Source organism: uncultured Thiohalocapsa sp. (assembly GCF_913062725.1).
Lineage (GTDB): Bacteria > Pseudomonadota > Gammaproteobacteria > Chromatiales > Chromatiaceae > Thiohalocapsa.
Genome location: NZ_CAJXWY010000022.1, coordinates 1 through 55,990 on the forward strand (window position 1 = coordinate 1; position 55,990 = coordinate 55,990).

At 67.9% G+C, this 55,990-nt stretch carries 48 protein-coding genes and 1 pseudogene (1 of these 49 cut by a window edge); 25 read left to right on the forward strand and 24 right to left on the reverse strand.

Features of this window, described 5'->3' with window-relative positions:
* Positions 1-500 precede the first annotated feature (500 nt).
* From QZ588_RS07925 to QZ588_RS07940, 4 genes are all read right to left on the reverse strand, one after another.
* On the reverse strand, positions 501-2,156 hold the full coding sequence (locus QZ588_RS07925) for a DUF2357 domain-containing protein (RefSeq protein WP_295541534.1): 1,656 nt from the start codon (positions 2,154-2,156) through the stop codon (positions 501-503).
* A gap of 135 nt (positions 2,157-2,291) precedes the next feature.
* On the reverse strand, positions 2,292-3,503 hold the full coding sequence (locus QZ588_RS07930; RefSeq protein WP_295541535.1) for a hypothetical protein: 1,212 nt from the start codon (positions 3,501-3,503) through the stop codon (positions 2,292-2,294).
* Positions 3,504-3,572: 69 nt separating this feature from the next.
* The gene (locus tag QZ588_RS07935; protein WP_295541536.1) at positions 3,573-4,253 is read right to left on the reverse strand and encodes a hypothetical protein; all 681 of its coding nucleotides are present in this window, start codon (positions 4,251-4,253) and stop codon (positions 3,573-3,575) included.
* 317 nt (positions 4,254-4,570) lie between these two features.
* Positions 4,571-5,029: a hypothetical protein gene (locus tag QZ588_RS07940; RefSeq protein ID WP_295541537.1), complete on the reverse strand. Its 459-nt coding sequence runs from the start codon at positions 5,027-5,029 to the stop codon at positions 4,571-4,573.
* Between the two features lie 305 nt (positions 5,030-5,334).
* On the opposite strand from QZ588_RS07940, the gene QZ588_RS07945 reads away from it, so the two are divergent.
* Together QZ588_RS07945 and QZ588_RS07950 are read left to right on the forward strand one after the other, a co-directional pair.
* Positions 5,335-8,760, forward strand: coding sequence for a TM0106 family RecB-like putative nuclease (locus QZ588_RS07945; protein ID WP_295541538.1), 3,426 nt, complete (start codon positions 5,335-5,337; stop codon positions 8,758-8,760).
* 53 nt (positions 8,761-8,813) lie between these two features.
* A complete protein-coding gene (locus QZ588_RS07950; protein WP_295541539.1) occupies positions 8,814-9,104 on the forward strand; it encodes a hypothetical protein in 291 nt (96 codons plus the stop codon).
* A 17-nt stretch (positions 9,105-9,121) separates the two neighbouring features.
* On the opposite strand, the gene sthA is transcribed toward QZ588_RS07950, so the two are convergent.
* The 3 genes from sthA to QZ588_RS07965 all read right to left on the reverse strand — a co-directional run bounded on the left by sthA (position 9,122) and on the right by QZ588_RS07965 (position 11,769).
* Positions 9,122-10,519, reverse strand: coding sequence for a Si-specific NAD(P)(+) transhydrogenase (gene sthA / locus QZ588_RS07955; protein WP_295541540.1), 1,398 nt, complete (start codon positions 10,517-10,519; stop codon positions 9,122-9,124).
* 88 nt (positions 10,520-10,607) lie between these two features.
* Positions 10,608-10,859: a cysteine-rich CWC family protein gene (locus tag QZ588_RS07960; protein WP_295541541.1), complete on the reverse strand. Its 252-nt coding sequence runs from the start codon at positions 10,857-10,859 to the stop codon at positions 10,608-10,610.
* 118 nt (positions 10,860-10,977) lie between these two features.
* A complete protein-coding gene (locus QZ588_RS07965; protein ID WP_295541542.1) occupies positions 10,978-11,769 on the reverse strand; it encodes a DUF2189 domain-containing protein in 792 nt (263 codons plus the stop codon).
* 306 nt (positions 11,770-12,075) lie between these two features.
* On the opposite strand from QZ588_RS07965, the gene QZ588_RS07970 reads away from it, so the two are divergent.
* Together QZ588_RS07970 and QZ588_RS07975 are read left to right on the forward strand one after the other, a co-directional pair.
* A complete protein-coding gene (locus QZ588_RS07970; RefSeq protein WP_295541543.1) occupies positions 12,076-14,298 on the forward strand; it encodes a thioredoxin family protein in 2,223 nt (740 codons plus the stop codon).
* Between the two features lie 66 nt (positions 14,299-14,364).
* Positions 14,365-14,979, forward strand: coding sequence for a thioredoxin family protein (locus QZ588_RS07975; protein ID WP_295541544.1), 615 nt, complete (start codon positions 14,365-14,367; stop codon positions 14,977-14,979).
* Between the two features lie 97 nt (positions 14,980-15,076).
* Here QZ588_RS07975 and QZ588_RS07980 read toward each other — a convergent pair whose 3' ends face one another.
* The 6 genes from QZ588_RS07980 to QZ588_RS08005 form a co-directional block, all read right to left on the reverse strand.
* Positions 15,077-15,268 carry a hypothetical protein gene (locus tag QZ588_RS07980; protein ID WP_295541545.1) on the reverse strand — a complete coding sequence of 64 codons (192 nt, stop codon included), beginning with the start codon at positions 15,266-15,268 and terminating at the stop codon, positions 15,077-15,079.
* A 71-nt stretch (positions 15,269-15,339) separates the two neighbouring features.
* Positions 15,340-17,106, reverse strand: a complete 1,767-nt coding sequence (locus QZ588_RS07985; RefSeq protein WP_295541546.1) for an Hsp70 family protein — start codon at positions 17,104-17,106, stop codon at positions 15,340-15,342.
* Positions 17,103-17,783, reverse strand: coding sequence for a nucleotide exchange factor GrpE (gene grpE, locus QZ588_RS07990; protein WP_295541547.1), 681 nt, complete (start codon positions 17,781-17,783; stop codon positions 17,103-17,105). Before grpE ends, QZ588_RS07985 begins: the two co-directional genes overlap by 4 nt.
* Positions 17,783-18,076 (reverse strand): DnaJ domain-containing protein, encoded by a 294-nt coding sequence (locus QZ588_RS07995; RefSeq protein WP_295541548.1) that lies wholly within the window; start codon positions 18,074-18,076, stop codon positions 17,783-17,785. The genes grpE and QZ588_RS07995 overlap by 1 nt, the downstream gene beginning before the upstream one ends.
* Before the next feature lie 78 nt (positions 18,077-18,154).
* Positions 18,155-20,650: a hypothetical protein gene (locus tag QZ588_RS08000; protein WP_295541549.1), complete on the reverse strand. Its 2,496-nt coding sequence runs from the start codon at positions 20,648-20,650 to the stop codon at positions 18,155-18,157.
* A 230-nt stretch (positions 20,651-20,880) separates the two neighbouring features.
* On the reverse strand, positions 20,881-21,411 hold the full coding sequence (locus tag QZ588_RS08005; protein WP_295541550.1) for a GNAT family N-acetyltransferase: 531 nt from the start codon (positions 21,409-21,411) through the stop codon (positions 20,881-20,883).
* On the opposite strand from QZ588_RS08005, the pseudogene QZ588_RS08010 reads away from it, so the two are divergent.
* Positions 21,387-21,572: pseudogene (locus QZ588_RS08010) on the forward strand (helix-turn-helix domain-containing protein); the annotation flags it as partial. The gene QZ588_RS08005 and the pseudogene QZ588_RS08010 sit on opposite strands and share 25 nt — an antisense overlap.
* A gap of 85 nt (positions 21,573-21,657) precedes the next feature.
* Here the strand turns inward: QZ588_RS08010 and QZ588_RS08015 are convergent.
* From QZ588_RS08015 to QZ588_RS08025, 3 genes are all read right to left on the reverse strand, one after another.
* Positions 21,658-24,537 (reverse strand): DUF349 domain-containing protein, encoded by a 2,880-nt coding sequence (locus QZ588_RS08015; RefSeq protein ID WP_295541551.1) that lies wholly within the window; start codon positions 24,535-24,537, stop codon positions 21,658-21,660.
* Positions 24,538-24,704: 167 nt separating this feature from the next.
* On the reverse strand, positions 24,705-25,343 hold the full coding sequence (locus QZ588_RS08020; RefSeq protein ID WP_295541552.1) for an MBL fold metallo-hydrolase: 639 nt from the start codon (positions 25,341-25,343) through the stop codon (positions 24,705-24,707).
* A gap of 60 nt (positions 25,344-25,403) precedes the next feature.
* Positions 25,404-25,898, reverse strand: a complete 495-nt coding sequence (locus tag QZ588_RS08025; RefSeq protein ID WP_295541554.1) for an RDD family protein — start codon at positions 25,896-25,898, stop codon at positions 25,404-25,406.
* Positions 25,899-26,069: 171 nt separating this feature from the next.
* Here QZ588_RS08025 and QZ588_RS08030 point away from each other — a divergent pair, with 171 nt between their 5' ends.
* Genes QZ588_RS08030 through QZ588_RS08040 form a run of 3 tightly spaced genes read left to right on the forward strand, consistent with a single transcriptional unit; the run spans position 26,070 to position 30,067 of the window.
* On the forward strand, positions 26,070-28,676 hold the full coding sequence (locus QZ588_RS08030; protein ID WP_366929544.1) for an ATP-binding protein: 2,607 nt from the start codon (positions 26,070-26,072) through the stop codon (positions 28,674-28,676).
* On the forward strand, positions 28,673-29,290 hold the full coding sequence (gene fixJ, locus QZ588_RS08035; RefSeq protein WP_295541556.1) for a response regulator FixJ: 618 nt from the start codon (positions 28,673-28,675) through the stop codon (positions 29,288-29,290). Before QZ588_RS08030 ends, fixJ begins: the two co-directional genes overlap by 4 nt.
* A 24-nt stretch (positions 29,291-29,314) precedes the next feature.
* Positions 29,315-30,067 carry a Fic family protein gene (locus tag QZ588_RS08040; protein WP_295541558.1) on the forward strand — a complete coding sequence of 251 codons (753 nt, stop codon included), beginning with the start codon at positions 29,315-29,317 and terminating at the stop codon, positions 30,065-30,067.
* 63 nt (positions 30,068-30,130) lie between these two features.
* Here QZ588_RS08040 and QZ588_RS08045 read toward each other — a convergent pair whose 3' ends face one another.
* A complete protein-coding gene (locus tag QZ588_RS08045) occupies positions 30,131-30,916 on the reverse strand; it encodes a YdcF family protein (RefSeq protein WP_295541560.1) in 786 nt (261 codons plus the stop codon).
* A gap of 279 nt (positions 30,917-31,195) precedes the next feature.
* Between QZ588_RS08045 and QZ588_RS08050 the strand changes: the two genes are divergently transcribed.
* From QZ588_RS08050 to QZ588_RS08090, 9 genes are all read left to right on the forward strand, one after another.
* Positions 31,196-32,491, forward strand: a complete 1,296-nt coding sequence (locus QZ588_RS08050) for an MFS transporter (RefSeq protein WP_295541616.1) — start codon at positions 31,196-31,198, stop codon at positions 32,489-32,491.
* A gap of 100 nt (positions 32,492-32,591) precedes the next feature.
* Complete coding sequence (locus tag QZ588_RS08055; protein WP_295541562.1) at positions 32,592-33,563, forward strand: ABC transporter permease; 972 nt, start codon at positions 32,592-32,594, stop codon at positions 33,561-33,563.
* Positions 33,560-35,584: a dipeptide/oligopeptide/nickel ABC transporter permease/ATP-binding protein gene (locus QZ588_RS08060; protein WP_295541563.1), complete on the forward strand. Its 2,025-nt coding sequence runs from the start codon at positions 33,560-33,562 to the stop codon at positions 35,582-35,584. The genes QZ588_RS08055 and QZ588_RS08060 overlap by 4 nt, the downstream gene beginning before the upstream one ends.
* Positions 35,581-36,378 carry an ATP-binding cassette domain-containing protein gene (locus QZ588_RS08065; RefSeq protein WP_295541566.1) on the forward strand — a complete coding sequence of 266 codons (798 nt, stop codon included), beginning with the start codon at positions 35,581-35,583 and terminating at the stop codon, positions 36,376-36,378. Before QZ588_RS08060 ends, QZ588_RS08065 begins: the two co-directional genes overlap by 4 nt.
* A gap of 145 nt (positions 36,379-36,523) precedes the next feature.
* Positions 36,524-36,895 carry a DUF2237 domain-containing protein gene (locus QZ588_RS08070; RefSeq protein WP_295541568.1) on the forward strand — a complete coding sequence of 124 codons (372 nt, stop codon included), beginning with the start codon at positions 36,524-36,526 and terminating at the stop codon, positions 36,893-36,895.
* A 107-nt stretch (positions 36,896-37,002) separates the two neighbouring features.
* On the forward strand, positions 37,003-38,001 hold the full coding sequence (locus QZ588_RS08075) for an amidoligase family protein (RefSeq protein ID WP_295541570.1): 999 nt from the start codon (positions 37,003-37,005) through the stop codon (positions 37,999-38,001).
* Positions 37,974-38,672 (forward strand): gamma-glutamyl-gamma-aminobutyrate hydrolase family protein, encoded by a 699-nt coding sequence (locus QZ588_RS08080; RefSeq protein ID WP_295541572.1) that lies wholly within the window; start codon positions 37,974-37,976, stop codon positions 38,670-38,672. The genes QZ588_RS08075 and QZ588_RS08080 overlap by 28 nt, the downstream gene beginning before the upstream one ends.
* A gap of 29 nt (positions 38,673-38,701) precedes the next feature.
* Positions 38,702-39,148 carry a YqaA family protein gene (locus QZ588_RS08085; RefSeq protein WP_295541574.1) on the forward strand — a complete coding sequence of 149 codons (447 nt, stop codon included), beginning with the start codon at positions 38,702-38,704 and terminating at the stop codon, positions 39,146-39,148.
* Entirely contained in the window at positions 39,145-39,549 is a 405-nt protein-coding gene (locus tag QZ588_RS08090) for a VanZ family protein (protein WP_295541576.1), read from the forward strand. The genes QZ588_RS08085 and QZ588_RS08090 overlap by 4 nt, the downstream gene beginning before the upstream one ends.
* Positions 39,550-39,571: 22 nt before the next feature.
* Here QZ588_RS08090 and QZ588_RS08095 read toward each other — a convergent pair whose 3' ends face one another.
* Genes QZ588_RS08095 through murU form a run of 3 tightly spaced genes read right to left on the reverse strand, consistent with a single transcriptional unit; the run spans position 39,572 to position 42,865 of the window.
* The gene (locus tag QZ588_RS08095) at positions 39,572-40,639 is read right to left on the reverse strand and encodes a M14 family metallopeptidase (protein ID WP_295541577.1); all 1,068 of its coding nucleotides are present in this window, start codon (positions 40,637-40,639) and stop codon (positions 39,572-39,574) included.
* 33 nt (positions 40,640-40,672) lie between these two features.
* On the reverse strand, positions 40,673-42,109 hold the full coding sequence (locus QZ588_RS08100; protein ID WP_295541579.1) for a glutamate-cysteine ligase family protein: 1,437 nt from the start codon (positions 42,107-42,109) through the stop codon (positions 40,673-40,675).
* 15 nt (positions 42,110-42,124) lie between these two features.
* Positions 42,125-42,865 (reverse strand): N-acetylmuramate alpha-1-phosphate uridylyltransferase MurU, encoded by a 741-nt coding sequence (murU, locus tag QZ588_RS08105; RefSeq protein ID WP_295541581.1) that lies wholly within the window; start codon positions 42,863-42,865, stop codon positions 42,125-42,127.
* Between the two features lie 263 nt (positions 42,866-43,128).
* Between murU and QZ588_RS08110 the strand changes: the two genes are divergently transcribed.
* Positions 43,129-43,707 (forward strand): hypothetical protein, encoded by a 579-nt coding sequence (locus QZ588_RS08110; RefSeq protein WP_295541582.1) that lies wholly within the window; start codon positions 43,129-43,131, stop codon positions 43,705-43,707.
* Here QZ588_RS08110 and mtaB read toward each other — a convergent pair.
* The 4 genes from mtaB to QZ588_RS08130 all read right to left on the reverse strand — a co-directional run bounded on the left by mtaB (position 43,701) and on the right by QZ588_RS08130 (position 46,693).
* Positions 43,701-45,071, reverse strand: a complete 1,371-nt coding sequence (gene mtaB / locus QZ588_RS08115; RefSeq protein ID WP_295541584.1) for a tRNA (N(6)-L-threonylcarbamoyladenosine(37)-C(2))-methylthiotransferase MtaB — start codon at positions 45,069-45,071, stop codon at positions 43,701-43,703. The two genes, QZ588_RS08110 and mtaB, sit on opposite strands and share 7 nt — an antisense overlap.
* A 31-nt stretch (positions 45,072-45,102) precedes the next feature.
* The gene (locus tag QZ588_RS08120) at positions 45,103-45,510 is read right to left on the reverse strand and encodes a nuclear transport factor 2 family protein (RefSeq protein WP_295541587.1); all 408 of its coding nucleotides are present in this window, start codon (positions 45,508-45,510) and stop codon (positions 45,103-45,105) included.
* Positions 45,507-46,154 (reverse strand): Hsp20/alpha crystallin family protein, encoded by a 648-nt coding sequence (locus tag QZ588_RS08125; RefSeq protein WP_295541588.1) that lies wholly within the window; start codon positions 46,152-46,154, stop codon positions 45,507-45,509. The genes QZ588_RS08120 and QZ588_RS08125 overlap by 4 nt, the downstream gene beginning before the upstream one ends.
* 116 nt (positions 46,155-46,270) lie before the next feature.
* Entirely contained in the window at positions 46,271-46,693 is a 423-nt protein-coding gene (locus QZ588_RS08130; protein WP_295541618.1) for a hypothetical protein, read from the reverse strand.
* Positions 46,694-47,210: 517 nt separating this feature from the next.
* Between QZ588_RS08130 and QZ588_RS08135 the strand changes: the two genes are divergently transcribed.
* From QZ588_RS08135 to tsaB, 7 genes are all read left to right on the forward strand, one after another.
* The gene (locus tag QZ588_RS08135; protein WP_295541591.1) at positions 47,211-47,750 is read left to right on the forward strand and encodes a hypothetical protein; all 540 of its coding nucleotides are present in this window, start codon (positions 47,211-47,213) and stop codon (positions 47,748-47,750) included.
* A 300-nt stretch (positions 47,751-48,050) separates the two neighbouring features.
* Positions 48,051-48,986 carry an ABC transporter ATP-binding protein gene (locus QZ588_RS08140; RefSeq protein WP_295541593.1) on the forward strand — a complete coding sequence of 312 codons (936 nt, stop codon included), beginning with the start codon at positions 48,051-48,053 and terminating at the stop codon, positions 48,984-48,986.
* Positions 48,983-49,783 (forward strand): ABC transporter permease, encoded by an 801-nt coding sequence (locus QZ588_RS08145; protein ID WP_295541595.1) that lies wholly within the window; start codon positions 48,983-48,985, stop codon positions 49,781-49,783. The genes QZ588_RS08140 and QZ588_RS08145 overlap by 4 nt, the downstream gene beginning before the upstream one ends.
* 169 nt (positions 49,784-49,952) lie before the next feature.
* Positions 49,953-52,367, forward strand: coding sequence for a penicillin-binding protein 1B (gene mrcB / locus QZ588_RS08150; RefSeq protein ID WP_295541597.1), 2,415 nt, complete (start codon positions 49,953-49,955; stop codon positions 52,365-52,367).
* A gap of 69 nt (positions 52,368-52,436) precedes the next feature.
* Positions 52,437-53,309 (forward strand): tetratricopeptide repeat protein, encoded by an 873-nt coding sequence (locus QZ588_RS08155; protein ID WP_295541598.1) that lies wholly within the window; start codon positions 52,437-52,439, stop codon positions 53,307-53,309.
* 20 nt (positions 53,310-53,329) lie between these two features.
* Complete coding sequence (locus tag QZ588_RS08160) at positions 53,330-55,258, forward strand: ATP-dependent DNA helicase (protein WP_295541600.1); 1,929 nt, start codon at positions 53,330-53,332, stop codon at positions 55,256-55,258.
* Between the two features lie 60 nt (positions 55,259-55,318).
* Positions 55,319-55,990 carry the 5' portion of a tRNA (adenosine(37)-N6)-threonylcarbamoyltransferase complex dimerization subunit type 1 TsaB gene (gene tsaB, locus QZ588_RS08165; protein ID WP_295541602.1) on the forward strand. It continues 33 nt past the right edge of the window, so 672 of the gene's 705 nt are visible here — the first part of the coding sequence; it begins with the start codon at positions 55,319-55,321; its stop codon lies beyond the right edge, outside the window.

Here is a 55,990-nt window from a genome sequence, read left to right on the forward strand (position 1 = left end):
AGTGCTCGAGAAACAGGATCAAGTCGACGAAATGGGCTCTGTTGATTGCAGTCGCGTGTCGTGGTCGCATGCTGGCGGCTCCGGTTGCGGGGCTGAGGGGGCGCCTATGACACCCGATGACACCGACAAACGTTGTCGCGTCCAGCCTTTTTGCTGGACAGGTCAACATCGCTGACGCGCGTGCCCCCGGCGATCCCGCACTCCATGTGACTTACAAAAACATCACATGAGACTCAGAAATACGATAGGCGACTTGACAGACGTCGACCTTTTCCGCGAGATCAACGCCGTGTCCATTCAGTTCTGCTCGGCTGCGCTGACGCTGTGTACCATTACTCGCCGCCGACGGGGGAGGGCAGCGATGGCAAGGCGGGCCACTGGGATTCAAAAGCATGGCCACGGCCGACCGCGGGCGGCGCCGGGGCATGGGTGGTCGATGTCCAGTACGCCGCCGAGCAGGTTCTCGCTCGCTAGGCCATGATTCCGCCGATCGATCGCGATCAACCGGATGCACCCGGCTGTGCAGGGAGTTTTATAAACCGGTCAATCAACTGCCGTAAACAGGCTAATCCTTGTTCGTCGGGTCTGGCGCCATCCGCCGGCCTTAATGCAATGGCGCCGGTACCCGGGAACGTCGCGTCAGGCGGCACGAACTCTGCGCTCTCGCAGCCTGGATAAATTATGAATGCCCCGCTGGTGCCGGTGATCGCATCGCGATAGGTATGCATTTTGTCGATGTCCTGATCGTTCCACCGTTTGATGGTACCATCGTCCTCTTCTGTACCATAGAATCCGGCGTCTTTGCCCTTGAATTTCGCGTCCAGGATGAGGCGGAAACATGCGTGCCCCGGGCCTTTTTCGATCACAATATCTGGTCTGAGTTTGTGTGAATAACTGAGCGGTATCGGGTAGGAGCGGTTGAAGTAGAGCCGTACATCGTCGTTGTAATTGATGACCAGGCCTTCCGGTAGGTGCCGTTCCTTGACGTCCTGCTCACCATAAAACAGGCGAAATGACCCTGGCCCCAGCTTCTCGTCCAGCAACCCTTTCACAACAAAAAAGGCCCAGTATTCGTAGAGCGTTGCCGAATCCTTTGTCTCGATGATCCGGCTGAAGTCAGGAAGGTCGTATACACATGTGCTGCGCAGGGAGAGCAGGGAAAATAATCTGAAGAGCTGTCTGTAGCCATCCCTGCGCTGTAGGATCTGCGAAGACGCCGGAAAGAATCGCATTTGTCCGACGTCTCTCCACAAGGGCGCCTGCGCGAAGCGTCGGATACCTGCTTCGATCTGCGCGAGGTCTGCGTCGAGATCAGGGTTAAGAAACCCACCGACGCCGTCGTAACTGCGACGAAATCCCTCAATCCTCTGCCGGAGCGAGGTCAGCACATACTTGACGAAGCGATTCTCAGGCGTGTCCAGGGTCTGTTGCTTTTGCTGAATCGTCAACTGCCGCGGAAACAGGTCTCGCCCGGATGCCTGCTTGAGTGCCTGCCCTAACGGAGTGTTTTGCAGGGATGCGTTGTGCTCAATGCTGGCAAGGTATTGGGGTTGGCTGCCAAGGTTCTGCCATGCCGTAACATCGACATCGGTAACGTCTTCTATCTTTTGAGTCTGGCGTGTGAGCAGGAATTTACGGTGGGGGTTGGCAAGGATGGATGCGGCGATACCATCGATGTTGGGCTTCTCCGAGGACAGCGCTTGACGGATAAAGCACATCTCCAGGTAGGCGACATCTCTACCCGGCTCGCCGCGCTGGATGTTTTGCCCGGTCGGTTGCGGGTGCCCGAAGATGAGGCTGGCCAGCTCACTGACGACCGCGTCCAGGAGACTTTGATAAGCGGGCTTGGAGAGTTTTTTGTTACCGACTACGACGGGTATTGGTCCGATACGTGTGAGGCCAACACAGTTGCGAAAGCCGATTTCGAACAGCCCCTCCGGAAAAGATCGTCGTACATACGGGCAGTTGCCGTTCAGGAAATCGGGGATCTTACCCAGGCACTTCAGGTAGTAGACACCAAGCTCGCGTAGCTGCAACGGCGTGCTCTGATCGGTAACACCGCACGCTTCCAACTGCTCCCTGGCAATGGCAGTTGGCGCTGTTGTGATGACGATGTCACAGGCCTCGTGGTAGCCGATGATTTGATCGCGTGGCATCAAGGTACGGTATCGGTCGGAATTACATATCAGGCTGCTCTCGCGCCCCATCCACCGAAGTCGTCACAGCGCGGACTTCTGCGATGATTGGTGGCGCAGGCGATGCCTGCTGTCGGTCATGAGGCGTGAGCAATATCAGTCTATGAAATCTGCGTATCCCTGCGCCTTGAGTCGGTCGAGCATTCTCTCGAGCTTTTCGGCGCTCCGCGGCAAGGCGACCTGTCGTTCAGTGGTTTCGGCTACGGCCGGTTTCGCGTAGTCCAGGAGTGCGGTGAGCGGTGCCTCGAGCTTGGCCTGTGGTCCATGGAATTTGGGTAGTATTTTTTGGCTTAGCTGGATATCGAGTATTGTGGTCGCGAGATTGTCATCAGCGTTTACATGCTGCTCTGCAAGGGTGGCGAACCTGAGGATCTCATCGATGACGCGGTATCCGAAATGAAGGTTGTACTGCTTGAGTATCGAAAGGATGGCTGCGATTTCTTTGCGGATTGATCTGACTTCTTCTCCGTGTGAGGAGTCTTGCCGAATGTGTGAAGTAGGTTGCTGATTAATAGTAGCCCTTAGTATTTGCACTAGTTGAGCGTGCTGCGGCTTCTGAATCGAAAAATTACCACGAGATGATCTTTTGTCTGCGGTGCCAGTAGCTGTTGGATCGTTGGCAGCATCGAAGATTACATCATTAAATTCGATGACATTGGCCCGATCGAGGACCTTGGGACTGAACATGTAGGTAGACTCGTCAATATTGACAGTCCCCGTTATGAAGACGTTCTCCGGTATGTGGAGTTTTGACGGGATGGGTATGCCGTCAGCAGTAAAGATGTCGTTGCCTTGATTGTGGAGAGTAAGGGGTTCGCCAGCTGGGTTGTTGGAGGTTTTAGTCTCCATAATGCTTAAGAAATCGGAGAAATAATGCTCGACCTTGGCGAGATTCATTTCGTCGAGGATGATGAAATGAGGAATGCCTTTATTCTCGTTCCTGCTAGCTTCAAGAAGCAGGCGAAGCGCTTTGGGTGCATGGTATTTGTTGTCGAGGATGCTGTGGTAGCCCAGTAATCCCTTGTTGTCCATCCAATCTGGCCTTACCGGTATGAATGCGATCCGATTTTCCCGGTCCGTAGGTGCTAATCCGTTATGAATATAGTCAGCAAACAATTGCGCAATCTTCGTTTTACCGGTTCCGGATATACCGGTCAGGATAACGAATGGTTTCGTAAGCAGAGATGTAGCATAGCGAGTGATGATCTCGTTACTGAACTGAAAGCCATTTAAGGCGTAGTAATCGAAAATGTTCGCTGGTTCCATGATTTTGGAGTAGCTTCCGTCTGGATTCTTTATCAACGGCACGATCATTGCTCCGAAGCGGCACGTCGCGCATCTCTCTGCGTGACGTGCGCGCGAGTGCGGGCGAGAATGTCAAGGGTTTTGAGCTTTTTCAGTGTTTTGAGCGAGCTCATCAAGTTTATTAGCTGCATATTGTCGCCAACCATCGCGGTAGCCAGCGGCAGGTGCACGTTGCTCGAGATACGCGAGGATTGCATCTAACGGAACATTAGTGGGTCCGAGTGCGTCAACCGCGTCTTCGAGTTCTTGATCAGACGGGTAGCGAAGCAGTGGTCGCAGGGGTTGAGGGCTTGTTCCGGTACTGGACGTGGTCGCGAGTGTTATGTTGCGGCATTGAGTCGTAAGCGCTTGATCTGCGATTTGTTTGAGTGACTCGTCGGTGAGGGCTAATGCGTGACCCGCAGTCTTTTGAAAAGGACCTTGAGGGGCGTTGTGGTTTCTGTTATCAGCTGCGAACGCGAAGCCTTCATTTCTCGCGAATTGTGTAGGCAACCGTGCCCACAGTAAGCCGCTCTTAAAAAAAATGAGAAAGTTAGTGCCGTTGGCCTCGAACCGGAAGTCGCCATCATGAGCGTTGGTTGTTTTGCAGATTATTCTGCAGTTGTTTTCTTTGCTGTGCTTGTCGCAGAGATACCTAGCAACGTCTTGATAACGTTCGATGAAGGCTCCGTCCTTACCGGTGACTGTTTCGGCGATGGCTTGCTGGCATGTGGCGAGGGTGGCGCTCGTAAGGACGGTTTCAGATAGTGGCATATTGCGTTTCCAGTGTGTGGGGCAGTCGGTTTGGTGGCGCGTCGTCGGCAGGTTGGCTTGCCAACAGCTGAGTCTCCAGTGCCTAGGGGATGGCGGCGCATAGACACTGCGCTGGTCTCCGGTGCGCGGGGGCTGCCGTGACTATGCGCGGAGTCACGCCGTGCAATGGCGGCACATGGCTTTTCGGCGCGCCGACGCCGCATCGTGGTTTCGCGCTCGGTCGGTTTGCGGAACATATGGGCGGCATACCTTTGCTCTCGGGCTGCGTGCCCCATGCACCCGCGTTCAACGACAGACAGACCGTTTAAGCGAAGGGCTCAGACATCATTTGCAAGATCGGCTAGAGAGTTGATATTGAGGTCAGGGCATTGGGTTTTTAGGGCATGTTCAGCGATTTCGATAAGCGTCCTGTTATCGAGAATCGCAATGTTATCGGCACCGATGGTGAACGGCCCCACCACAGCGTTGGGGTTTCGGTTGTCAGGAGCAGGTTGGAAGCCATGACGTGACGCAAATTGAGAGTGTAGCCGGGCCCACAATCTCCCGGCAGGGCGAACAATAAAGCAATTGGTTCCGTTTGCTCTCAGCCGGAAGTCTGGTACGGCGGTTGTTAGAAACAGTATTGGGCAAGTGTTTGCGGCGGTATAGTTGTCGCAGATATGCGTTACAACGTGCTGAAATCGTTGAATCAGTGTGGCGGAGCTGAGGATGTCGGCGATTGCTTGATGACAATCCGATAGAGTCTCTGGCGTGAGAGGGGTTGGAGGTACTGGCATGCTGTGTCTCCGGGTTGAGGAATATCAGGTTGTTGGATAGTGGGTTGCCGAGGGGTGCTTTTGGTGACGGCGGACTACGGGGCATAGTTGAACAACCCCCCGCGACATTTCCTGTCGCGACCATCCGAAACAATGCGCGCCGTCGGTCGGCTGGATGCCGCGGGCCCACCCGACGCACCCGCGCAGGGACCGACGCCACAGCGGCGGGTCATCCGACGGTTTGGGCAACGACTGTTGTAGCCGTTTTCAGCCGCAATTGATACAGCGATAGACGTGTAACGCCGTCAAGGTTTCCAGGGGGCACGATGCGTAAACGAGAGGGCGGTCTCACGCTTGCCCCCACTGATCTGGGGAATTTCCTCTCCTGTCGGCACCTGTCGCGGCGGGATCTCGAGGTGGCCAGCGGCCTGTGCGATCGGCCCGTGCGATCGGGGCCGGTCATCGAGGCGCTGCGGGCCCAGGGCGTGGCGCATGAGCAGGCGTTTCTGGCGCATCTGCAGGCGCAGGGCCTTGCGGTGACCCGTTGTGTGAGCGATCGCGACCAGACCGATGCGGACGAGGCCGAGGCCGCCAGGCAGGGTCTGTCACGCACCTTCGAGGCCATGCGCAGCGGTGCGGAGGTGATCTACCAGCCGATGCTGGCGGATGGGTTTTGGTCGGGGCGGGCGGATGTGCTGCGACGGGTGGCGACGCCGAGCGCGCTGGGGGCCTGGTCCTACGAGGTGTACGACACCAAGCTGGCGCGGGAGACGCGGGCCGGCACCATCCTGCAGCTGTGCGTTTATTCCTATCTGGTGGAGCAACTCCAGGGTGTCCGGCCCGCCTGGATGCATGCGGTGGTGCCCGGTAGCGGCTTTGTTCCGCAGCGTTATCGCAGTGCGGACTTTGCGGCCTATTTTCGGCTGCTGACGGGATTGCTCGGTGACTTCATCGCACAGCCTCCCGAGACCTATCCCGAGCCGGTACCGCATTGTGATCTGTGTGTCTGGTGGCAGGCCTGCGATCGGCGCCGGCGCGGCGACGATCACCTGGGCTATGTGGCCGGCATCACCAAGGGTCAGATCGCGGTGCTGAAGGCGCTGGGGGTGGCGCGGTTGGAGACGCTCGCCGGGCAGGCCGACCTGGGCCGGCCGCACAAGGGCTCGCTGGAGGCGCTGCTGCGCACCCGCGATCAGGCCCGGATGCAGTGGCGGGGCCGAGAACTTGGGCAGCCTCTGCATGAGCTGCGTCAGCCCCTGGATGCGCAGCATGGACTGGCGCTGCTGCCGGCGCCCACGCCCGATGACATCTTTTTGGATTTCGAAGGCAACCACTTCGCCGATCAGGGAGTGCAGGAATATCTGACCGGTTATCTGCTGCACGAGCCGGGGCAGGGCGAGCGCTACATCGCCCACTGGGCGACGACCCGGGCGGAGGAGCGTGCGGCCTTCGAGGCGTTCATCGACCAGGCGATGGCGGTTCGGGCGCGTAACCCCAATGCGCACATCTACCACTTTGCACCCTACGAGCCGGCGGCGCTGAAGCGGCTGATAGGCCGCTATGCGACGCGCCAGCAGGCGTTGGACCAACTGCTGCGCTCAGAGGCGTTCGTCGATCTGCACCGGGTGGTGCGGCGTGCGCTCATCGCCAGCGTCGAGCGCTACTCACTGAAGGATCTGGAGGCCTTCTACGGCTATGAGCGGCGCCAGGATCTGCGCACGGCCGCGTTGTGTCGGCGTCTGCTGGAGCAGGCCATCGACGCCGGCGACGGCGCCGCGGCGGCCCGGGAACAGATGGCGGTGGTGGAGGCCTACAACCGCGAGGATTGTGAGTCCACCCGTCGGCTGCGCGATTGGCTGGAGCAGCTGCGTGATCAAGCGATCGCCGACGGTGCCACCTGCGAGCGGCCGTCCTCCGCCCAGGCGGAGGCCGCACCCGAGATCAGCGCGCTGGAACAGGAGCTGCAGGCCCTGCGCGAGGCCTTGCTGCAGGGCGTGCCGGACGAGCCCGATGCGCGCAGTGACGCGCAGCAGGCGCAATTCCTGCTGGCGCACATGATGGAATTCCATCGGCGCGAGGAAAAGGCGACCTGGTGGGAGTACTTCCGCCTGCTGGCGTTGGAGGAGACCGACTTCATCGACGAGCGCCGGGCGGTGGCCGGGCTGGCGTTTTGTGCCGAGGTCGAGCCGGGCCGGGCGCCGGTCCATCGCTATGGGTTTCCTGACCAGGAACTGGATGCGCGGGTGCGCGATGACGCCTACGCGCCGGGCGTTGGCAAGGTCGGCCGCATCGTGGCGGTGGACAACCTGGAGCGGACCATCGATGTGAAAAAGCGCCGGGATACGGCGACGGCGCATCCCACGGGGCTGGTGCTGCACAGCCGTGTGCCGGCCGACGTGTTGCAGCAATCGCTGATGCGGCTGGGTGCATTCGTCATCGCGCAGGGCCTCAGGCCGAGCGCGCCCTACCGGACGGCGGTGGCATTGCTGCTACGACGGCCCTCGGCGCTGGCGGATCCCCGGGGCACTCTGCAGCACGACGGCGAGCAACCGTTGGCGGCGGCCTGTCGGCTGGTGCACCAGCTCGACGGCCATGTCCTGGCCATTCAGGGGCCGCCCGGCACCGGCAAGACCTTCACCGCGGCGCACATGATCTGTGAGCTGGTGCAGGCTGGGCGCCGGGTGGGCGTGACGGCGGTGAGCCACAAGGTGATCCACAACCTGATGGAAGGAGCGATGCAGCAGGCGCAGGCCCGCGGACTCGACCTGCGTGCCGCCTACAAAAAGGATGGTGAGTACGAGGGCGCCTGGGCCCTGGAGTACATCGACGATTATGGCGCCCTGCGCGATGGGCTCGACCACGGCGACTACCCGCTGGTGGGCGGCACGGCCTGGTGCTGGAGCCGGGAGCAATTCGAGCAGTCGGTGGACGTGCTGTTTGTGGACGAGGCGGGGCAGATGTCCCTGAGCAATGTGCTGGCGGTGGCGCCGGCGGGGCGCAGTCTGGTGCTGCTCGGCGATCCCCAGCAACTGGAGCAGCCGCTGCAGAGCAGCCACCCGGAGGGCAGCGCGGTCTCGGCGCTGGCGCATCTGCTGGCGGGCGCCGAGACCATGCCCCCGGATCGGGGGCTGTTTCTGGACACCACGTATCGGCTGCATCCGGACATTGCGCGCTTCACCTCCGAGATCTACTACGAGGGCCGGCTCACGGCCCGGCCCGAGCTGGCGCGGCAGGCGATTCTGTCGGCCGCCGCCGAGTCGCGCTGTGCCGGTGCCGGTCTGCGGTTCGTCGCCCTCGAGCACCAGGGCAACGGTGCCCGGGCGCCGGAGGAGGCCGAGCTGATCGGGGACATCGTCGAGGAGTTGCTCAATGGCGGTCGGTGGCGCGACAAGGAAGGTGCCGAGCATGGGCTGACGCCCGAGGACATCCTGATCGTGGCGCCCTACAACCTGCAGGTGGGTGCCTTGCGCGCCCGCCTCCCGGCGCTGCGCGAGCGCGTCGGCACGGTGGATCGCTTTCAGGGGCAGGAGGCGCCGGTGGTGATCTATTCCCTCACCAGCTCGAGTCCGGACGATGCGCCCCGGGGCATGTCCTTTCTCTATGATCCGCACCGCTTCAATGTCGCCACGTCGCGCGCCATGGCGCTCTGCATCCTGGTGGGCCAGCCGGCATTGTTCGCGCCCGAGTGCAAGACACCAACGCAGATGCGCATGGCCAATGCGTTCTGCCGGTATCTGGAACTGTGCGCCTGAGCCCGCAGCGATGACAACCACCTGGCAACCACACAGCGATTGGAGGTATCCCCATGGCCCGCTTTGAAGCGCATTGTGAAGAAACCGTAGCCCTCTTTGGTGAGCCCTTCGAGGCGGTTCACCGCTGGCTCGATGCCTTTGCCGGTCAGCCGCCCTATGGCATGCGCCATCGGCGGGTGCGCCATCACGAGGCCGGCATTCGCGAGGCGATTGCGTTGTTCGGCGAAGAAGCCGGGCCGGTGGCCCGGCAGCACATCATCACCGATCTGAAGGAGGAGGGCTGGACCGAGCGTGATCCGTTTCCGCGCAATGAGGCGCACTATGTGAGTATGGGATTGTTCTGAGATCGGCGCAGACGTGCTCAGAACAGCCGGTTCAGCCCGTTCAGCGCCGCCACGCGATAGGCCTCGGCCATGGTGGGGTAGTTGAAGGTGGTTTCGGCGAAGTATTGGATGGTATTGGCCGGCGGCGGCTGGCGCATGATGGCCTGGCCGATGTGGATGATCTCCGAGGCCTGCTCGCCGAAGCAGTGGATGCCGAGGATCTCGAGGGTCTCGCGGTGGAAGAGGATTTTCAGCATGCCCACGGTGTGGCCGGTGATCTGGGCGCGGGCGATGGCCTTGAAGTGGGCCTGGGCCACCTCGTAGGGCACCTGCTCGGCGGTGAGCTGGCGCTCGGTGCGGCCCACCGAGCTGATCTCCGGAACCGAATAGATGCCGGTGGGGAATTCTTCCACCAGTGACCAGTCGCATTGGCCGTCGGCGATGTGAGCGCCCACGAAGCGGCCCTGATCGTAGCTGGCGCTGGCGAGCGCCGGCGGGCCGGCGACGTCGCCGACGGCATAGATGTGGGGCAGCTCGGTCTGGTAGCTGTCGTTGACTTCCAGCTGCCCGCGCTTGTTCGGCGCCAGACCGATGTCCTCGAGCCCCATCTGCTCGGTGTTGCCGCTGCGGCCGTTGGCCCACAGCAGCACGTCGGTCTTGAGCTTTTTGCCGGACTTGCAGTGCAGCACCACGCCGTCGGCGGCGGGCTCCACGGATTCGTAGGTCTCGTCGTGGCGGATGACGACGCCCTGCTCGCGCAGGTGGTAGCTGAGGGCGTCGGTGATTTCGTCATCCAGAAAGGACAGCAGCCGGTCGCGGGTGTCCACCAGGTTCACCTTGATGTCCAGGTAGCTCATGATGGAGGCGTACTCGCAGCCGATGACGCCGGCGCCGTAGATGGTCAGGCTGCGCGGGGTGTGCTGCAGGCCCAGGATGGAGTCGCTGTCCCGCACCCTTGGATGGGAGAAGTCCACGTCCGGCGGGTGATAGGGCCGGGAGCCGGTGGCGATGACGAAGTGCTTGGCGCGCAGGGACTCGTTGGCGCCATCCGGTCGCACCACGTCGATGCGGTGTGCATCCACGAAACGGGCGCGGCCGAAGATCACCTCGACGCGGTTGCGCTGGTAGTAGCGGTAGCGGGTGCGCACCTGGTGGTCGATGACCGAGTCCGCCGCCCGCAGCAGATCGGGGAACTGGATATCGACCTGGTCGAGGGTGTGGTGGAACAGCGGATTGTGGCGGTAGTCCGCCAGCATCTGGATGGAGTGGCGCAGGGCCTTGCTGGGGATGGTGCCCCAGTGGGTGCAGCCGCCACCCACCTGGTTGTGGGCCTCCACCACGGCGACCCGCTGCCCGGCCTTGGCCAGCTTCATGGCCGCCCCTTCGCCGGCGGGCCCGGCCCCGATGATGATGCTGTCGAACGCGCGTACTGCCATGGCTGTGATCGTCCCCGGCGTCTAAAGGGACAGGTTATCACAGGGCCCGGCGGTCTCAGGCCCGCCGCGGGTGCGAGTGCAAGTGCGCTTACGGGCGCCCTTCGCTGAGTACCACGTCGCCCGCGCGGGCTTTGCCGGCGATCTCTTTCAGGCACCGCGAGCACAGGCAGTCGCTGTAGGTGTCTTGCAGTTTGCCCAGCAGATCCGGCGACAGGTTGACCCCGACACACTGGCAGTGGGGGAGGTCGTTGACTTTGCAGACGAAGCTGGCGCCGCAGCGGGCGCAGGTCTTGGGGCCGGCTTGCAGCTCGGCGGGATCGGGGTGGGACATGTCGCTCATCGGGCACCTCTGGCGGGTTGTGCTGTGGGCTCTGAGATGGAGTGCCGAAAAGCTGTAGGTCAGGTGGGGTTACTTCAACCCGCGCGGCCATCCCTGGCCGCCGCGCGGTGGGCCGCGCTCAGTCCTGTGGCGGCACGATGTCGCGATAGGCATGCCAGGTGGCGTGGCCCACCAGCGGCATGGCGACGAACAGCCCGATGTAGAACGACATGAGCCCCAGGGCGATGAACATGACGATCAGGCCCGCCCACAGCATCATGGCCTGCCAGTTCTCGATGACGGCCTTGACGCTGGTGCGGATGGCCGTGAAGCCGTCCACGTCCCGGTCCATGAGCATGGGCACCGAGATGGCGCTGATGGCGTAGGCCACCCCGGCCAGCACGAAGCCGACGCTGATGCTTGCGAGGGCGAAGATGTTGTTCTCGCCGGATAGGAACACGGTGCTGAAGAAGTTATCCAGGGGCGGATGCATGCCGGTGTAGAGCAGGGCGAAGAGCACGAAGTTGGACATCATCCAGAGCTGCATGATGATCAGCAGCCCCGCGGTGATGACGCCCAGCTGCGACTGGTTGCCCTTCCAGGCCTCCAGGAAATGGCAGAAGTGCAGTTTCTCGCCGCGCTCGAGCCGCGCGCTCATCTGATACAGGCCCAAGCCGATGATGGGTGCGAGCAGATAGAAGCCGGCGATGAGGAAGGGCACCATGAAGGTGAGTCCCTCGTTGATGAAGCCGAGGGTGATCAGGCCGCTGATGAGGACGATGACGGCGCCGTAGGTGAGGCTGTATTTGCGCGCCCGGATCATGTCGTGCCAGCCCTTGTCGAGCCATTCCCAGGGCTGCTCGAGACTGACACGGTTGATGCGGATCGCATCCTGCCGGGCCTGTTGCTCGGCGACGGTGGTTTCGGTCATGGCAGGTCCTCCGGTGGACTGATGGTCAGCAAGCGGTGGTGTGGTTGGTTGCGGCGGCTGGTGGGGCCGCCTGGCCCGTCTCGCGTTGGTTGTTGGGTCTGTGCGGTTGCGCCCGCACCCCGTCGGGTCGCAGCCCGTGGCTGTGTGCCCCGGCTCGGGTGCCTCGTCGATCGGCCACTTGCATGGTTATTATCGATGTGGCCAATACACCGCCGCCTAACAGTGCAGAAAAAATTGACAAAGCGCAACCCGTCGTTACGCTTCCCTTGCCCGGCCCATCTTGCCCAAGCCCATGTTGCTCAAGCCATGATCCGCGCCGCAGCGCAAAGGCTCACCATCATCCTGTTGCTGGCCTGGATGCCGGCGGCCCTGGCGACCGCGGCCCCGGGCGCGCCGCAGACCCGCGGCGAGCCGCCCGTCGATGCACGCATGCTCGACGGAGCGGCGGCCTCCGCGCCGGTCATCACCGACAATGTCCGTGCCAGGCTCCTCGCCGAGCGCGCCGTGGTGGCGCCGGGAGACACGCTGGACCTGGCCCTGGTGCTGGACATCCGCGCGCATTGGCACACCTACTGGCGTAATCCGGGCGACTCCGGAGAGCCGCCGCGCATCCGCTGGACCTTGCCCGATGGCGTCGTCGCCGGCGCCATCCGCTGGCCGTTGCCGACGCCCATCGCCGTGGGTCCGCTGGTGAACTACGGCTATTCGGATCGCGCCGTCCATCTGGTGGACATCCGCGTGCCGGCGGATTGGCCCGTCGGTGAGCCCATTCCCATCACCGCGCAGGCCAGCTGGCTGGTGTGCGAGGAAGCGTGTATTCCGGAGCAGGGCAGCTTCAGCCTGACCCTGGCGACGGATGCCGCCGCCGCGGCGCCGCCTTCCGCCGCGGTTCGCCGCCTGTTCGCCACCGCCCGCGCCGCGCTGCCCGAGCCCGGCGTGGTCGCCGCCCGCCTGACCCGGGGCGACGATGCGCTGAGCCTGCGGGTGCCGGCGGCGGCGCTGCCGGCATCGGTACAGGCGGTGCACTTCTTCCCGGACGCCTGGGGGCTGGTGGACCATGCGGCGCCACAGCCGTGGCGGCTGCAGACGGGCGCGGACGGCGCGCACCTGCTGTTGGAGCTGTTACCCGGCGACGCCGCGGCATCCGTGCCCGCCACCGGGCTGCTCAAGGTGACCAGCGCCGACGGAGTGCGGGGCCTGCGCCTGGATGCCACGGCGACGGCTGCGGCGGCGCCGGGGCCGGCGGCCACCGCATCGGCGGCGGCGCCCGCCGCCGGCGCCCTCGGCCTGCCGCTGGCGCTGGCGTTCGCGCTGCTCGGTGGGCTGGTGCTGAATCTGATGCCCTGCGTGTTCCCGGTGCTCGCCATCAAGGCCCTGGGGCTCGCGGGGCAGGGCGGGGCGCCGTTCAGCACCCGCGCCCTGCATGGACTCGCCTACGGCGCCGGCGTGCTCGGGTTCTTTTTGGCCCTTGGCCTGTTGCTGCTGGCACTGCGCGCCGGCGGTGCCGCCGTCGGCTGGGGCTTCCAGCTGCAATCGCCCCTGTTCGTGACGCTGATGGCCTATTTGTTCGTGGTGCTCGGTCTGAGTCTGGCCGGCGCGCTCACGCTGGGGACCGGCCTCATGGGGCTCGGCCAGGGTGGTGGCGGGCCGGCCGCGGGTCATCTCGGCGCCTTCGGCACCGGTGCGCTGGCGGCGCTGGTGGCGGCGCCCTGCACGGCGCCCTTCATGGGCGCGGCCCTGGGTTATGCGATGACCGTGCCCTGGCCGGCGGCCCTGGCGGTGGTGCTGGCGCTGGGGCTTGGCATGGCGCTGCCCTTCTCGCTGCTGGCGCTCTCGCCCGGGCTCGCGGCGCGGCTGCCGCGGCCGGGGCCCTGGATGGAGACGCTGAAACAGGCCCTGGCCTTTCCGATGTTCGCCACCGCCGCCTGGCTGCTGTGGGTGCTGGCGGTGCAAACGGGGCCGGGCGGTCTCGCCGCGGCGCTCACCGGCATGCTCGTGCTGGCGTTTGCGCTCTGGGTGCAGGAGCGTGCGCGCTATGCCCGCGCGCCCTGGCCGCGGGTCGGTGTCGGCGCGGCGGTGCTGGGTCTTGGTGTGGCGCTCTGGCTGGGGCTCGGCCTCGCCGGGCGCGACGCCGCGGCGCCGGGCGTCACCGCCACGGGCACGGCGGCCGGCGCCGGCGATTCCGCCGCGTTACCCGCGCAGCCCTACTCGGCGGCGCGTCTGGCCGCCGCCCGGGCCGAGGGCCGACCCGTGTTCGTCAACATGACCGCCGCCTGGTGCATCACCTGCCTGGTGAACGAGCGCGTGGCCCTTGGCCGCCCGGCGGTGGCCCGCGCCTTCGCCGAGGGCGACATCTTGTACCTGAAGGGCGACTGGACCAATCGTGACGCGGCGATCACCGAGTATCTGGCGGCGTTCGGGCGCAATGGCGTGCCCATTTACGTCTACTATCCGCCCGCCGGGGCGCCCCGCGTGCTGCCGCAGGTGCTCACCGAGGGCATCGTGCTGACGCAGATCGGGGCCGGCTGAGCCGCCGGCGCTCCGGCGGCGTTGCGACCATCATCCACTGTCATCCACCACCGAGGAGAGCCGACCATGCGACTGCCTGCCATCGCCATCGCCACCGCCGCCGCCCTGGGCATTGCCCTCATGACCGGCACCGCCGCCGCCGCGCCCGCAGTGGGTGAGGCAGCGCCCGCGTTCACCGGCACCGACACCACCGGCAAGACCTGGGCTCTCGCCGATCTGGCGGGCACGCCCGTGATTCTGGAATGGACCAACCACGACTGCCCGTATGTGGTGAAGCACTACCAATCCGGCAACATGCAGGCGCTGCAACGCGAGGCCGCCGACGCCGGCTACACCTGGCTGTCGGTGATCTCATCCGCCCCCGGCAAGCAGGGCCATGTGAGCGCCGAGCAGGCGGATCAGCTCACGGCTTCGCGCAATGCCGCCCCCACGGCGGTGCTGCTGGACCCGCAGGGCGACATCGGCAAGGCCTACGGCGCCCGCACCACGCCGCACATGTTCATCATCGACGCCCAGGGCACCCTGGTCTACATGGGCGGCATCGACGACAAGCCCACCACGAGCCTCGCCGACGTGGAGGGCGCCGAGAACTACGTGCGCCTGGCCATGGCGGACCTCGCCGCCGGCGAGCCCGTGGACAAGCCCATCACCCGGCCCTACGGCTGCTCGGTGAAGTACTGACGCGGGGGCAGTCGCGTCGGGTCCGGACGGTCCGCGGATGGACCGTCCGCGTCTCAGCGGCGCGAGCGACCAAGCGATCGCCAGGCCCGGTGTTGCACTAGCCGAGCGGTGTTTGTCGGATGGCCACGAAGCGCGCGAGGCACGCTGCGAGCGGCGTGCGCTTCAGGTTCAACGAACGCTGCAGAGACAGCGCGGCCTTGTCTTGGTCGCCGGCGGCAAGGTCGACCAGCGCGGCCCGCAGCGCGCGCTCGGCGGACTGCTCGGCGGCCATGAGCAGCGCGAGGTCCATACCGCAGCGGCGGCAGCACTCGGGCGCGCCTTCGATGCGGGCGCGACAGTTGGGGCAGCGCTCCATAGGGATCAGGATTCCAGGTAGTAGACCAGGTCCGACAACTCCGTGACGGTGCGCTCCAAGGCTGGGATGTCGTTGTCCGAGAGCGCGTCCTTGACGGATTCGATCAGATTCACCAGGTCCTCTTTGTCTTCCGCCGTGGCGGTGCTCATCAGCCGCTCGGCTTTCTCGGCCAGGGCGCGGGCCTGCACGACCTCGCGGCGCTCGCTGATTTCGGGGTCGATCGGCGCCGCGGCAGCGCCATCGACGACAACCTCGGCCTCACCGTCGATGAGGGCGGACAGGCGCGTGCGGGCGGCGTCGAGCTCATCCGCCTCGAAGCGCGCGGTGGCGTTGTTGATGGTGATCGCCTTCTCGAGCCCGGTGCGCTTCTCGCGCGCGGTGACCTCGAGGATGCCGTTGACGTCCAGCGCATAGGTCATGACGATGACGTTCCCGGCGGGGACGTCGCCGAGCCCCTCGATGCGGAAGGCGCCGATCTCGGTGTTGTTCAGCGCGTCCGCGTCCTCGCCCTGATAGACGTGCACATCGATCTGACTCTGGCCGTCGACGATGGTCTGAAATGCCTCGCTCTTGGTGGTCGGCAGCGGCGTGTTCTTTCGGATCACCGGCACGAAGACGTGGGGATAGGGCATGCCGTCGAGCTCGCCCAGGGCACTGGTGCCGAAGGTGTAGGGCGTCACATCGACCAGCACGGAGGCGACCTGGTCGCCGCCGATGACGGCGGCCTGGATCGCCGCCCCGGCGGCGACGCACAGGTCCGGGTTCACCTCGGCGCGGGGCGGCATGCCCAGGACCTCCTCGAGTCGGCGCTGGATCAGCGGCGTGCGCGTTGCGCCGCCGACCAGCAGCACCTCGTCGAGGTCGGCGACGGAAAGCCCGGCGTCCTTGAGCGCGATGTGCACGGCCTCCAGCGTCTCGTCGATGAACTCGGCGATCATGTCCTCGTACTCGCCGCGCTCGATCTCCATGGAGAGATTCAGCGGCCGTCCTTGGTGCTCCAGCAGGTATTCCTCGTCGATGCGGGCATAGGGGGCGTCGCTGAGCGTGATCTTGGCTGCCTCCGCGGCGCGCTGGATACGTGCAAGTGCGCCGTGGTTCTCGCGGGCATCGACGTCCTGCGTCTCCCGGAGATGGGCGAGCACGTGCTCGATGAGACGGGCGTCGAAGTCGTCGCCGCCGAGCTGATTGTTGCCGTGGCTGGACAGGACCTCGGTGACGTCGCCGGTCATGCGAACGACCGAGACATCAAAGGTGCCGCCGCCGAGGTCGTAGACCAGGATGGTGCGGGCGCCTTGGTGATCGGCCTCGTACGCGAGCGCTGCGGCGGTGGGCTCGTTGATGATGCGCACGACCTCGAGTCCGGCCAGTTCGCCGGCGTCGCGAGTCGCCTGGCGCTGGGCATCGGAGAAGTAGGCGGGCACGGTGATCACGGCCTTCTCGACCGGCTGGCCGAGGTGCTGTTCGGCGGCGCTCTTGAGGCGCTTCAGGATCAGCGCGGAGATCTCCTGGGGGCGGTAGGACTGATCGCCCATGGGGAGATGCGCGTCCTCGCCCATGCGTCTTTTGACGGAGCGGATGGTGCGCTCCGGGAAGAGTGTGTACTGGTTGCGTGCGCTCTGGCCGACCAGCAGGGCACCCTCGTCGTCGAGTCCGACCACCGAGGGCAGGAGTTTGGCGCCGTCCACATCGAGGATCTGCGCACGCCCACCCTGGACCACGGCCACCTCCGAATTGGTGGTGCCGAGGTCGATGCCGATGATTGGGTGTTTCACTGCTCTGTTTCCGTAGTCTTGGGTGAATCGGTGCGGTTGACGATGACCTCGGCCGGGCGCAACAGCTCGTCGTGCAGCAGCCAGCCGGGGCGCAGCTCGGCGACGACCTGGCCGGTGGGCCGTTCCGGGTCGCGCGCCAGCTCTGCAGCATGCATGCGCTGCGGGTCGAAGGGGCACCCGACCGCCGGCAGGGGGCGTACGCCGCGGCGAGCCAGGGTTTCGTCGAGCCTGCGCAGTGTCAGCGCCATGCCTTCGGCAAGCGATGCAATGCGCTGCGGTTCGCGCCGCCTGCGCATGAGCCAGCCGGGGCGAAAGCGGGCGGCCTGGTCGTGGCCCGCCTGAATGCGGTCGCGCAGTTCCAGGAGCTCCAGCAGCATGGTCTTCCAGGTCTGCCGGTCAGCGGCCCGTGTCTGCTCGATGCGGCGCTCCTGCTCGTCGCCGAGCCGTGCCTGGCTCTCGCGCAACGTGTCGAACAGGCCGCGAAACTCATCCAGCGCCGACTTTACCTGGCGGGACTCCAGCTTGACCTCGTTCTTGAGCGCCGCCAGCTCGGCGAGCAGCGTGAATAGGTCCGGTGTCGGCCCTTTCGGACCGCCCATTGCCGGCAGCTCCTCGCCGGCGGCATCCAGGTAGGCACGGAATTGCGCCGACAGGGCTTCCTTCGTCGCCTCGTCCATCAAGGCTCGCCGCGCAGCAGGGTTTGGAGCAGGCTGCGCTCGGGTCTGGCCGGCGCGCCCACCGGAGCGATCTTGTCGAGGATATCGATCGCCGCCGGCGGTGTGGTATCGAACAGATCGAAGGCGGCCCGATCGCGGCGGGTCCGCAGCTGCTCGTAGGCGGTGCGAATCGCGCTGAACCGCGTCGCATCACGCTCGGGCGGGCAGCGTTTGATCGCCTCCAGGTAGGCACGCTCGACGGCGTCGTCATCGGCGTCCGTGCTCAAGCCGAGGACTAGGTAGGGGTCTCGCATCAGAACAGGTCTATCTGGTCGGGGTTGTCGTTCTCGTCGTCCTTATCGCTGGCGCTTGCGGCCTCGCCGCGGCTGCGGCTACGGCGGAAATGGCAGGTCTTCGAACGGATTGGGCGTGCTGCCGTCCCCGAGCAGGTCGAGCAGCATGTCTGTCGCGGCATCGGGGCCCATCATGCGCTCGATCTCCTTGACGGAACGGATCAGCTCCGGCGGCGCCCCGAAGATCTCCAAGGCCCTCTTGATGCCGATGGTGCGGATAATGTCGACGATATCCGGGGGAAGGCCCTCGTCATCATCCTCGGCGAAATCGTCCGCAAAGATGGGCGGCAGCGATGGGACGGGGATTGGGCCGCCACCCAGGCCGCCGCGGGGGCCAAATGCCGGCAGCGCCTCTTCGATGCGTATCGCCGTGCGCATCTCGCCGTTGGCGCGGGCGCGATCGAGTGCCGCCTCGAGGCCCCACAGGTCCTTCATCGAGCGGTAGTCGAAGCCGTCGGGGTATTTGGCCTCGAAACGGTGTAGCTCGAAGATCGGCTCGTTGCGCCACCGCTTGCGTCCCGCGTTCGCCGCCTGTTGCCGTGCCCGGTCGAGCTCGTGGCGCGCGAGCGTTTCGCAGGCCGCTTCTAGCTCCACACGGGACAACTGATCCCAAGGTGTCCTGGACGTCAGCGCTGCCTCGAGCATCCTGAGGGTTGCGTCGCTCAGATTCAGGTCGTCGTCTCGCGCACTGCGCAGACGGGTCATGGTGGCGGCAAGGTCGTCTCGGTCGCGGGCCTTGGGTTTCTTCAGCTTGAGCTGATTGTCGACCGTGCCGAGCCATAAGCCGATCGCATCGGCGGCCAGCGCCAACTCGAGCCGATCGGCGAGTGCGATGTCCTGGCCCTGGAACTGATCGCGCAGCGCGCGCACGCCATCCGGATCACCGTCGACGATCGACAGCAGCGCGGTCATCAGCGCGATGCGCTTGCTGATCGTCGTGTCGCGGGCCCAGCTCGCGGCCTCGGCCAACTCCTTGCGTGCCAGATCGCCCCGGCCCTTCGTCTGCTGCTTGCGCGCGTGGGCCAAATGGGCATTGACCAGACGCCGACGCACGCCGCTGTTAATCGGGTCGATATCGAGGATACGCCGCGCGAGACCCGCCGCCTTCTTGAACGAGCGGGCATCCAGCGCGATGTCCATCGCGGCCTCCAGCACGCCCATGTCTCGAGGCCACCGCTCCTGCGCCTGCTCCAGCAGCCGGCGCGCGTTCTTCAATTGGCGGCCCCGGCGGTAGAAGTGGATCAGGCGCAGGTAGGTGGCCTGATCGTCCGGGTCCCAGGAAAGGCTCGCCTCGAGGTACTCGGCGGCGATGGTGTCGAACTCTTCGGGATGGCCGCTGGGCTGCGCCGGCGGGCCGAGCATGTTGCCTTGCGCATCGGCGTGACGCAGCAGCAGCGCGATGCGCAGGGCCAGGTCCGGATCCTTGCGCTGGTGCCACTGGCGCTCGAGGAAGGCCGCGCAATCCCGCCAGCGCTCTAGCAGCAGCCAAGGGTCGCGGTTCGTGTCCGTGCGCCATGCCGTGAGCAATGCCTGTTCGAAGTGGTTGGGCGCTTTGCCGCCGCACTCGCGCAGCCAATGGATGCTCTCGGGTGACCGATCACTGGCGATCAGGCTCAGCGACTTGCGCCTCACCCAGTCGGCGCCCAGCACCGGTTGGTGCTGATGCAGCAGGCAGATCAGTGCCTTCGGCGGCGGGTCATCGCCCAAGGCGTGGAGTGCTTGCCAGACGGCAATGCGTTCCGACGGCCAGCCGCGCAGCACGGCGGCGACTCGACGCTCGGCCGGCTTGGCGGTTGCTGCGGCACCCAGAAACTCGTGCTCGGGCAGCAGGCTCAGTATCGCGGCCCGCCTGAGCGGCGCGAAGCCGGAATCGTCGTCGATGCGATCGAGTAGGGCCTTGGCCTCTGCGGGCGCCGTGGGCTGAAGCAGCAGCGCCTTCAAAATCTGCGCCCAGTCGCGATAGGGCGAGCGGAAGGGGATCTCGGCGAGCGCGGCGCGCACGGCCTCATCATCGCCATCACAATAGCCGGCGAGCGCCGTCAGCGCGGGTGCGGCGTGGCGGCGGATCGGATCGTCGTCGGGCAGGCGCTCAAGCATCGCGTCGTCGCCGCCCAGTATGCGAGCTGCCAGCTGCGCGCGGATCTGTTCGCGTTGTTCGCGAGGCAGAGCGCCGTCGCCGTCTTCGGCGAGTAGCGCGACGGCTGCGTCCAGTCGGTCTAGGCGGACAAGCAGGGCCGCATGCCCCGGCGCCAGCGGCAGCTGCGGATCGAGGGCGGCGCGATTCTCCCAGATGGCCAGGGCCTCCTTCAGCATGCCCTTCTCGGTCAGCTCACCAGCGCGTCCGGCATAGGCATCGGCAAGCCTTAACCGCCAGTCGGCGCGGTCCTCGCGCTTTGACAGCTCCTTGTAGGCGGTGATGGCATCGCGCCAGCGTTGGGCATCGAGTGCCTCTTGGGCGCGCTCGGTGAGGATCGGTGTGGCGATCTCATGCGACCCGCCGACGCGACCCTTGCGCCGCTTGTGTTTCTTGGTCATGAGGAACGGTTGGATATGGCCATTCGGGCGGTCCCGTGCGCGCTGGCCCAGGATCGCTCATGTCGTTCGTTGGCGAGCAGTCGAGCCTGGGCAAACCGGCCACCGCCGCGGACAACCGACAGCCTACCATCTTCAGTCATCCGGGCAAGCGCCTGGTCGCCCGGTCCGTGGTTGTTCAGTCAGCGCCGGTGCGCAGCGCCTCGGGTCCCTCGACCCCAAGCTCCTCGAAGTCAGCAAGCCGTCGAGCGGTCGGGCAGCTGGGGAGGGGGGTGGCGCCTCGTCTCGAGCCGCAAAGATGTCAGCCCTGACGCCGACACCGCCTGCATCAAGGCCGCCAACAGTCGCCGCGCATGGCCTTCGCGGCGATGCTCCCGCCGCACATAGAGACTCGCCAGCTCGAGGGATGGTCCGTCCCAGCCCGTGTCCCAAACGTTCAACGCGACCGTGCCGACACGCACCCCAGCGGCGAGCAGCCAATAGGATGTATACCAGCGGCAGCGCCGTGGATCGGTGATGCGCTCACCCGGCAGCAGTAGCCGCTGCGACCAGGCATCGATGTCGGCCGCCGACAGCGCATCCGGGTCCGGCAGCGAGGCCGGGTCATGCACGCGATTGTCCAGATAGCTGCAGAGCTCATGGGCGCGCCAGCGCGTGCAGTCGTCGGCATCGTCCAGGTCCAGGGGCATGACTGCCGGCACAGCGTCGCGCATCAGTGTCTCGACCCGATCATGGAGCTGTGCCAGTTCCGCGTCTTCGAGCATCGTGGGCGTCTCCGCTTGAAGCAAAGCCATCGCGGTCATACGAATTGCCTGAGCCCGATGTAAAAGCCATAAGAGAGGGGGTTGGTTTTTCTCAGTCTAAATTTGCCGCATTAATTGGCGTCAATGTCCGTACATTGCAAAACTGGGAGCAAGGTCATCGACGTCCAACTGGCCCAGCTAAAGTATTACTGAGACTCGTGCAATCTGATCCCGTATCGGTATTTAAGAACTTGCACATCTCCGCCGTCAGCCGGTTGCCATCGCCGCCGGCCGCAGGCTATCGACGATGCGTGCCAGGCGGGTGTCGAGGTCAGCCGCCGGCGTCGCCGGCGCTAGGGCGTGCCACTGCCGCAGCAGTTCCAGCGGCTGTTCGTCTGCGCCGGCGTTGTCGCCGTCGGACATGCGCGCCTTGAGCCGCTGCACCTGACGCGCCATCCGCTCGGCCTCCAGCTCGGGCGGCGAGTCGACGCCGGCGGCGATCTCGAGTCGCAGACAGAGCGCGCGACGTTGCTCGAGGGCGGTCGACATCCGCGTGCGTAATCGCTCCAGGGCGTCGGCGTCGCCGCCGGCCGCCGCCTGCAGCAGGTCGGCGGCGTCCCGCAGGGCCCGTGCGGCGTCGGTGTCGGCGTCCCCTTGCGGCAGGGCCTCCCACGCGGCCGCCAATGTTGCGGCGTCCGGCGGCGGCGCGGCGTCGTCCAGCAGACGTTGTGCCGTCGCGTCGCACCAGGCGGCGCGGCGCTCCAGGGTCTCGAGCTGCGCCCATTGGGCCGACGCCACCAGGGCCTGCAACCTGTCGTGCGCGGCGTCCCGGGCCTGCTGCCAGCGGCGGTTCAGGCTTTGCATCTTCGCCTTGGGCAGATGCAGCCCTTCGGTGTCCTGCCAGTGCTGCGCCTGCTCGCGCAGGGCCGCGCGCAGGGCAGTGGCCGTGGTGGCCTGGGTGGTGGCCTGCTCCAGGGCGTGGCAGATGGCTTCGCGGTTGGCGAGATTCTGGTCCAGCTCGGCATTACGGGCGCGCTGCGCCGCCTCGCGACGGGCGAAGACCGCATCTGCGGCGGCGCGGAATTCCTGCCACAGGGCGTTCTCGTCGCGCTTGCGCCCCGTGACCGTGGGCTGCCATTGGCGCTGCAGGGCCTTGGCGGACTCCATGGCGGCGCGCAGGTCCGGCGCATCCACCAGTTGCTGCATCTGCGCGATGAGCGCGCGCCGCTCGGCGAGGTTGCGCTCGCGCTCGGCGTCCAGGGCCTCGTCCAGCCGGCGCAGTGATTTACGAAAGCGCCCCTCCAGCGGGCGGCGGTGGTCGCGGCGCCGGGGGCCGGAGGCCGGCGCCTGGGCGGGCTCCAGCGCCGCCCAGGCCTGGCGCATTTCGCGGGCCGCGCGCATGGCCTTCTTCCAGTCCATGCGCTCCCAGTCCACCTGGTCCAGGAAGGCCTCCAGCTGCAGGCACAGGGCCTCGCGCTGCTGGCGGTTGGCGGCCTGGAGCTTGGCCTGGGCGTCGTAGAAGGGCTGGCAGCGGCCGCGAATGGTCTCGGCGGCGGCGCGGAAGCGCTGCCAGAGGGCGTCGTCCGCCGGTGCGCCGTTGCGATCGAGGCTGCGCCAGTCGTCCTGCAGCTCCGCCAGCCGATGCGCCAGGGGCTCGAGGGCGTGGTTGGTATCGGCGGCGAGGCGCTCGAGCTCTTCGCACAGCGCCTGGCGGCGGGTGTCGGCGCCCCAGCGCCGCCAGCGCTGGAGCTCCTTGAGCTGCGGGGCGATGTCTTTGAGGTGGCCCTCGGCGGCGGCGGTTTCGCTCGCCGGCAGGCCGGCGGCGTGGGCGTGGTCCAGGGTGGCGCGGATGCTCTGGTACAGGGGCTCGGCCTGTTTGAGCCGGCCGGCGGCGAAGTGGGCGTCCAGCTCGGCGAGGCGCTCGGTGAGCGCGCCGAGCTTGCGGCGCATCTGCTCGCGATGTTTCTTGAGCCGGGTGCTGAGCGTCTCGACGGCGTCGATGGTGGCCGCGGGTACGTCGCCCGCGGCGCGCAGGTCCTTCAGCCGCCGCTCGCAGGCCCGTACCCGAGGCTGCTCCAATGCGCCGGCCGCCAGGGCATCCTCGGCGTCGCGGCGCAGCTGCTCGGCGGCGCGCTGGCGCTGGTGCTCGGCGTTGAGCTGCGCCTGGCGGGCGCGGGCGGCGGCCTCGGCCTCGGCATAGGCGCGCTGGTCCTGGGCGGGGGCGGCGGCGGCGAGTGCCTGCCAGTCACGGGCGATCTGGTGCTGGCGTTCTGTCAGGGCTTGCGGATCCTGCAGGGCGCGCAACTCGGTGAGTGCGCGGATCAGCTCGGCGCGACGTGCGGCCTCGGCGGCGCTGGCTTCGGCGGCGGCCTGCGCTGCGGCATGCGCCGTCGCCTGGGCCTCATGGGCGCTCAGAAACGCCGTGCGCAGGCGCTCGCGCCGGCTGCGGCGCTCGGTGTCGAGCTCGGCGCCCAGCTCGGCCTCGATCTCGGTCCACTCCCGGTCCAGGTGTTGGAGCAGGGCGTGGTCCTGGCTCCACTGCTCGTAACGTCCCAGGCGCTCGAGCTTGTCGCAGATGGCATCGGCTGCGGCGCGCAGCCGACGCGGGCGCTCTTGCGCCTCGGCCAGGGCGCGCAGACGCTCCTTCACCAGCCGGTAGACGCCCTTGTCGCGCTTGCCGATACGCCGTTGCACCAGCTCCAGCGCGGCGCGGTCGTGCAGGCGATCGGCGGCGGCGTGGCGATTGGCGGCGAGCGGGTCATCGACGGCGCAGGCGATGAGGTGCTCGGGCTGATGCAGGCGCTCCATGGCGGCCCGACGAAGCTCGGGCTCGACCGCCTCACGCGACACCTGCACCAGCACGGTTTCGTCGACGATGCCGGCCAGCACTGCGCTGCGCTCGGCCAGTGCCGGCGCCCGCTCGTCCTGACCGCACAGGAGCCGGCGGAAGCGTGCGGTGGCGAGCTCGCGCACGCCGGCGTCGGTGTCCTCGGCGGCGATGCGCTGCAGCACGTCCAGCTCGATCAGCGCACGGCAGGCCTCGCGGCGCGCGGTGGCATCCGGCGCGCTGCACGCGGTCTCGACGAGGGTGGCCGCATCCGGCGGGCGCCGGTTACGCGTCTTGTCCAGAAGCTGTTTAAAGAACATCGGCTGGATGGGGCGGCGCAAAACCTGCGATTGTAGCGGACCCGCGGGCAGGGCGGGTGAACCGCGACCGCCGGTGTGGCGGCAATTGGAGGCTCAAGTGATGCTCAGGAGCCAGACAGGGGCCAGACAGGAGCCGGGCAGGCGCCGCTTTGGGGCTGATCCGGCGGTCAGGCGCCGGCGGCGACGAAGGGATTGTGGCGGCGCTCCTCGCCGAAGGTGCTCATGGGCCCGTGGCCGGGGATGAAGCGCACGTCGTCGCCGAGGGGGAACAGCCGCTCGCGGATGCTGCGCAGCAGGTCCGCCTGGTTGCCGCGGGGGAAGTCGCTGCGGCCGATGCCGCCGGCGAAGAGGACGTCGCCCACCTGCGCCAGGCGGGTCTCGGCGTCGAACAGCACGATGTGCCCGGGGGTGTGGCCGGGGCAATGCAGCACCCGAAGCTGCCGGTGGCCGAGCGTCACCACCGCGTCGTCGGCGAGCCAGCGCTCGGGCCGAAAGGCCTGGTGCGGCGGAAAGCCGAACATCTGCGCCTGCTGCGGCAGGGCGTCGAGCCAGAAGGCGTCGTCCGCATGGGGGCCGACGATGGGCAGCCCGAGCTGTTTTGCCAGCGCCGGAGCGGCGCCCACGTGGTCGAGATGGCCGTGGGTGAGCAGGATCAGCACCGGCTCGGCATGCATGGCGGCCAGGGCGGCGGTGAGACGCTCGGGCTCGCCGCCGGGGTCGACGATGGCCGTGGCGCCCGTGTCCGGACACCGCAACAGGGTACAGTTCTGCTGGAAGGGGGTGACGGGGATGATGCGGTAGTCCACGGCGGTTGCGCTGCTGGCGTCGGCTGGGGTGATGGGGTGGGGCCCGGCGGCGTTGCGCCGTCAGCGGCCGTTGCGCTTGCGCTTGGCGGCCAGCACCGGGCGCGTGCCGGAGAGGCGGTCGTACCAGGCGAGGCCGTCGCGGTCGAACAGCACCCAGAGCAGTCCCGCGCCCAGCGGCAGCAGGGTCAGCGCGGCGAGGGCGAGCCGGCGCAGCGCATCGGTGGCGGTGAGGGGGTGGCCATCGGCACGCAGCAGCAGCGTGCGCCAGCTGCGCATGCCGAGGGTCTGGCGCCCGCCGGTCCAGAAATACACGTAGTAGCCGGCGATCACCGCCAGCAGATAGACCTGAAACAGCAGGCGCGCCGGGCCGGCGACGGCTTCGCGGCCGGTGAGCAGGTTGAACAGGGTATAGAACACGGCCGCCGCCAGCACCAGCACGCCCACCAGGAGCATGAGGTCGTAGAGCATGGTGGCGAGCCGGCGCAGCAGGCCCGGGATGCGGGCCCGGGTGAGGTCCGGCAGGGGCTCGGCGGCGGTGGTGATGGTGTCTGTCATGATTACAGTGTGCCGGCGCATGCGCCGGTTGTCATTGATTTGCTGCATCGGTCTGCGGCGGCGGCGCAAGGTTCCGCCGGGCTTGCAGAGGCCTGCAACGGCAGGTACTTCGGCTAGACTAGGGCCGTTCCAAGAGTCCGCCAAACCCCTGGGAAGCTGCCGAAAACGACCGTGAAGCCAGCGGTGTACCGTCTCTTTCGCCATCTGCCGATGCCGCTGATCGCAATCCTGATCGGCCTGGTGGCAGGGCTTGCGGTGTGGGGTGTGCTGGATCAGGTACAGAGCAAGGCGGTGGAGCGCATTTTCAACAAGGAGCTCACCGCGCGGCTGGATTTGCGCTCGCGCGAGAGCCTGCTGCGCTTTGACCAGTATATGAACAACTATGCGGCCACGGCGCGGCTGCTGGCCAATCACCGCCGCCTTGCGCAGTATCTGGAGCCCCTGTTCTGGTTTCCCGAAGAGGCCGTGGAGCCGGTGGTGTATGAGCAGTTCCGCCCGTTCTGGCTGCCGGACTTCTTCGAGCGCAATGCGCTGCTGGCGCCGAGCCATGTGCTGCTGATGGACACCCGCGGACAGGTGCGCGAGATCTATCAGGCCGGCAAGAAACCGTTGCCGCCGGAAATACTCGCCGACGCCGGCACCTGGGTGGGCGATGGCGACGAGGTGCACACGGTACTGGCCAGATCCGGGGATCAGCCCTACCTGATGGTGAGCGATCGGGTGGAGGACGCCGGCGGCTATGGCATGGGTCATCTGGTGGTGGTGGTGCCCATCGATTCGGCCTTTCTCGAGGCGTCGGAGGGCAGTGTGTCGGCGGACAGCTCGGCGGTGGCGCTGGTGGATGCGGATGAGCAGCGCATCCTCGCCACCAACGAGCCACTGGAGCTGATCCCCGGCACGCTGCTCGAGCAGTGGGGTGATGAGTTCCTGGTGACGTCCCAATCCTTGCCGAAATACGAGGGCTCCAACTGGAACATGCTGTTCGCCACCTTCATCCCGCACTCCAGCGTCGAGAAGATGACCGAGCGGGTGGTGGAGTTCGAGCGCAGCCAGCGGCTCATCGCGGCGCTGGTGTTCATCGCCGTGTTCACGCTGGTGATCTACCTGGTCTCGGCACGCCTGAACCGCGTACTCGCGCGCATGACCCGCTTCTCGCAGCGGGCGCTGCAGATCGAGCAGCCCAATTTCAAGCGTGGCGGTAACCAGTTGCTGCTGCTGGAGGACTGGATTCAGCACTTCACCAATCTGGTGCTCAAGGCGCGCGAGGAAATGGACCGCCGTCATGCCCACGAAATGCGCGAGACCGAGGCGCTGAAGGCCGCCATCATGGAGGCGTCGCTGGATGCCATCGTCACCCTCGACCGCGCCGGACTCATCGTCGATTACAACCCCATGGCCGAGGCCATGCTGGGCTTGACGCCCCTGAACGCCATCAACGGCGACTTCGCCCGCCGTTTTCTCGATGCGGCGGAGCATGCCGCCTTCCTCGGCATGCTCTCGGAGTCCGGGCGCCGCCAGCAGGGCCATCGCCGTCCGCACGCCCGCGGCGAGCTCTGGGCCAGGCGCATCGACGGTGCGCGGTTCCCGGTGGAGCTGTCCATCGTCCCCATCGACATCGACGACGAGCGCGTCTACACGCTCTACATCCACGACGCCACCCAGCGCAAGGCGGCGGAGCGCGAGATCAAGAGCCTGGCCCGTTTCGCCAGCGAAAGCCCGAATCCCATCCTGCGCGTCAATGGCGAGGGGCTCATCGTCTATGCCAATGCCGCGAGCCGATCGCTGACCAACGCCTGGGCCAGCGGGCCGGGGCAACTGCTGCCGCTGGCCTGGATCGGCGAGGTGCGGGCGGCGCTGAACGACGGCCGCAACCACGAGCGTGAGGATGACCAGGGTGAGCAGATCTACTCGCTGCTGTTCGTGCCCATCACCGATCTCGGCTATGTGAACATCTATGCCCGCGACATCACCGCCGTGCGCCGGGCCGAGCAGGAGTCGCGCCAGCACCAGTCCGAGCTGGTGCACGTGTGCCGGCTATCGACCATGGGCGAGGTGGCCACCGGCATGGCGCACGAGCTGAACCAACCGCTGTCGGCCATCGTCAACTACGCCAAGGGCGCGAGCCGGCGGTTACAAAACGGTGTGAACGACACCGCGCCGCTGGTGGAGGCCATGCGCCAGATCTCCTCCCAGGCCCAGCGTGCCGGCGAGATCATCCGCCGGCTGCGGGCGCTGGTGGGCAAGCAGGCACCCATTCGCAGCGTCGTCGACCTGAACTATCTGGTGCGCGAGGTGTGCGGCTTTCTGGAGTTCGAGACCGGCAAGCTCGCGCTGCGCATCGAGCTGAACCTGCTCGACGGCGAGATCCCGGTGAGTGTCGACCTGGTGCAGATCGAGCAGGTGCTGCTCAATTTGGTCCGCAACGCCCTGGATGCGCTGGAAGACAAGCCGGTGGAGGAACGCCACCTTGCGATCTTCAGCCTGGTGCATGGTGCGGAGGCCATCGTCGGTGTCGCCGACAATGGTCCCGGCATTCCCGAAGAGCGCATGGCGCACCTGTTCGATCCGTTCTACACCACGAAGGAGACCGGTATGGGTATGGGACTGGCCATCAGTCAGACCATCATCGATGATCACGGCGGCGAGATCCGCGCCGAGTCCGAGCCGGGCCGGGGCAGCGTGTTCCATGTGCACCTGCCGCTGGCGATGGATGCCCGCGCGACCGCGGCCGCACCCGCGGCCGCCGAGGCGCCGCTGGCGGCGGAGGCGGGCCGATGAGCTGGGCCGAAACCGTCTTCGTCGTCGATGACGACCAGGCCATGCGCAGCTCGCTGCAATGGCTCATCGAGTCCATGGGCATGCGCGTGGAAACCTACGATTCTGCCCAGGCCTTTCTGGACGCCTACTATCCGGGGCGCGCCGGCTGTCTGCTGCTGGATGTGCGCATGCCCGGCATGAGCGGGCTGGAGCTGCAGGCCTATCTCGCCAAGCGCGAGCACCGCATTCCGGTGATCATCATCACCGGCCACGGCGATGTGGCCATGGCGGTGAAGGCCATGAAAAACGGCGCCGTGGACTTTATCGAGAAGCCCTTCGATGACGAAGCGCTGATCGTCAGCATTCGCAATGCCCTGCAGCACGACGAGAAGCAGCGGGCCTTGCACGCGCAGCGGGCCGACATCGCCGCACGCATGGTGGCGCTGACACCCCGCGAGCACGAGGTGATGACCATGGTCACCGACGGCAAGTCCAACAAGGAAATCGCCACGGCCCTCGGCGTGAGCGCCAAGACCGTGGAGGTGCACCGTGCCCGGGTCATGGACAAGATGCGCGCCGACTCCCTGGCCGAGCTGGTGCGGATGGCGATGATCGCGGACGGCGAGGTGCGTTAGGCAGGGGCTACGGAGGCGATGGTCATGAGTGAGCTTGATCAGCTTCTGGCGCAGATCGACAGCCTGAAAAGCCGACTGGATGACGTGCGCCCTCTGACCAGCGTGCAGCTGCAGCAAGCGATGGACATTGCATATACCTATGAAAGCAACCGCATCGAAGGTAATACGCTGACGCTGCGGGAGACCGACCTCGTGGTGAACAAAGGGCTCACGGTCGGTGGCAAGTCGATGCGTGAGCATCTGGAGGCGATCAATCACTACGAAGCGATCTTGTACATCCGCGAACTGGCGGGTCAGGCTGCGACCCTGGATGAGCGTCAGGTGCGCAGCATTCATGCGCTGGTGCTGCGTGGCATCGACCGTGACAACGCCGGACGCTACCGCAGCCTACCAGTGATGATCGCCGGCAGTCGTCATCTGCCGCCGCAGCCCTGGGCCGTGCCCAAGCTGATGGAGGCGTATGGGCTGTGGCTGTGTGGCGAATCCCTGGAGCTGCACCCGGTGGTGCGAGCCGCCGAGGCGCACGAGCGGCTAGTGACCATTCATCCGTTCCTCGACGGCAATGGCCGCACGGCGCGACTGGTCATGAACCTGATCCTTCTATCCCATGGCTATGCCATTGCCAATATCCCGGGCGATACCGACAGTCGCCGTGCTTACTACGATGCTTTGGAAAAAGTCAACCTGGCGGGTGATAGGAGCGGCTTCATCATGCTTATCGCCGGGCATGTGCGAGACGCCATACAAACCCTACTGCAACGTCTTGGGGCGGCGTGAGGGACAGCCTGCGCGTCGACGCCTACCACCGCTCCCACATCCCGGCTGGACCGCCCGCGGGCCTCACGCGCGCAACCGCACCTGTACCCAATAACCCAGATGCTCCTTCACCGCCAGTGCGCTCGCCTCCAGCGCACCGGCACTGGGCAGCCAGCAATGCAGCCCGCGGCAGCTGCGCAAGGATCGGTAGTCGGCGCCGGCCGGCAGCACCTCGAAGCCTTGATGCTCGAACAGCGCCACCGCACGGCGCAGGTGCCAGGCGGAGGTCACCAGTAGCACCCGCCGCCCCTCGGCGCGCCCCAACACGTCGCGGCTGAAGGCTGCATTGCCCTGGGTGTTGCGGCTCTGCGCCTCCAGGCGCAGCGCAGACTGCGGCACCCCCAGTGCGATCAGCAGCTCCGCGATGGCCTCGGCCTCGGACGCCACCACCGGTGGCTCGAGCTTGCCGCCCGCGCTGACCACGATCAGCGGCGCGCAACCCGCGTGATAGAGCCTCGCGGCCTGCCAGACCCGATCCGAGCCCCGATGCAACCGTGGGCGCACGTCATCCATCAACAACGGCTGCACAGCGCCACCCAACAGGACGATGGCATCAGCCGGCTCACAGTCCGCTGCGGTCTGTGGGGGATACTCCACCTTGAGACCGCTCATCAAAGCCGTGGCCACCACCGGCAGCGAGCACGCCCCAATCAGACTCACGCCCATCCCAGCCACCACCACACCGAGCCAGCGCAGGCGCCAAACCAAGGCAAGACCGATGAGTCCGAGCGCCAGCCCCAGCGGCAGCGGCATCACCAAGGCCGTCGCCAGGCGTTGCAGGTCGAGCCAATCCACACCGTCGAACGCCATATTGCCAGCCTCAAACCTAGAATGCGCCGCGTTTTTATTTTAAGCGGGGATGACACGCTTCACCCGGCTTGCGGTTAAGGATACCCTGCGGCTGGCCCGCACCACGAAAGCCTGCGGCTTCCAGCGCGTGAGCCACACCGTGCCGGCGCGTTTTGGTGGATCGACGCGGGCGCTTGATCGGTGCGGCCGCTCCACAACGTCCGGGGCCGAGCGACGGGCTCAGGCCCGGCGGACGGATCGACCAGTTTCCGCTGCGGCTGACCGGAGCCACGCTTGCCTATGCCCTCCCGACGCATACTCGCCTGGGCCCTCTACGACTGGGCCAACTCGGCCTTTGCGACCGTGGTCATCGCGGGCTTTTTCCCGGTGTTCTTCGCCCAGTTCTGGGCGCAGGGCCTGGCGGATGGCAAGAGCACCCAGTGGCTCGGCTACACCTCCAGCGCGGCGAGCCTGATCCTGGTGCTGACGGCGCCGGTGCTCGGCGCGCTGGCGGATCAGCTGGGGGCGAAGAAGCGCTTTCTGCTCGGCTTCACCCTGCTGGGGGTGCTCGCCACGGCGGCGCTGTACTGGCTCGGCGCCGGGCATTGGCAGGCGGCGCTGTTGTTGTACCTGGCGGGGCTGCTCGGCTTCTTCGGCGGCAATATCTTCAACGACGCCCTGATCACGGATGTGGCTGCGCCGGCGGCGTATGAGCGGGCGTCGTCGCTGGCCTACGCGCTGGGCTATCTCGGCGGCGGGCTGCTGTTTGCGGCCAACGTCGCCATGGTGCTGTCGCCCGCCACGTTCGGCTTCGCCGATGCAGGTGAAGCGGTGCGGGCGGCCTTTCTGGGCGTGGCGCTGTGGTGGGCGGTCTTCGCGCTGCCGCTGGCGCTCGTGGTGCCGGAGCGTCGCGGGCTCGGGCGCCGCTCGCTGCGCGGCGCGGCCCTGGGTGCGTTCCGTGAGCTTGCCCGGACCTTTCGGCAGATTCGGCAGTTACCGAACACCTTTCTGTTCCTGCTGGCGTATTGGTTCTACATCGACGGCGTGGACACCATCGTGTTCATGGCTGTCAAGTATGGTCTGGATCTGGGCTTCGAGTCCTCCAGCCTGATGGTGGCGCTGCTGATCACCCAGTTCGTCGGCTTTCCGGCGGCGCTGGTGTTCGGGCGGCTGGGTACGCGCTTTGGCCCGAAGCCCGCTATTCTGGCGGCCATCGCCGTCTATGGCCTGGTGGTGCTGGCGGCCACGCAGATGTCGCGGGTGGAGCATTTCTATGCGCTGGCGGCCGCCATCGGCCTGGTGCAGGGGGGCATTCAGGCGCTGAGCCGATCGCTGTTTGCGAGCCTGATCCCCGCCGGGCAGACCGCGGAGCTGTTCGGTTTCTATAACATGGTGGGTAAGTTTGCGGCCGTGCTCGGGCCGTTCCTGGTGGGCACCACGGCGGCCCTCGCCGGTGATCCGCGCTTCTCGCTGCTGCCGATTCTGCTGTTGTTTGCGCTGGGGGGCTTGCTGCTGTGGCGCGTGGACGTATCCGCGGGCCGGCGCGACGCGGCGGCGGTGCCGGCGCCGCCCCGAGGGCCGCTGTTGGCGCCCTGACCGCAGCCGCGGCGGCGGTGGTCGCCCACGCCATCGTGCCACCCCTGTCCGTCATCGATTCAGCAATGCTTTCGAACACGTCCCCCGGCGAACGCCTGTGATGAGCCGCTACGTCGTCCAACGCCTGCTGCTGCTGGTGCCGGTGCTGCTCGGCGTCTCGCTGGTGGTGTTCGCGGTGATGGCGCTGGTGCCGGGTGACCCGGCGCTCGCCATCCTCGGTCCCTACGCCACCCCCGAGCGCCTCGCCGAGCTGCGCGCGGCGCTGGGCCTGGACCAGCCCTGGTGGCGGCGCTGGCTCGGCTGGCTCGGCGGCATCCTGCAGGGTGATCTGGGGCGCTCCGTGTCGCTGGAGCGGCCGGTGGCGGAGGCCGTGCTCGAGCGCCTGGGGCCGACCCTGCTGCTGGCGGCCACGGCGCTGCTGCTGGGCACGGTGCTGGGGCTAGCGGCCGGGCTGCTGGCGGCGCTGCGGCACAACCGAGCCACCGACCGGCTGGTGACCCTGGCGGTGCTGCTCGGCATCTCGGTGCCGCCGTTCTGGCTGGGCTTGTTGCTGATGCTGCTGTTCGCCGTCTGGCTGGGCTGGCTGCCGGCGAGCGGCATGGTGACGCCCTGGCTGTGGGGCGGTGGGGCGGGCGCCATGGCGCTCACCGTGGATGTGGCGCGCCATCTGCTGCTGCCCAGCCTGAGCCTGGCGCTGGTGGCCGCCGGCGTCATCGGCCGCATCGGCCGCGGTGCGGCGCTGGAGGTGCTGGCGGCGGATCATGTCCGGCTCTGCCGCGCCCGGGGGCTCAGCGCGCGGCGTATCCTGCTGGTGCATGCCCTGAAAGGCGTGCTGGCGCGGGTCATGCCCGTCATCGGCCTGCAGGCGGGATTCGTGCTCGGCGGCGCCGTCTACATCGAGACCATTTTCCAGTGGCCCGGTCTGGGCCGGCTGCTGGTGGATGCCATCGCCGCCCGGGACCTGCTGCTGGTGCAGGGGGGCGTGCTGGTGCTGGCGAGTGCCTATGTGCTGGTGAATCTCGCCACGGACATGGCGCAGCACGCGCTGGACCGGCGCACGGCCGCGGCGTGAGCAGGGACGCATCGCGCGTCGCCGCCGAGGGGATTGCCACGCCGGCCCTGCCGGTGTGGCTGCGACACCCGGGCGCCGTGGCGGGTCTGGGGCTGTTGGCCCTGGTGCTGTTGCCGGCGCTGGCGGCGCCCGTGCTGCCGCTGGCGGATCCGGCGCAGACGGCACCGGCGCAGCGCATGCTGCCGGCGCTGTCGGCGGGGCATCTGCTCGGCACCGACCAGCTCGGCCGCGATTTGCTGTCGCGGCTGGTGTGGGGCGCGCGGGCGAGCATCGGCGTCGGCGTCCTGGCCACCGTGATCGCGGCTTTGGTGGGAACCGTGATCGGACTCGCCGGGGCCTGGCTCGGCCGCTGGGCGGATGCGCTGCTCATGCGCGGCGTGGACGTGCTCATGGCCTTTCCGTATCTGCTGCTGGCGCTGGCCATCGTCGCCGCCCTGGGACCGGGGCTCGGCAACGCCATGCTGGCCATTGCCGTCGCCAATGTGCCCTTTTTCGCCCGGGCGGTGCGGGGGGCGGCGCTGGAGATCCGCCATCAGGATTACATCGCCGCCGCCCGGCTGGCGGGCCACGGCGAGCTCGCCATCCTGGCCCGGGAGGTGCTGCCGAATCTGGCGCCCACCCTCCTGCTGCTGATGACCACGACCCTGGGCTGGATGGTACTGGAGACGGCGGGCTTGAGCTTCCTCGGCCTCGGCGCACAGCCGCCGGCGGCGGACCTGGGCAGCATGCTCGGCGCCGGGCGGGAGTTCCTGACCACCTATCCGCGGGTCGCCGTGCTGCCCGGGCTGGTGATTGTGGTGCTGGTGGTGGGCATCAATCTGGTGGGCGACGGGCTGCGGGATCTATTGGACCCGCGCTGGGTCCCGCGCCGCCCCGGTGCGGGGCTGGTGGCTACCCGGGCGGCGGGGCCGGTGGCTACCCGGGCGGCGGCCCCTGTGGCTACCCGGGCGGCGACCCCTGCGGCGGCCCCTGTGGCGACCCCTGTGGCACATGGGCGAGGCGGCACCGGTGCGGCGTGCGCCGACGACCTACCGCTGCTGCGCGTGCGCGGGCTCGAGGTGCGGTTGCCCGCGCCGAGTGGCCCGGTGGCGGCGGTGGACGGCGTGGATTTGGATCTGCGCCGCGGCGAGCGGGTGGCGCTGGTGGGCGAGTCCGGCTGCGGCAAGACACTCACGGCCCTGTCGCTGCTGCGGTTGTTGCCGGCGGGTGCGGTGCAGCGCGGCTCGGTGCGTCTGGATGGCACCGAGCTGATGGCGCTGGCGGCGCGCGACCTGCAGGCGCTGCGCGGGCGGCGCCTCGCCTATGTGCCGCAGGAGCCGCTGACGGCGCTGGACCCGCTGTTTCGGGTGGGCTTTCAGATCGACGAGACGCGGCGCGCACACGGCGCCGATACGGCCCTGGCGACGCCGGCGCTGCTGCGCCTGGTGGGCTTGTCCGGGGTGGCGGATCTGCCGCGGCGCTTCCCGCACGAGCTCTCGGGCGGTCAGCGCCAGCGCGTGGCCCTTGCGCTGGCGCTGGCGCATGGGCCGGATCTGCTCATTGCGGACGAGGCCACGACGGCGCTGGACGTGACGGTGCAACGGGAGATCCTGGCCCTGCTGCGACGGCTTTGCGCAGAGCAGGGCAGGGCGCTGCTGTTCGTCAGCCACGACCTGGCGGTGGTGTCGACGCTCTGCGACCGGGTGCTGGTGATGTACGCCGGGCGCATTGTGGAGGATGCCCCGGCGGCGGCCCTGCTGCGGCGGCCGGCGCATCCCTACACCGCGGCCCTGCTCGGGGCGACGCCGGCGCTGGGGCGGCCGCACAAGGCGCTGTCGGTGCTGCCCGGCGCGCCGCCGATGCCGGGGACGCAGCCGTCGGGCTGCCGTTTCGCGCCGCGCTGCCCGCGGGTGCAGCCGGTGTGTCACGCGGGGGAGCCGGATCTGGTGCCCTATGCGGGGCGGGGGGAGGCGTATCAGGGGCAGGACTGGGACGAAGGTCGGCGTGTGCGCTGCCGCTTGCCGCTGGAGGACGAGGCATGAGCGTGCCGCTGTTGTCGCTGGCGGGTGTCGGCAAGCGCTACGGCGGCGGCCGGCGCTGGTGGCCGCCGGCGCAGCAGGCGGCGGCGACGGCGCTGGCGGGCGTGGACCTGGACATCGGCGCCGGTGCTTCAGTCGGCCTGGTGGGTGAGTCCGGCAGCGGCAAGACCACGCTCGCGCGCATCGCCGCCGGGCTGCTGGCCCCGAGCGAGGGCCGCGTGCAATGGTGCGGACGGGATGTGCGCGCCCTCGCTGCCGCCGATCGCCGGGCCTATCGCCGCGGCGTCCAATACGTGTTTCAGAATCCGCAGACGGCGCTGAATCCGCGCCGCCGGCTCGGGGCGATCCTCGATGACACCCTGCGCGGGCTCACCACCCTGAAGCGTCCGCAACGGCAGGCGCGCATCCGCCAGGTCGCGGCCCAAGCGGGGGTGGACACCGCGCTGCTCGGGCGCTTTGCCCACCAGCTCTCCGGCGGGCAGGCGCAGCGGGTGGCCATCGCGCGGGCGCTGCTCGGCTCGCCGCGGCTGGTGATCCTGGATGAGCCCGTATCTGCGCTGGACGTGTCGCTGCAGGCACAGATCCTCGCGTTGCTCGCGGATCTGCGCGCCCGCCACGGCCTGGCCTATTTATTCATCTCCCACGACCTCGCCGTGGTCGAGCGGCTGTGCGAGGACATCTGTGTCATGCACCAGGGGCGCATCGTCGAGGCCGGCACGCGGGCCGCCGTCCTCGGCGAACCCCGCGCGGCATACACCCGGCGTCTGCTGGACGCGGTACCGCGGATGCGGGCCTGAACAGTCAGCATCGCGTGGCTGCAGCCGCCGTGGCCGACACCGCCCGCGCCGGACCCGCTGAAGCCGTCGGCGATCGTCCCCATGTTGCCCACGGGCGTCACGATGGCGCCCGGCGAATCGGTCACACAGCGCAGGAGAGCGGGTCATGTCCACTCCCAAGAATGTCCTCGGCGAGCCCCTCGAGCTCTGCTCCGAGTCCCCCAAAACCGGCTTCACCCGCAGCGGCAGCTGCGAGACCGGCCCCCAGGATCTGGGCTCTCACACCGTCTGCGCGCGGGTGACCCAGGCATTCCTGGAGTACTCCAAGTCCCGGGGCAACGATCTCATGACGCCGATCCCGGAGTTCGACTTCCCCGGGCTCAAGCCCGGCGATCGCTGGTGTCTATGCGCGGCGCGCTGGCAGGAGGCGCTGGAGGCGGGCTGTGCGCCCCGGGTGGCGCTGCGGGCCACCCACGAGCGCGCGCTGGAGGTCTGTTCCATGGCCGATCTGAAGCGCCACGCCGCGGATTTGTCCTAAGGCCGGCGCCGGCGCGCCGCCAACGGGCCCGATCAGCGCCGCCGCGCCCTAAGGCCCAGCGGCGACGGGTATAAGCTGATCACTCAGCCGCGGTCGACGGTGTCCTGATGTCCGAGCCTCTGCCCATGCCGCCCGTCACCCACCGCGCCGATGGCGGCGAGCGCCGGGTGGGTGTGGAACTGGAGTTCAGCGGCCTGACACTGGACGAGGCCGCCGCACTGGTGGCCGCCGCCGTCGGCGGGGCGGTGAGCGCCCCCGGCCGTTATGAGCGCAGCATCGATGGTGACCCGGCCGGCGCCTGGCAGGTGGAAGTGGATTTCGGCCTGCTGAAGGAGCTTGGTCGGCGCGAGCGCCATCGCCCGGAGCTCGCGGACGCCGCCGGGGACCTCGCCGAAGACGTGCTGCGGCTGTTGGCCGCGCATGTCGTGCCCATGGAGGTCGTAAGTCCACCGCTGCCGCTGGGGCGACTGGCGATGATGAATGACCTGATCGCCGAGCTGCGCGCGGCGGGGGCCCGTGGCACCGGCGAGGAGTGGGCCTACGCCTTTGGGCTGCAGCTGAACCCGGAGATGCCGGATACCGATGCGGACACCGTGCGCCACTACCTGCAGGCCTTCCTGTGCCTGGAAGACTGGCTGCGCGAGCGCGCCGACGTCGACCTGACCCGGCGCCTCACCGCATTCGCCGAGCCCTTCTCCAAAGCCTATGCACGGCGGGTGATCGCCGCGGACTATGCCCCGGGCCTGGACGGGCTCATCGACGATTATCTGGAGGCCAACCCAACGCGCAACCGGGCGCTGGATCTGTTGCCGCTCTTGCTGTATCTGGACCCGGCACGGGTGCGTGCGGTGGTGGACGATCCGCGCGTCAAGCCCCGGCCGACGCTGCACTATCGGCTGCCCAACAGCGAGATCGAGCACCCGGATTGGGACCTGGGCGTCGCCTGGGGCGATTGGCTGGTGGTGGAACGGCTGGCCGCCAGCCCGGCACGGCTGCAGGCGCTCTGCGCCGCCTACGCGCACTTTCTCTCGCAGCCCCTGGAACGCCTGGTGGGGGACTGGTCGCAGACGGCGGACGCATGGCTGCGCGAGCATCGGCTCCGCTGATCGCCGTCACCGGTGGCAACCGCAGCGGCCACGCCCCGCGGCGGCTGGTGGCGCTGGCGCTGTGGCTCGCCGGTGCGCGCGCCGTCAGCGTCACGCCCAGGAACCCGCGCGCGGATCTGCGCCCGGATGCCGTGGTCATCACCGGTGGTCATGATGTGGACCCGGTGCTCTACGCCGCCGCACCCGAGGTGCACCCGCGCTATGACCGCGACCGGGACCGGCTGGAAAGCGTGGTCATCGATCAGGCCCTGGCGCTTGGGCTGCCGCTGCTCGGTATCTGCCGGGGTGCCCAGTTGCTGAACGTGCGCCTGGGGGGCTCGCTGTACCAAGAGCTGCGCTCGCGGCGGGTGCGCACGTCCAACCGCTGGACTGTATTGCCCCTGAAAACGCTCCGCGTCTGCGCCGACAGTCGGCTGGCGGAGCTGCTGGGCACGCGGCAGACGCGCATCAACAGCCTGCACAACCAGGGCATCGATCGCGTCGCCGATGGCCTGCGGGTGGTGGGCCGGGATCTGGACGCGATCGTGCAGGCCATCGAGCTGCCGACGCACCCCTTCCTGATCGGCGTGCAGTGGCATCCGGAGTTCCTGCTCTATAAACCCTCGCAATTGCGCCTGTTCCGGGCTTTGGTGCGCGCGGCGCGGGAACGGCGCCGGGTGCTGGCCGGCTGAGGCCTGCGACATCCCCGCAGGCCTGTCCGATGGAAGGTTACTTTGGGCTCTTCACGGCGGCCTTCGTCGCCGCAACCCTGTTACCGTTCTACTCGGAGCTGGCGCTCGTGGGGTTGCTCGCCGCCGGCTATGATGCCTGGCTGCTATGGCTCTGGGCCACCGCCGGCAATACCCTCGGGGCCGCCGTCAACTACGTCATCGGCCGCTGGCTGATGCACTACCAGGACCGGCGTTGGTTTCCCGTCAACGAGCGCCAGCTGGCGCCCGCGCGGCGCTGGTATGCGCGCTGGGGCATCTGGTCGCTGTTGATGGCCTGGCTGCCCGTGGGTGGTGACGCGCTCACCTTCATCGCCGGGCTTATGCGTGCGCCGTTCTGGCTGTTTTTTGTGCTGACGGGTGCCGGCAAGGGGGCCCGCTATGCGGTGGTGCTGCTCTTGTACGCCCTGGGTGTGGGACACGTGGGGGAGATGGCATGAACTTTGACCATGCGCTGTTCAAGCGCGCGTCTCTGGGCGCGTCTCCGGCGGCGCGCCTGGCATTGGCGGCGGCGATGCTGCTCATCGCCTGGCTGGCGCTGACGCCGCAGCCGGATGTGCCGGGGCTGGGCTGGGACAAGCTCAATCACCTGGCCGCTTTTCTGGTGCTCGCCGCGCTGGCGGAGATCGGCTGGCCAGGGCGCCGGGCGCTGCCGTGGCGGCTCGCGTTGGTTTTGGGCTATGGCGTCGGCATCGAGCTGGCGCAGGCGCTGCTGCCATACCGGCAGGCGTCGGTGCCGGACTTTGCCGCCGATGCCCTCGGCGTCGGCCTGTGGCACGGGCTGCGGTGGGCGCTCACGCGCGTGCGCCTGGCGCGGGCTGGTGCACTGGGTCGGAGATGAGGCGACGCCCGCGGCGCCGTCCTCAGTCGGGCCGCGGCGGCACATGCTTGTCGTAGCGCTCCAGCAGATAGCCGAGACAGTCCTGGCGAATCACCTCGGCATTACAGGTGAGCATGGATGGCATCACCGGCAGCTTGAGGCGCAGCTCGCCGTCTTCGCAGGTGAAGTAACGCCGAGTGACGTCCCGACCCCATTCGTCGCGAACGTCCAGCGGCGGCTGCGCCAGCGTGCAGGTCGCAAAGGCCGTGCCCGCCGGCAGCTCGCGGAAGTTCAAGTGCTCCAGCGTCGGCGACAGGGTGAGCGGGGCGGCGGCCGGCGGGAAGGCGAAGTCGATGTGCGCGGGCACCTTCATCTGCGCCACGGTGTGGAAGAGATCGATGTCGTGCATGGGCACCGGTGTGTCGGGGATCTCGGCGAGGTGCAGACAGGCGTCCACCAGCTCCAGGGCGTGATCGATGCCAAGCTGGTCGTGGACCTTGCCGCATTCCACGGTGATGGCCGGACACAGGGCTGCCATGGCCTGGGACTGTACCCCCCGGGGGCGGGTGAAAAAGACCACGGTGCGGGCAAACAGCGTCGCGAGATGCAGATAGCGGTTGTCGATGACGTTGACGCAGGCATAGTGCGGGTTGGTGCCGGTGTTGTTGTGCAGATCGACGCTGGCGAAGAGCCCGCGCTCGGCCATGCGCGCGGTTACGCGTTGCATGACCCCGTGCGCCGGCGTCGGTGGCAGCTCCGAGCCCGGCCAGACACGGTTGAAGTCCGGCTGCTCTGGCAGGTGGCGCACGCCGGCGGCGGCGGCACGCGGGTTGCCGATGAACAGGGCGAGGGATCGCGGCAGGCGGCGGTCGCCGCCGCCAACATCGAATGCCGGCAGCAGCCGCCGCACGGCCTCCCAGCCAACCGTCTCGTTGCCGTGCATCAGCACGGAGACGAACAACGCCGGCTCGCGCTGGCCCGCCAGGTGGATCAGTGTTGGACCGTCCAGCAAGCCGCCCAGGGCGGTGGCATCGCACGCGAGCAGACCCGGCGGCAGGTGGTCGAGCTCGATGAGGGGGTCGGCGGTGGGCGTGTCGGCGTCGAAAGACAAGGTGGCGATCTCGTGCTGGTGGGCGTTGGGACCTCAGTCGAGTGTCCATTGGTGGACGGGCTTTTCGGTGGCCTGATGCGCCAGGTAGGCCTCCGTCAGGCCTTCCCAGTCGCGGCCGTATCGTGCCACCCAGGCCCGCTGCCACAGCGCGCCGGTGCGCTTGGTGCGCACCCGCTGCGCGACGATGCCGAGCCAGTGCTCGCGCTCGGCGGCATCGATACCCAAGTCCGCCAGACCGGCATGGGCCAGCGGCAGCAGCCGCTGAAGGATGATCTCAGGCAGCTTCACCCGCTGCGCCTCGTCCCACGGAAAGGCCGCATCCAGCCCGTACTCGGCGGCCAGGTAGAAATTGCTGCGGGCCTGCGGGAACGAGATGCGCCGCTCCGGCGGCTCGGCGGCGGCGGCCAGTGCATGCACGGCGCCGAAGTAGAAGGCGGCGTTGGCGACATTGTCGGCGACGCTCGGCCCCGCGGCGGCGACGCGATGCTCCATGCGCAGGTGTGGCACGGGCGCCCGGCCGGGGTGCGCGTCGAAGCCGACGAGCGGCCGGTTCCAGCGCCAGATGGTGCCGTTGTGCAGGCGCAGATGCGCGAGCTGCTCGCGGGGTGTGTCCATCAGCTGCGGCAACAGCACCGGGTAGCGCCGCACGTTGGCGCGAAAGGCCTCGAGCACGGAATGCTGGGCATAGTTGATGCCGAAGCCCACCCGCTCGCGCAGCGGGCTGCCGCCGACGGAGACGGATTGCTCGAACAGCGGAATTCGGGTCTCGCACCAGAGTTCGCGGCCGAACAGGAAGGGCGAGTTGGCGGCGAGGGCCACCATCGGTGCGGACAGGATCTTGGAGGCGTTGAAGATGCGCGCCGACTCGCGGGCGTTCATCTTGATGTGGATCTGAAACGAGGTGGCGGCGGCCTCCAGCATGACGTCCTGCTGCTCGAAGGTCAGCGGCTGCTCGCCATGGATCGCAAGCCAGATGGGTGCGCCCTCGCGCAGACGGAGAATCTGCTCGTTGAGCGCCCGGTAACGCTCCCGGGGGGTCATGCGGGCCATCACCAGGTGCTCGGCGCGCAGCGTCGGCAGAATGCCACAGGTGACCACGTTGGCGCCCAGCTCGGCGGCGCCCGCGCGCACCCGGCGCAGGGTCTTGGTGAGCTCCGCGGCGAGGCTGCTCAGGGCATCACCGGTGAGCCGCACCGGCGTGCCGTTCAGCTCCAGGTTGAACTGGGCCAGCTCCGGCACGACCAGCGGGTCGTCGAGGGCGGCGAGCAGCGGCTCGATGACGGGCGCCGGCGCCGTATGCCGGCGGTCCACCAGCCAGGCCTCCATCTCGAAGCCGCCCTCGCGCGGCGTCTCGGCGAAGCAGTCGTCGTTGAACCAGGCGGCGAGCAGCTCCGTTTCGGCATTGAGCCTGGCCTGGAACTCCGCGAAGTCCGCAGGGGTGAAGCGGGTGTCGGTGATGTCCTGGCCCATGGCATACCTTTGGGATCAGGCGGTGGCCAAGCTGAGCATGCGGTCGAGCTCGGCGAGCCGCTCCGGGGTGCCCACATCCAGCCAGCGCCCGCGGTGATAAAGACCCCCCACACGCCCGGCGGCGACGGCGCGACGCAACAGGGGCGCCAGCGGGAAGGCCCCGGGCCCGGCGTCGGCGAAGAGTGCTGGATGGTAGACGCCGATGCCGGCGAAGGTGAGTCGCTTCGGGGCGTCGGTTGGCTCGCCCCTCGAGCCAACAGTTGCGCCTTCGGCACAGACGCGGCTGCCGTATAGCGCGAAATCACCCGCGTCGTTGTGGCCGGGATTGTCCACCAGCACCAGCGTGGCGAGGTCACCCGCGGCGAGGGCGGCGGCGTTCGCGAGCCGCGCGTAGTCGAAGTCGCACCAGATGTCGCCGTTGGTGACCAGGAAGGGGGCGAGGCCATCGGTGAGCAGGGGCAGGGCCCGGCGGATGCCGCCGCCGGTTTCGAGGGCCCCGTCGTGACCGAGCGCCCGTCCTTCGGCGGAATAGCGAATGGCCACGCCGTACCTGCCGCCGTCCGCCAGGTGCGCCTCGATCTGCTCGCCCAAGTGGGCGTGGTTGATGACCAGATCGGTGAAGCCCGCCGCCGCGAGCCTCATGATCTGGTGCTCGATGAGCGTGCGCCCGCCCGCCGCCAGCAGGGGCTTCGGCGTATGGTCCGTCAGTGGCCGCATGCGGTTGCCGCGCCCGGCGGCGAGGATCATGGCCTTCATGGGCGGTTGGGTGATGGTTCGGGCTGCCCGTGGGACGGGAACATACCAGAACTGCGGCGCGGCGTTGGCACGGCGGCAGGGTGGGCAAGTTGTGTCTGGTCATCGCGACTCCAGACCCTCGCGCCCCGCTCCTGGACCTTGGCCCATCGACGTCACCGGGCATCGGCATCCATGCCGTCGCGCGGCCCCGTGCCTGAACAGACGCAAAAGCCCCGTAGCGATGCTGTATCCTCTCTGGCCTTTCGGCTGTTCGAGGGGCATTCATGAGCCCACAGCACCCCCCTGTACTGCGGCGATGGCCGCTTGCGGCTGCGGCTTGCTGCGCCCTCCTGGCGCTGCTGTTGGCGGCGGCCCCAGCGGCCGCGAATGCCCCCCAGCCCTGCCTGAAGCTGGTCTTCAATCGCTATTGTCTGGGTGGGAGCGTCAATGTCGTTGCGCAGCAGCAGCCGCCCGCCCTGCGGCAGGATCAGGGCGAGCGGGTGGCGCTGGTCTACTACGAAGGCCATGACCGCGTTTATGTGCTCGCCTGGCGAGGCGCCGTCTACAAGGTGCTTAGGGATCACCGCATCGCCTCGAGGCTGCACTACGAGGATTTGTACCAAATTCTGCGCAGGAAGTACGGCGAGGGCGAGGATCGCAGCAGCTTTCCCGAGGATGCGAGCACGCCGGGGCGCAAGCAGATCGCCATCCGCCGCGGCGAAGGCAGGGCCGTGCACGTCTGGGAGACGGATGCCGGCTGGCATGTGGAGCTGAGCTGGACACGCGAGACCGGTCTCGCGCTCGCCTACATCGCCGATGCGCTGAACGAGCAGCAGGCGGCGGCCACGGAGAGCGGCTACTGAGCCGCCCGGGTGTGGTGGCCGGGCGCCCGGTGCATGGCGCCGCCGGTGCCGTCGTCCAGCCGCGCTTCCAGCGCTTGGGCATCATCGCTGCAGCCTAGCAGCCGCGCCGGGACGATGCGCCCGACGCTGTCAGCGGGCGCCTGGCGCAGGCGCACCGGCAGGTAGCCGGGGGTGAAGCCCGCGGCGTAGGCGCCGATCTCATCGCGATTCTGGCCTTCGATCAGCACCGGCAGCGTGCGGCCCGCCTGCGTGCGCAGTGCCGTCGTCTTGAGCGCCGCGCCCAGGTCGTGCAGCGCCCGCGCGCGCTCGCGCTTGATCGGCTCGGGCACCTGGTCGGGCATCGCCGCGGCGCGGGTGCCGGCGCGGGGCGAGTACGGAAAGATGTGCAAATGGCTGAAGCCCGTGGCGGCGACGAACGCCATGGTCTGCTGCCATTCGGCCTCGGTTTCGCCGGGGAAGCCGACGATGACATCGGTGCTGACCTGAAAATCCGCGATGGCGGCGCGGGCCTGTGCCACCAGCTGCGCGTACGCGTCGGTGCGGCAGCGCCGCGCCATGCGCCGCAGCAGCGTATCGGCGCCGCTTTGCAGCGGCAGGTGCAGGTGCGGCATCAGCCGCGGGTTGGTGAAGCGCTGCCAGAACGCCTCCGGCAGGTCCCAGGGCTCGACGGAGCCGAGCCGGATGCGCGGCACGTCTGTCTCGCGTAGCACGGCGGCGAGGAGTCCCGCAAGATCGGGCGTCGCCGGGCTGGCGGCGCCGCGTCCGTAACCGCCGAGCTGCACGCCGGTGAGGACGATCTCCTGCACGCCGGCGGCTGCCACCGCATTGATCTCATGGATGATCTCCGCCGGGGGCCGGCTGCGCTCGTCACCGCGGGCGATGGTGGTGATGCAGAAGGTGCACTGGTAGCGGCAGCCGTCCTGTACCTTGATGAAGGCGCGCTGGCGCCCGCGGGCGAACAGGGCTTCGGCGGCGTCGGCATCGGCATCCGGGGGCCTCGCCGGCACCAGGGCGAGGGCATCGGCGGCGATGGCCACGAGGCGGTCCTTGTCGGCGTTGTCCACGACGAGATCGATCTCACCGGCGCCGAGATCGGTGTCCGCGAGGGATGCCGCGCAGCCGCTCACCACCAGCCGTGCGCCGGGATGAGCACGCTTCAGGCGCCGCAGCAGCTTGCGGGACTTGCGCACGGCCTCGGCGGTGACGGCACAGGTATTGACCACCAGCAGGTCGGCGGGCTCGTCACCTGCGGTGATGCGGCAGCCGCGGCGGCGAAAGTCCCGCGCCCAGCCCTCGAGCTCCGCCTCGTTCAGGCGGCAGCCCAGGGTCTCGAGATACACACGGGGTGCGGTGTCGGTGGGCATTCGGTGATCCTGTGGGCGGCGACGCCGACGTTCAGGGGTGCGGCGGTGGCTCGTCCGGCGGCGGTGGTGGTGAGTTCTGGTGCAGGATCATGGTCCAGCCGGCGTCGCCGCGGCGGAAGACGTTGGTGGCGAAGATGCCGGGGGCGTCCGGTGGTGCCTGTGGTCCATTGTCGTGCTCCTGGAGGTAGTGGATGGCCACATCACCGAAGGCCACCCAGTGGATGTGGGTGACGCGGATGTCGATGGGGATATCGCCGTGCAGCAGCTCGCGCATCAGGCCGCGCACCTGGAGACCGTGGACGATCGGCTGCATGGGCAACACGCAGGCGATGTCCGGCGAGTCGTCCCAGACGCGTGCCATCAGGGTCGCGTCGCGCGACTCCAGTGCATCGTAGTAGGCATCCTCGGCGGCCTGGGGGGTCTCGAAGCCGTCGCTCATTGCGGCTGTTCCCGCGGCGCCGGTGGCAGTGTCTGCGGTGTTGGCTGGCCGTACTCAGGGAGGTCTGACCGCCGTGGCATGCGAATCCGGATGGTGTCGTCGCCGTCGGTGCGCTGCAGGTTGCGCAGGTCAGCATCCGGTGGCGCCGGCAGGCGCCTGACACGCTGGCCGGTGGAGAAGCCCCAGCTGCGACGGTAGCCGCGGCCGTCGGCGAAGGTCTCTTCGCGGGTGGTCTCTGCGCTGCGCCGCACCGCCAGCAGCAGGCCGCCGCCGACGGCTCGGATCTGCACCTGCGCGGCGGGCAGTCCCCGCAGATCGATGTCCAGCAGATAAGCATCGTCGCCGCGGCTCTGCGTCAGCCGGATGCCGGCGAAGTCGAAGGCGAGGCGGCCCGTCTCGGGATCGTACGCCGGGGGCATTGGTGGGGGCATCGGTCCGCCGCCGGCACTGAGCTCGGGTCCGGCCCCCCGCATGGACGGCGGCAGCCCCGGCATCGGCGCCATGGGCGGTGGCTGTATCGGTAACCCGGCGGGGGGCATGCTCTGGGGTGAGGCCTGGCCCGCGGCGGGGCCACCGTTGCCGGCCTGCGCGAGTGCCGGCAGCAAGAGACAGGCGGTGGCGAAGAGACTCCAACGCGGATTCATCGAATGATCTCCCGGGATTGCGGATGTTGTCGGCGGATGCGATGCGCGCCGCTGCCGGACGAAGCACGCCAACGAGCGCGGCGATGTGACAGTGCCCACAGTATAGGGCGGAGTGCTCAGTGCCGGCACCGCCACGTGGGGCTGCCGTCAGTCGTCAGGACCCCCCAGCGCACGAGCAGTGCGCGGGCATCGTCGGCGTCGTGTTGGTACCAATTCCAGGCGGAGCCGAGCCGAAAGCTGTAGCCCCAGGCATCCATGTCCCGGCACAGGCGCTCGGCCCCCACCCCCGGCAGTTGGTCGGCGATGCGGATCTGCAGGTAGCAGACCGCGCTTTCTTCCGCATCGTCCCCGCCGGCGTCCGTGTGAAGGCCGCGCCGGCGCTCGTCGGTCATGCAAACATAGTGGCAGGCCTCGTGCAGCGCCGAGTGCAGCGGCGTGTCGTGGCGCACATAGAGCCGATGACCGATGAGGCCCGCTTCGGGCGGCCCCCAATAGCTGCCCGGAATTGGCGCCAAGGCGTCGACCTTGGTCAGCGCCATGCCGAGCCGGTTCAGGATTCGGGCCAAATACGGTGTTGGCAAGCGGGACAGCATGCAAAGCGCTCGTGTCAGTGCCGGGGACGCGGATGCACCGCTTGCGCGTCCCGGGCATGCGCATCCTCCAAGACCGGGTGGACGGACAACGCTTGCGCCCGCCGTTGGGGGCGATCGCACGGCGCCGTTGCCGATCGTGCACGTTACGCGATTCGCAGGACTTTTGCCATGTTATACCCGTCGCATCTCGGTTTTCGCTTTCTGCGGGCTGGGTTGCAGCTGGCGGGGGTCTCGACAGCAGGGATGCTGTCGTGAAGCCTACAGGGATGTATTCACGGCGTCCCCCGCCAGCTGCAACCCAGCCCGCAGATGCCTGCGCCGGACATTGACATCCGCCTGGTATATCGGTGTTGGCAAGCCAAGCCCTTGTCGTCTGCCTGGAATAGGGAGCGCCGACGGGTATAAGCTGTGAAGCGATGGGTGAAATCCAGGCACGAGCAGTGCCACCGAAGCGGAGGTCAGCATGGCGAGACAGGGCGCAGACGAGCAAGCAATCCCTGCGGTGCCGGGCGTCGTTGCCCCGGCCCCGTTGCACACCGACCAGCGGCGCGGGCTGCAGGTGGTCCATCGGCGCGAGCACCCAGCCGGGCCGGCGCCGGCGGCGATGCCGGGGGCCGTTGGTGCGGCGGTGGTGATGGCATCCGTCGCTCTGGGGGCGGGCCTGGGCCTGGCCAGCGCCGCCACGCTGCAGGCCCCCGCCGCTGTGGACGCGGCGCTCGCCAACCTGCTGCATGCCATGGTGGGCATCAAGGCGCTTATCTTCGCCGCTGCGGCCACGCTGATTTTGATGCGGCTGCGCACGCCGGCGACTGCGGCGTCGCTCACGGGCTACGGCGCCGGCCTCGGCGTCTCCGCCGCTGCCCTCGTCTGGCTTTGGGGGCTGTCGGGGCTGCTGGTGGGCTCGGCGTTGTTCTACGGTGGCCTGGCCATCGGCTACCTGACGGCGAGTCGCGATCCACTGCTCGCGTCCGCCCTGAAGGGCTCGCCGTTGCGCCGTGGTTGAGCGCTGAGGCCACGGTCGCTCGCCGGGCCGCGTCGTCTACACCCCCGGCGATACCACCGGCCCTGCGTCCGCCCTTGCGTCCGCGGGCCGCGCGTCCGCCGATAGCGACGGGGCGTGGTCGCCCCCCTGCATGCTTGCAATGCGCGTTCCTTGCGGCTAGCGTACCCAGCGCCGATCGTGGCATCGCGGCGGCGTTCTCGCCGACGCCACGTCCCAACGCCCCTTGCCGAAGCCTCAGCCTAGTTGTCTCTGCCCAACACCTTGGGTCTGGGGCGCCGAATCCATCAGTCTCCTGGTCTCATGCACGCCCTCGTCGTTGAACAACTCCGCAAGGTCTACCAGTCTGGCTTCGAAGCGCTGCAAGGGGTGGACCTGACGGTGGAGGAGGGGGACTTTTTCGCGCTGCTGGGCCCCAACGGCGCCGGTAAATCCACGCTCATCGGCGTCGTCACCTCGCTGGTCAACAAGACTTCCGGTCGCGTGCGGGTGTTCGGGCACGACCTCGACACCGAGCCCGAGGCGGTGAAGGCCTGCCTCGGCGTCGTGCCGCAGGAGTTCAACTTCAATCTGTTCCTGCCGGTGGCCGAGGTGGTCATCAACCAGGCGGGCTACTTCGGCATCCCCAGGCGCGAGGCCAAGCAGCGGGCGGAATTTTATTTGCGCAAGCTCGATCTGTGGGAGCGCCGGCGCTCGGAGATGCGGCTGTTGTCCGGCGGCATGAAGCGCCGACTGATGATCGCCCGGGCCCTGGTGCACCGGCCGAAGCTCCTGATCCTGGACGAGCCGACGGCGGGTGTGGATATCGAGATCCGCCGGGCCATGTGGGATTACCTGCGCCAGCTCAACGCCGAGGGGACCACCATCATCCTGACCACCCATTATCTGGAAGAAGCCGAGAGTCTGTGCCGCAGCATCGCCATGATCGACCATGGACGGATCGCAGCGGTGGCCGACACCCAGGCGTTGCTCGCGGAGCTGGATGCCGAAGCCTTCGTGCTCAATCTGAGCGCGCCGCTGGCGGTGGCGCCGTCGCTGCCGGGGTTCGACGTCGCACGGCTGGATGCCACCACGCTGGAAGCGCAGCTGCATCGCGGTCAGACCTTAAACGAGCTGTTTGCGGCGCTGCGGGCGACTGGCATCGAGGTGGCGAGCATGCGCAACAAGCAAAACCGGCTCGAGCAGCTGTTCCTGGAGATGGTGGACCGCGGCCGCAGCGCCCCGGCGCAGGCGGCATGAGCGCGTATCCCGGCACCGACCTGCGGCGTGGGTATCGCTACTGGGTCACCTTCTCGACGCTGCTGCAAAAGGAGGTGCTGCGTTTCTCGCGCATCTGGGTGCAGACCATCCTGCCTTCGGCCATCACGACGATGCTGTACTTCGTCGTCTTTGGACGGCTCATCGGCGATCGCATCGGTAGCATGGACGGTTTCGCGTACATGGATTTCATCGTGCCGGGCCTGGCGCTGATGGCGGTCATCACCAACGCTTACAGCAATGTGGTCTCATCGTTTTATTCCAGCAAGTTCTCGCGCTACGTGGAGGAGCTGCTGGTGTCGCCGGCGCCGCCCTGGGTGATCCTGGCGGGCTATGTGGCCGGCGGCGTGGCGCGCGGTGTCACCGTTGGCATCGTTGTCATGCTGGTGGCGATGTTCTTCACCGACGTGGCGCCGCACAGCTGGCTCATCACATTCTCGGTGTTCGTGCTGACGGCCGTGCTCTTCGCCCTCGGCGGCTTCATCAATGCAGTGTTCGCCAACAGCTTCGATGACATCTCCATTGTGCCCACTTTTGTGCTGGCGCCGCTGACCTATCTCGGTGGCGTGTTCTACTCCATCGAGCTCCTGCCGGAGTTCTGGCAATGGGTGTCGCTGCTGAATCCGGTGCTGTACATGGTCAATGCCTTCCGCTACGGGCTGCTCGGGACCACGGATATTCCGCTGGTCATGGCGTTTCTCATCATCGCCGTTTTCATCGCGGTGCTCGGCGCGCTCAGCCTGCGCCTGCTGCAGCGGGGAGTGGGCATCAAGCAATAGCCGGAAGGCGTTGTGGGGGCCGGTGGCACGCTGGAACGTGTTAAACTCCCCCGCTGAGATCTACACGCTGGAATGTGGCTTAAGCCACTGATGTGCCAAGTGTGGCCGCATCCGCCAACGGCTACACCAGCGCGCAGCAGCCCCGACCCAGCTCCGAGCGCTGACAGCCATGCGACAGCAAAGACGCTCTCACCCAGGGCCATCGCGCCGACGCCGCCTGCCGCGCCAGGGCATCGGCTTGCTCGGCCTCATGGTGCGTGTGGTGGTGCTGGTGGCGCTGGGTGTGGGGCTGGCCGTCGGTCTCTATGGCGTCCACCTCGACAAGGTGGTGCGAGCCAAGTTCGAGGGCAAGCGCTGGGCGCTGCCCGCGCGCGTCTATGCCCGGCCGCTGGAGCTCTACACGGGGCGTTCGCTGTCGGTGGCGGAGCTCGAGGGCGAGCTTAGCCGACTCGGCTATCGTCAGGACCCAAAGCTTTCGCGCCCCGGCAGCTATCACATCACGGGCGAGCAGGCGGCCATCCGTACCCGGCCCTTTCGCTACTGGGATGGCTATGAGCCGGAGCGCTACCTCAGGGTGGATCTGAGCGGCGGTGTGGTGAAGGACGTCGCCGACGGGCGTGATGCGGCGCCGCTGGCGCTGGTGCGGCTGGACCCGGCGCTCATCGCGAGCATCTATCCCACCCACAACGAGGATCGGGTGTTGTTGCGGCGCGAGCAACTGCCCAAGCGTCTGGTGAAGACGCTGCTCGCCGTCGAAGACCGCACGTTCTATCAGCACCATGGCGTCGATCCCAAGGGCATCCTGCGTGCAGCCTTCGAGAATCTGCGCGCGGGGCGTACCGTGCAGGGGGCGAGCACGCTCACCCAGCAGTTGGTGAAGAACTTCTACCTTACGCAGGCGCGCACCCTGGAGCGCAAGCTGAACGAGGCTTACATGGCGCTGCTGCTGGACTGGCGCTACGACAAGGACGAGATCCTGACCGCCTACGCCAACGAGGTCTACCTGGGGCAGGATGGCAGCCGCGCCATCCATGGTTTTGGTCTCGCCAGCCGGTTCTATTTCAACCGCGACGTCGATGAGCTGGATATCGCGCAGACCGCGATGCTGGTGGCTATTCTCAAGGGCCCGTCGGAGTTCAATCCGCGCCGCAATCCCGAGCGCGTCATCGAGCGGCGCAATCTGGTCATCGATCTGATGGCCCACCACCAGGTCATCTCCAAGGCCGACGCCGCGCAGGCCAAGCAGGCCCCGCTGGGGCTGGTGGCCGGCGGCGCCCGCCCGAGCGGGGCGTATCCCGCCTTCATCCAGCTGGTGCGCCGGCAACTGCAGCGGGACTATCGCGAGGAAGACCTGCGCTCGGAAGGTCTGCGTATCTTCACCACCCTGGACCCCCTGACCCAGGATCATGTGGAGGCCGCCGTGAAAACGCGCCTGCCGCAGCTGGACCGCTCGCGCCGGCTGCCGGAGGGCACGCTCGAGACCGCCGCCGTGGTGACGTCCGTCGCCCAGGGCGAAGTGCTCGCGGTGGTGGGTGGACGCGACCCCGAGTATGCCGGCTTCAATCGCGCGCTGGACGCGGTGCGGCCCATCGGCTCGCTGATCAAGCCGGTGATCTACCTGAAGGCGTTGTCGCAGCCGCAGCGCTATTCCCTCATGACACCCATTGCGGACGAGCCGGTGAGCCTGCGTGTCGCCGGCGTCATGTGGCAGCCGAAGAACTACGACCACAGGGTCCATGGCACCCTGCCGCTGTACCGCGGCCTGGTGAAGTCCTACAACCTCGCCACGGTCAATCTCGGTCTGGCGCTGGGTGTGGATGGGGTGGCCGGGCTGCTCAGAGATCTGGGCGCCGTGCGCAACATCGATACGGTGCCGGCGATGCTGCTGGGCTCGGTCTCGCTGCCGCCGGTGGAAGTGGCACAGGCTTATCAAACCATCGCCGCCGGCGGCTTCCGGGCGCCGCTGCGGGCGATTCGTGAGGTTCTCGATGCGTCCGGGCGGCCACTGAACCGCTATCCGTTGGCCGTGCAGTCCGTGGTGTCGGCACAGGCGACCTACCTGACGCAGTGGGCCATGCGTCGGGTCGTCACCGAAGGGACGGCCACCTGGCTCAAGCAGCGCCTGCCGGATGACCTCACCGTCGCCGGCAAGACCGGCACGACGAACGACATGCGCGATAGCTGGTTCGCCGGTTTCAGTGGCGACAAGGTGGTGGTGGCCTGGGTGGGCCGCGACGACAATGCGCCCATGGGCCTCAGCGGCAGCAGCGGTGCGCTGCGTCTCTGGGGCGATATCGTCGCCAGTATCGACACCATGCCACTGGACGATACGCCGCCGGAAGGTGTGGTCACCACCGGCGCCTGCGGCCGCTCCGCGCCCTATATCGACGGCTACGCCGGCAGCGCCTGCGGTGGCAGCGGCGGCCGGGTGGCGAGCGATGGTGATCGCCCTGGTGCGGCGGATGCGGTGGTGGCCCGGGAGCCCGCGGCGCGGGCGGCCGAAGCGACACGGCGTGCCGCCTCGAGAGAGGCGGCGCCGGAGCGCGAAGTCAGTCCTTTTCTCAGCGATTTCTACGGAAACTGAGCTATGTCGAGAGTCCAGAGGTTTGCTCTTTTCGCGCTTTTGCCCCTGGTGCTGATGACGGGCTGCGCCATGAATCAGCGCACCGAGCCGCCGGCACCGATCTACGATTCGAGCCGACGCGCCGCGGTCGCGGATCGGGATGATGGCGGGTCGCAGGAAACCCCCGAGACCGCATCCGATGCGCCGGCGCCAACGCGAGTGTACGCCTACACGCCCCCCGAGTCGGTGCCCGACTCCCAGCCCCAGACCCAAACCGAGTCGGGTCAGCAAGCCGCCGCGAGCACGCCCGTGGTGGCGGCGCCCCAATCCACACCGGCGAGTCCGCCGCAGCCGCGTGTGTCCACCGCTGGCTCGCCCGCCGACTCCCGTGCAGATGCCGACACGCCGCGCACAGGCTCGCCGCCCGCACAGGGTCCGCAGTCCGCGAACGCAGCCCCCGGCGGCTCGCAGCCGGGGGCGCCTGCGACTGCGCCCGCATCCTCGGCGCCGCCGCAGGCCGGCGGCGGGGCACCGCGCACGACAACGAGCCCGCCGGCGGCAACCGCACCGACGCCTGCGGCGCCGCCCGCACCCGAGACCGTCGCCACTGCAGCAAGGCGCCCGGCGTTGGCGCCGAGCGGTATGGCGCCGGCGGTGGAGGCACTCGCCGGGCGCGCCGAGCAGCAGCGCCAAACCGGTGACTACGCGGGTGCCGCGGCGACGCTGGAGCGGGCGCTGCGCATCGAGCCCCAACAAGCCTACCTGTGGAACCGCCTGGCGCGTGTGCGCCTGGAGCAGGGCCAGGGCACCCAAGCCAGCAATCTCGCCGCACGCTCCAACGCCCTCGCCGGCAATCAGGTCGCCCTCAAGCAGAACAACTGGGACATCATCGCCACCACCAAGCGCCAGAGCGGCGATATCGAGGGCGCCGTGGAAGCCGAGCGCAGGGCGGCCGGGGGCTGATCGCCGCCCCTTCAGCGTCCATGGCCGAGGATACGGCGGAGCAAACCGTTGCGGCGCTGGGTCCGGACGGCGTGCTGTCCCGGGCCCTGGACGGCTTCGCCTGGCGCGAGCAGCAGCAGGCCATGGGGGCGCGTGTCGCCGCTGCCCTCGACGGCGGCGAACAACTCATCTGCGAGGCCGGCACGGGCACCGGCAAGACCTACGCGTACCTGGTGCCGGCGCTGTTGAGCGGTCGCAAGGTCATCATCGCCACCGGCACCCGTAACCTGCAGGATCAGCTCTTCCATCGCGATATCCCCGCGTTGCGCCGCGTCCTTGGGATTCCGGTACAAGTGGCGCTGTTGAAGGGGCGGGCGAATTATCTCTGTCGTCACCGCCTGCAGCGAGCCGTTGCGGATCCGGGCGCCCTGCGACCCGAGGCCCGGCGCGATCTCGGCGCCGTGCGCGACTGGGCCGGCGCGACCCGCAACGGCGATATCGCCGAGGTGGCCATCCCTGAAGACGCTGCGGTCTGGCCCGCGGTGACGTCCACCGCGGATAACTGTCTCGGGCAGGAGTGCCCGCAATGGCAGGGCTGCCATCTGGTGGAGGCGCGGCGGCGGGCACAGGAGGCGGATTTGGTGGTCATCAACCATCATCTCCTCTGCGCCGACATGGTGCTGCGCGAGGAGGGCTTCGGCGAGGTACTGCCCGGCGCCGACGCCGTCATCGTCGACGAAGCCCATCAACTGCCGGACATCGCAGCCCAGTTCTTTGGCAGTTCCATCAGCAGCCGCCAGGTGATGGACCTCGCCCGGGATCTGAAAGCCGCGCAACGCGACGAGGCCGAGGATGCACCGCAACTGCGCGAGCTCGCCGCCGCCCTGGGAGACCTGGTGCCGCGCCTGCGGCTCGCATTCGGTGGCGGCGATCGTCGCGGCGCCTGGCGGGAGATCACCGCGGATGATGCTGTTCGCGAGGGCATGCAGGCGCTGGCGGATCTGCTCGCCGAGATGGGCTCGGCGCTCGCCGCAGTGGAGCGCGGCGCCAAGGATTTGGAGCAGTGCCGCACGCGGGCGGATGGGCTGTTACGGCGTCTGGAGGATCTGCGCGACGGTGAAGACGATGGCTCGGTGCGCTGGTTCGAGCTGCGCGGGCAGGGCTTTCGCCTGCATCAGACGCCCCTCGATGTCGCCGCCGTGCTCCAGGGCTACCAATCCCGCCAGCAGACCGCCTGGGTGTATACCTCGGCGACCCTCGCCGTGGGCGAGTCGTTCGCACACTTCGCGGAGCAGGTGGGTGCACAGGCTGCGGCAACCGCCCGCTGGGACAGCCCCTTCGACTATCAGCGCCAGGCCCTGCTGTTTATGCCGCCGGGCATGCCGGAGCCGGGGGCGGCGAACTACGATGGCATAGTGGCCGAGACCGCGCTCGCCGTCATCGAGGCGAGCCGCGGGCGGGCGTTTTGTCTATTCACCAGTCATCGTGCGCTGCGTGCCGCCGCCAACGCCTTCGCAGGCCGGCTTGCCTATCCGCTGCTGGTGCAGGGTGATGCGCCGCGGGCGGCGCTGATTCAGCGCTTTCGCCACCACGGCAATGCGGTGCTCCTGGGCACCTCCAGCTTCTGGGAAGGCGTGGACGTGCGCGGCGAGGCCCTGTCTTGTGTCATCATTGACCGACTGCCATTCGCATCCCCCGGTGATCCGCTGCTGCAGGGGCGCATCGATGCCCTGCGCAGCGCCGGCGGTAATCCGTTCCGGGACTTGCAATTGCCGAAGGCGGTGATCGCCCTCAAGCAGGGGGCCGGACGCCTGATTCGAGACAGCGGCGACCGGGGAGTGCTGGTGCTGTGCGACCCACGGCTGCGCTCGCGCAGTTACGGTCGGGTGTTCCTCGACAGCCTGCCCAGCATTCACCGCACCACGGCTCTGGCGGACGTGGCGGCCTTCTTCGATGCCGCCGGCCCATGACGCCGACGGGGGCGAGTCGCCGCCGGGCAACCCACCAACACCCACTGTTACGACGCTCCCATGCGACTGCTCGCCATCGACACCTCGGCTGCCCACTGCTCGGCGGCATTGTATGACACCGGCAGCCTGATCCAGCGCATCGCACCGGCACAGCGCCGCCACGGTGAGCGCATTCTTGGCATGATGGAAGATCTGCTGCGGACGGCGGGATTACGGGCCGCGGACCTGGATGCCTTTGCCTTCGCCCGTGGGCCGGGCTCGTTCACCGGTCTGCGCATCGCCGCCGCCGTGGTGCAGGGCGCCGCACTGGCAACGGAGAAGCCCATCGTCGCGGTGTCCACCCTCGCGGCGCTGGCCCAGGGCTGCCGACGCGATGCCGGCGCACAGCGTGTGCTCGCCGCGTTGGATGCCCGCATGGGCGAGGTCTACGCCGGGGCTTACGCGGCCGATGCCCAAGGCCTCATGGTGGCAGTGGCGGACGATCAGGTCTGCGCCCCCGCGGCGGTGCGGGCACCGGGCGGCCCGGGGCCCTGGATGGCGGCGGGTAGCGGCTGGGACACCTATGGCGACGTGCTGGCCGGTGCGGTGCGTGCCGCCAGCGGCGCCGATCCCGCCCGCGTGGACGCGCAGCGTCCCTGCGAAGCCCAGGATGTCGCCGTGCTCGCCGCCGCAGCCTATGCCGCCGGCGCCCTGCTGGATCCCGCCGATGCGCAGCCGGTGTACCTGCGCGAT

What these genes read in the sequence shown, in the direction of transcription:
- QZ588_RS07925 (WP_295541534.1), bottom strand. Translation starts at nt 2,156, where the DNA reads ATGCCACGCGATCAAATCATCGGCTACCACGAGGCCTGTGACATCGTC.
- QZ588_RS07935 (WP_295541536.1), bottom strand. Translation starts at nt 4,253, where the DNA reads ATGCCACTATCTGAAACCGTCCTTACGAGCGCCACCCTCGCCACATGC.
- QZ588_RS07940 (WP_295541537.1), bottom strand. Translation starts at nt 5,029, where the DNA reads ATGCCAGTACCTCCAACCCCTCTCACGCCAGAGACTCTATCGGATTGT.
- QZ588_RS07945 (WP_295541538.1), top strand. Translation starts at nt 5,335, where the DNA reads ATGCGTAAACGAGAGGGCGGTCTCACGCTTGCCCCCACTGATCTGGGG.
- QZ588_RS07950 (WP_295541539.1), top strand. Translation starts at nt 8,814, where the DNA reads ATGGCCCGCTTTGAAGCGCATTGTGAAGAAACCGTAGCCCTCTTTGGT.
- sthA (WP_295541540.1), bottom strand. Translation starts at nt 10,519, where the DNA reads ATGGCAGTACGCGCGTTCGACAGCATCATCATCGGGGCCGGGCCCGCC.
- QZ588_RS07960 (WP_295541541.1), bottom strand. Translation starts at nt 10,859, where the DNA reads ATGAGCGACATGTCCCACCCCGATCCCGCCGAGCTGCAAGCCGGCCCC.
- QZ588_RS07965 (WP_295541542.1), bottom strand. Translation starts at nt 11,769, where the DNA reads ATGACCGAAACCACCGTCGCCGAGCAACAGGCCCGGCAGGATGCGATC.
- QZ588_RS07970 (WP_295541543.1), top strand. Translation starts at nt 12,076, where the DNA reads ATGATCCGCGCCGCAGCGCAAAGGCTCACCATCATCCTGTTGCTGGCC.
- QZ588_RS07975 (WP_295541544.1), top strand. Translation starts at nt 14,365, where the DNA reads ATGCGACTGCCTGCCATCGCCATCGCCACCGCCGCCGCCCTGGGCATT.
- QZ588_RS07980 (WP_295541545.1), bottom strand. Translation starts at nt 15,268, where the DNA reads ATGGACCTCGCGCTGCTCATGGCCGCCGAGCAGTCCGCCGAGCGCGCG.
- grpE (WP_295541547.1), bottom strand. Translation starts at nt 17,783, where the DNA reads ATGGACGAGGCGACGAAGGAAGCCCTGTCGGCGCAATTCCGTGCCTAC.
- QZ588_RS07995 (WP_295541548.1), bottom strand. Translation starts at nt 18,076, where the DNA reads ATGCGAGACCCCTACCTAGTCCTCGGCTTGAGCACGGACGCCGATGAC.
- QZ588_RS08000 (WP_295541549.1), bottom strand. Translation starts at nt 20,650, where the DNA reads ATGACCAAGAAACACAAGCGGCGCAAGGGTCGCGTCGGCGGGTCGCAT.
- QZ588_RS08005 (WP_295541550.1), bottom strand. Translation starts at nt 21,411, where the DNA reads ATGCTCGAAGACGCGGAACTGGCACAGCTCCATGATCGGGTCGAGACA.
- QZ588_RS08015 (WP_295541551.1), bottom strand. Translation starts at nt 24,537, where the DNA reads ATGTTCTTTAAACAGCTTCTGGACAAGACGCGTAACCGGCGCCCGCCG.
- QZ588_RS08025 (WP_295541554.1), bottom strand. Translation starts at nt 25,898, where the DNA reads ATGACAGACACCATCACCACCGCCGCCGAGCCCCTGCCGGACCTCACC.
- fixJ (WP_295541556.1), top strand. Translation starts at nt 28,673, where the DNA reads ATGAGCTGGGCCGAAACCGTCTTCGTCGTCGATGACGACCAGGCCATG.
- QZ588_RS08040 (WP_295541558.1), top strand. Translation starts at nt 29,315, where the DNA reads ATGAGTGAGCTTGATCAGCTTCTGGCGCAGATCGACAGCCTGAAAAGC.
- QZ588_RS08045 (WP_295541560.1), bottom strand. Translation starts at nt 30,916, where the DNA reads ATGGCGTTCGACGGTGTGGATTGGCTCGACCTGCAACGCCTGGCGACG.
- QZ588_RS08050 (WP_295541616.1), top strand. Translation starts at nt 31,196, where the DNA reads ATGCCCTCCCGACGCATACTCGCCTGGGCCCTCTACGACTGGGCCAAC.
- QZ588_RS08055 (WP_295541562.1), top strand. Translation starts at nt 32,592, where the DNA reads ATGAGCCGCTACGTCGTCCAACGCCTGCTGCTGCTGGTGCCGGTGCTG.
- QZ588_RS08065 (WP_295541566.1), top strand. Translation starts at nt 35,581, where the DNA reads ATGAGCGTGCCGCTGTTGTCGCTGGCGGGTGTCGGCAAGCGCTACGGC.
- QZ588_RS08070 (WP_295541568.1), top strand. Translation starts at nt 36,524, where the DNA reads ATGTCCACTCCCAAGAATGTCCTCGGCGAGCCCCTCGAGCTCTGCTCC.
- QZ588_RS08075 (WP_295541570.1), top strand. Translation starts at nt 37,003, where the DNA reads ATGTCCGAGCCTCTGCCCATGCCGCCCGTCACCCACCGCGCCGATGGC.
- QZ588_RS08080 (WP_295541572.1), top strand. Translation starts at nt 37,974, where the DNA reads ATGGCTGCGCGAGCATCGGCTCCGCTGATCGCCGTCACCGGTGGCAAC.
- QZ588_RS08085 (WP_295541574.1), top strand. Translation starts at nt 38,702, where the DNA reads ATGGAAGGTTACTTTGGGCTCTTCACGGCGGCCTTCGTCGCCGCAACC.
- QZ588_RS08090 (WP_295541576.1), top strand. Translation starts at nt 39,145, where the DNA reads ATGAACTTTGACCATGCGCTGTTCAAGCGCGCGTCTCTGGGCGCGTCT.
- QZ588_RS08100 (WP_295541579.1), bottom strand. Translation starts at nt 42,109, where the DNA reads ATGGGCCAGGACATCACCGACACCCGCTTCACCCCTGCGGACTTCGCG.
- murU (WP_295541581.1), bottom strand. Translation starts at nt 42,865, where the DNA reads ATGAAGGCCATGATCCTCGCCGCCGGGCGCGGCAACCGCATGCGGCCA.
- QZ588_RS08110 (WP_295541582.1), top strand. Translation starts at nt 43,129, where the DNA reads ATGAGCCCACAGCACCCCCCTGTACTGCGGCGATGGCCGCTTGCGGCT.
- mtaB (WP_295541584.1), bottom strand. Translation starts at nt 45,071, where the DNA reads ATGCCCACCGACACCGCACCCCGTGTGTATCTCGAGACCCTGGGCTGC.
- QZ588_RS08120 (WP_295541587.1), bottom strand. Translation starts at nt 45,510, where the DNA reads ATGAGCGACGGCTTCGAGACCCCCCAGGCCGCCGAGGATGCCTACTAC.
- QZ588_RS08125 (WP_295541588.1), bottom strand. Translation starts at nt 46,154, where the DNA reads ATGAATCCGCGTTGGAGTCTCTTCGCCACCGCCTGTCTCTTGCTGCCG.
- QZ588_RS08130 (WP_295541618.1), bottom strand. Translation starts at nt 46,693, where the DNA reads ATGGCGCTGACCAAGGTCGACGCCTTGGCGCCAATTCCGGGCAGCTAT.
- QZ588_RS08135 (WP_295541591.1), top strand. Translation starts at nt 47,211, where the DNA reads ATGGCGAGACAGGGCGCAGACGAGCAAGCAATCCCTGCGGTGCCGGGC.
- QZ588_RS08140 (WP_295541593.1), top strand. Translation starts at nt 48,051, where the DNA reads ATGCACGCCCTCGTCGTTGAACAACTCCGCAAGGTCTACCAGTCTGGC.
- QZ588_RS08145 (WP_295541595.1), top strand. Translation starts at nt 48,983, where the DNA reads ATGAGCGCGTATCCCGGCACCGACCTGCGGCGTGGGTATCGCTACTGG.
- mrcB (WP_295541597.1), top strand. Translation starts at nt 49,953, where the DNA reads ATGCGACAGCAAAGACGCTCTCACCCAGGGCCATCGCGCCGACGCCGC.
- QZ588_RS08155 (WP_295541598.1), top strand. Translation starts at nt 52,437, where the DNA reads ATGAATCAGCGCACCGAGCCGCCGGCACCGATCTACGATTCGAGCCGA.
- QZ588_RS08160 (WP_295541600.1), top strand. Translation starts at nt 53,330, where the DNA reads ATGGCCGAGGATACGGCGGAGCAAACCGTTGCGGCGCTGGGTCCGGAC.